Origin of the sequence: Winogradskyella psychrotolerans (assembly GCF_018860545.1) — a bacterium.
In the GTDB taxonomy this organism is placed as follows: domain Bacteria; phylum Bacteroidota; class Bacteroidia; order Flavobacteriales; family Flavobacteriaceae; genus Winogradskyella; species Winogradskyella psychrotolerans_A.
In genome coordinates this window covers 56,634-114,304 of the sequence record NZ_JAHKPN010000031.1, presented here as the reverse complement: position 1 = coordinate 114,304, position 57,671 = coordinate 56,634, and the positions used below count along the sequence as shown (strand labels likewise).

Annotated in this window: 49 protein-coding genes (2 of these 49 cut by a window edge); 26 read left to right on the top strand and 23 right to left on the bottom strand. The window is 34.0% G+C overall.

What is annotated here, in order from left to right; genetic code table 11:
- The 4 genes from pdhA to KO515_RS11275 all read left to right on the top strand — a co-directional run.
- Positions 1-663, top strand: the 3' portion of a protein-coding gene (gene pdhA, locus KO515_RS11290; RefSeq protein ID WP_215936450.1) for a pyruvate dehydrogenase (acetyl-transferring) E1 component subunit alpha. The gene continues 339 nt to the left of window position 1, outside the view; 663 of the gene's 1,002 nt are visible here — the last part of the coding sequence; its start codon lies beyond the left edge, outside the window; the stop codon is at positions 661-663.
- A 3-nt stretch (positions 664-666) separates the two neighbouring features.
- Positions 667-2,295 carry a pyruvate dehydrogenase complex dihydrolipoamide acetyltransferase gene (locus KO515_RS11285; RefSeq protein ID WP_215936449.1) on the top strand — a complete coding sequence of 543 codons (1,629 nt, stop codon included), beginning with the start codon at positions 667-669 and terminating at the stop codon, positions 2,293-2,295.
- 101 nt (positions 2,296-2,396) lie between these two features.
- Positions 2,397-3,350, top strand: a complete 954-nt coding sequence (locus tag KO515_RS11280) for a M20/M25/M40 family metallo-hydrolase (protein WP_215936448.1) — start codon at positions 2,397-2,399, stop codon at positions 3,348-3,350.
- The gene (locus KO515_RS11275; RefSeq protein WP_215936447.1) at positions 3,343-4,026 is read left to right on the top strand and encodes an SDR family NAD(P)-dependent oxidoreductase; all 684 of its coding nucleotides are present in this window, start codon (positions 3,343-3,345) and stop codon (positions 4,024-4,026) included. Before KO515_RS11280 ends, KO515_RS11275 begins: the two co-directional genes overlap by 8 nt.
- Positions 4,027-4,032: 6 nt before the next feature.
- On the opposite strand, the gene KO515_RS11270 is transcribed toward KO515_RS11275, so the two are convergent.
- Positions 4,033-4,329, bottom strand: a complete 297-nt coding sequence (locus tag KO515_RS11270) for a chaperone modulator CbpM (protein ID WP_215936446.1) — start codon at positions 4,327-4,329, stop codon at positions 4,033-4,035.
- 2 nt (positions 4,330-4,331) lie between these two features.
- Positions 4,332-5,231 carry a DnaJ C-terminal domain-containing protein gene (locus KO515_RS11265; RefSeq protein ID WP_215936445.1) on the bottom strand — a complete coding sequence of 300 codons (900 nt, stop codon included), beginning with the start codon at positions 5,229-5,231 and terminating at the stop codon, positions 4,332-4,334.
- Between the two features lie 200 nt (positions 5,232-5,431).
- On the opposite strand from KO515_RS11265, the gene KO515_RS11260 reads away from it, so the two are divergent.
- A complete protein-coding gene (locus tag KO515_RS11260) occupies positions 5,432-9,472 on the top strand; it encodes an FG-GAP-like repeat-containing protein (RefSeq protein ID WP_215936444.1) in 4,041 nt (1,346 codons plus the stop codon).
- Here the strand turns inward: KO515_RS11260 and KO515_RS11255 are convergent.
- Both KO515_RS11255 and KO515_RS11250 read right to left on the bottom strand, forming a co-directional pair.
- The gene (locus tag KO515_RS11255; RefSeq protein ID WP_215936443.1) at positions 9,469-9,963 is read right to left on the bottom strand and encodes a hypothetical protein; all 495 of its coding nucleotides are present in this window, start codon (positions 9,961-9,963) and stop codon (positions 9,469-9,471) included. The two genes, KO515_RS11260 and KO515_RS11255, sit on opposite strands and share 4 nt — an antisense overlap.
- Positions 9,960-10,850, bottom strand: a complete 891-nt coding sequence (locus KO515_RS11250; RefSeq protein ID WP_215936442.1) for a hypothetical protein — start codon at positions 10,848-10,850, stop codon at positions 9,960-9,962. The genes KO515_RS11255 and KO515_RS11250 overlap by 4 nt, the downstream gene beginning before the upstream one ends.
- 127 nt (positions 10,851-10,977) lie before the next feature.
- Here KO515_RS11250 and KO515_RS11245 point away from each other — a divergent pair, with 127 nt between their 5' ends.
- The 4 genes from KO515_RS11245 to KO515_RS11230 are packed head-to-tail and all read left to right on the top strand — an operon-like array spanning position 10,978 to position 15,046.
- The gene (locus tag KO515_RS11245; protein WP_215936441.1) at positions 10,978-11,817 is read left to right on the top strand and encodes a DUF4349 domain-containing protein; all 840 of its coding nucleotides are present in this window, start codon (positions 10,978-10,980) and stop codon (positions 11,815-11,817) included.
- Positions 11,818-11,842: 25 nt separating this feature from the next.
- Positions 11,843-12,451 carry a SprT-like domain-containing protein gene (locus KO515_RS11240; protein ID WP_215936440.1) on the top strand — a complete coding sequence of 203 codons (609 nt, stop codon included), beginning with the start codon at positions 11,843-11,845 and terminating at the stop codon, positions 12,449-12,451.
- A gap of 3 nt (positions 12,452-12,454) precedes the next feature.
- On the top strand, positions 12,455-13,543 hold the full coding sequence (locus tag KO515_RS11235) for a mannose-1-phosphate guanylyltransferase (protein WP_215936470.1): 1,089 nt from the start codon (positions 12,455-12,457) through the stop codon (positions 13,541-13,543).
- A 3-nt stretch (positions 13,544-13,546) separates the two neighbouring features.
- On the top strand, positions 13,547-15,046 hold the full coding sequence (locus KO515_RS11230; protein WP_215936439.1) for a DUF389 domain-containing protein: 1,500 nt from the start codon (positions 13,547-13,549) through the stop codon (positions 15,044-15,046).
- Between the two features lie 3 nt (positions 15,047-15,049).
- Here the strand turns inward: KO515_RS11230 and KO515_RS11225 are convergent, their stop codons facing one another.
- Together KO515_RS11225 and KO515_RS11220 are read right to left on the bottom strand one after the other, a co-directional pair.
- Positions 15,050-15,817 (bottom strand): ABC transporter ATP-binding protein, encoded by a 768-nt coding sequence (locus KO515_RS11225; RefSeq protein WP_178984363.1) that lies wholly within the window; start codon positions 15,815-15,817, stop codon positions 15,050-15,052.
- A gap of 2 nt (positions 15,818-15,819) precedes the next feature.
- A complete protein-coding gene (locus tag KO515_RS11220; RefSeq protein WP_215936438.1) occupies positions 15,820-16,557 on the bottom strand; it encodes an MlaE family ABC transporter permease in 738 nt (245 codons plus the stop codon).
- Positions 16,558-16,668: 111 nt separating this feature from the next.
- Here KO515_RS11220 and pafA point away from each other — a divergent pair, with 111 nt between their 5' ends.
- Positions 16,669-18,336: an alkaline phosphatase PafA gene (pafA, locus tag KO515_RS11215; protein WP_215936437.1), complete on the top strand. Its 1,668-nt coding sequence runs from the start codon at positions 16,669-16,671 to the stop codon at positions 18,334-18,336.
- 9 nt (positions 18,337-18,345) lie between these two features.
- The gene (locus KO515_RS11210; RefSeq protein WP_215936436.1) at positions 18,346-19,152 is read left to right on the top strand and encodes a DNA/RNA non-specific endonuclease; all 807 of its coding nucleotides are present in this window, start codon (positions 18,346-18,348) and stop codon (positions 19,150-19,152) included.
- Here KO515_RS11210 and KO515_RS11205 read toward each other — a convergent pair.
- The 4 genes from KO515_RS11205 to gcvP all read right to left on the bottom strand — a co-directional run bounded on the left by KO515_RS11205 (position 19,149) and on the right by gcvP (position 24,708).
- Positions 19,149-19,997, bottom strand: a complete 849-nt coding sequence (locus KO515_RS11205; protein WP_215936435.1) for a glycosyltransferase family 2 protein — start codon at positions 19,995-19,997, stop codon at positions 19,149-19,151. The two genes, KO515_RS11210 and KO515_RS11205, sit on opposite strands and share 4 nt — an antisense overlap.
- A 73-nt stretch (positions 19,998-20,070) precedes the next feature.
- Positions 20,071-20,607 (bottom strand): methyltransferase, encoded by a 537-nt coding sequence (locus tag KO515_RS11200; protein WP_215936434.1) that lies wholly within the window; start codon positions 20,605-20,607, stop codon positions 20,071-20,073.
- A gap of 23 nt (positions 20,608-20,630) precedes the next feature.
- The gene (locus KO515_RS11195) at positions 20,631-21,689 is read right to left on the bottom strand and encodes a 3-oxoacyl-ACP synthase III family protein (RefSeq protein WP_215936433.1); all 1,059 of its coding nucleotides are present in this window, start codon (positions 21,687-21,689) and stop codon (positions 20,631-20,633) included.
- Between the two features lie 175 nt (positions 21,690-21,864).
- Positions 21,865-24,708, bottom strand: coding sequence for an aminomethyl-transferring glycine dehydrogenase (gcvP, locus tag KO515_RS11190; protein WP_215936432.1), 2,844 nt, complete (start codon positions 24,706-24,708; stop codon positions 21,865-21,867).
- Positions 24,709-24,830: 122 nt separating this feature from the next.
- On the opposite strand from gcvP, the gene KO515_RS11185 reads away from it, so the two are divergent.
- Positions 24,831-25,667 (top strand): hypothetical protein, encoded by an 837-nt coding sequence (locus KO515_RS11185; protein ID WP_215936431.1) that lies wholly within the window; start codon positions 24,831-24,833, stop codon positions 25,665-25,667.
- Here KO515_RS11185 and KO515_RS11180 read toward each other — a convergent pair.
- From KO515_RS11180 to KO515_RS11135, 10 genes are all read right to left on the bottom strand, one after another.
- A complete protein-coding gene (locus KO515_RS11180) occupies positions 25,644-25,907 on the bottom strand; it encodes a hypothetical protein (RefSeq protein ID WP_215936430.1) in 264 nt (87 codons plus the stop codon). The genes KO515_RS11185 and KO515_RS11180 overlap by 24 nt on opposite strands.
- A 29-nt stretch (positions 25,908-25,936) precedes the next feature.
- Positions 25,937-26,494 carry a sigma-70 family RNA polymerase sigma factor gene (locus tag KO515_RS11175; RefSeq protein WP_215936429.1) on the bottom strand — a complete coding sequence of 186 codons (558 nt, stop codon included), beginning with the start codon at positions 26,492-26,494 and terminating at the stop codon, positions 25,937-25,939.
- Between the two features lie 116 nt (positions 26,495-26,610).
- Entirely contained in the window at positions 26,611-27,327 is a 717-nt protein-coding gene (locus KO515_RS11170; protein WP_215936428.1) for a YqjF family protein, read from the bottom strand.
- Positions 27,328-27,330: 3 nt separating this feature from the next.
- Positions 27,331-28,230 carry a TIGR01777 family oxidoreductase gene (locus KO515_RS11165; RefSeq protein ID WP_215936427.1) on the bottom strand — a complete coding sequence of 300 codons (900 nt, stop codon included), beginning with the start codon at positions 28,228-28,230 and terminating at the stop codon, positions 27,331-27,333.
- 1 nt (position 28,231) lies between these two features.
- Positions 28,232-29,053, bottom strand: a complete 822-nt coding sequence (locus KO515_RS11160) for a hypothetical protein (RefSeq protein WP_215936426.1) — start codon at positions 29,051-29,053, stop codon at positions 28,232-28,234.
- A gap of 61 nt (positions 29,054-29,114) precedes the next feature.
- The gene (locus tag KO515_RS11155) at positions 29,115-29,618 is read right to left on the bottom strand and encodes a GbsR/MarR family transcriptional regulator (protein ID WP_215936425.1); all 504 of its coding nucleotides are present in this window, start codon (positions 29,616-29,618) and stop codon (positions 29,115-29,117) included.
- A 47-nt stretch (positions 29,619-29,665) separates the two neighbouring features.
- Complete coding sequence (locus tag KO515_RS11150) at positions 29,666-30,448, bottom strand: hypothetical protein (protein ID WP_252723847.1); 783 nt, start codon at positions 30,446-30,448, stop codon at positions 29,666-29,668.
- A 27-nt stretch (positions 30,449-30,475) separates the two neighbouring features.
- Positions 30,476-32,506, bottom strand: coding sequence for a M3 family metallopeptidase (locus tag KO515_RS11145; protein ID WP_215936424.1), 2,031 nt, complete (start codon positions 32,504-32,506; stop codon positions 30,476-30,478).
- A 165-nt stretch (positions 32,507-32,671) separates the two neighbouring features.
- Complete coding sequence (gene purE, locus KO515_RS11140) at positions 32,672-33,151, bottom strand: 5-(carboxyamino)imidazole ribonucleotide mutase (RefSeq protein WP_215936423.1); 480 nt, start codon at positions 33,149-33,151, stop codon at positions 32,672-32,674.
- Between the two features lie 2 nt (positions 33,152-33,153).
- Positions 33,154-34,308: a 5-(carboxyamino)imidazole ribonucleotide synthase gene (locus KO515_RS11135; protein WP_215936422.1), complete on the bottom strand. Its 1,155-nt coding sequence runs from the start codon at positions 34,306-34,308 to the stop codon at positions 33,154-33,156.
- Positions 34,309-34,465: 157 nt separating this feature from the next.
- Here KO515_RS11135 and KO515_RS11130 point away from each other — a divergent pair, with 157 nt between their 5' ends.
- The 4 genes from KO515_RS11130 to KO515_RS11115 all read left to right on the top strand — a co-directional run bounded on the left by KO515_RS11130 (position 34,466) and on the right by KO515_RS11115 (position 37,954).
- On the top strand, positions 34,466-35,575 hold the full coding sequence (locus tag KO515_RS11130; protein ID WP_215936421.1) for an adenylate kinase: 1,110 nt from the start codon (positions 34,466-34,468) through the stop codon (positions 35,573-35,575).
- Between the two features lie 73 nt (positions 35,576-35,648).
- On the top strand, positions 35,649-36,647 hold the full coding sequence (obgE, locus tag KO515_RS11125; RefSeq protein WP_215936420.1) for a GTPase ObgE: 999 nt from the start codon (positions 35,649-35,651) through the stop codon (positions 36,645-36,647).
- Positions 36,648-36,662: 15 nt separating this feature from the next.
- Positions 36,663-37,382 (top strand): ion transporter, encoded by a 720-nt coding sequence (locus tag KO515_RS11120; RefSeq protein ID WP_215936419.1) that lies wholly within the window; start codon positions 36,663-36,665, stop codon positions 37,380-37,382.
- 50 nt (positions 37,383-37,432) lie between these two features.
- Positions 37,433-37,954: a DUF4136 domain-containing protein gene (locus KO515_RS11115; RefSeq protein WP_215936418.1), complete on the top strand. Its 522-nt coding sequence runs from the start codon at positions 37,433-37,435 to the stop codon at positions 37,952-37,954.
- Positions 37,955-37,967: 13 nt separating this feature from the next.
- Here the strand turns inward: KO515_RS11115 and KO515_RS11110 are convergent, their stop codons facing one another.
- Positions 37,968-39,353 (bottom strand): T9SS type A sorting domain-containing protein, encoded by a 1,386-nt coding sequence (locus KO515_RS11110; RefSeq protein ID WP_215936417.1) that lies wholly within the window; start codon positions 39,351-39,353, stop codon positions 37,968-37,970.
- A gap of 2 nt (positions 39,354-39,355) precedes the next feature.
- Positions 39,356-39,841 (bottom strand): hypothetical protein, encoded by a 486-nt coding sequence (locus KO515_RS11105; protein WP_215936416.1) that lies wholly within the window; start codon positions 39,839-39,841, stop codon positions 39,356-39,358.
- A gap of 143 nt (positions 39,842-39,984) precedes the next feature.
- Between KO515_RS11105 and KO515_RS11100 the strand changes: the two genes are divergently transcribed.
- The 5 genes from KO515_RS11100 to KO515_RS11080 all read left to right on the top strand — a co-directional run bounded on the left by KO515_RS11100 (position 39,985) and on the right by KO515_RS11080 (position 45,844).
- Complete coding sequence (locus KO515_RS11100) at positions 39,985-40,713, top strand: SDR family oxidoreductase (RefSeq protein ID WP_215936415.1); 729 nt, start codon at positions 39,985-39,987, stop codon at positions 40,711-40,713.
- 205 nt (positions 40,714-40,918) lie between these two features.
- Entirely contained in the window at positions 40,919-43,198 is a 2,280-nt protein-coding gene (locus KO515_RS11095) for a S9 family peptidase (RefSeq protein ID WP_252723846.1), read from the top strand.
- Between the two features lie 296 nt (positions 43,199-43,494).
- Positions 43,495-44,007 (top strand): hypothetical protein, encoded by a 513-nt coding sequence (locus tag KO515_RS11090; RefSeq protein WP_215936414.1) that lies wholly within the window; start codon positions 43,495-43,497, stop codon positions 44,005-44,007.
- Between the two features lie 53 nt (positions 44,008-44,060).
- Complete coding sequence (locus tag KO515_RS11085; protein WP_215936413.1) at positions 44,061-45,119, top strand: sensor histidine kinase; 1,059 nt, start codon at positions 44,061-44,063, stop codon at positions 45,117-45,119.
- Positions 45,116-45,844, top strand: coding sequence for a LytR/AlgR family response regulator transcription factor (locus tag KO515_RS11080; RefSeq protein WP_215936412.1), 729 nt, complete (start codon positions 45,116-45,118; stop codon positions 45,842-45,844). Before KO515_RS11085 ends, KO515_RS11080 begins: the two co-directional genes overlap by 4 nt.
- Here KO515_RS11080 and KO515_RS11075 read toward each other — a convergent pair.
- Positions 45,841-51,984, bottom strand: coding sequence for an alpha-2-macroglobulin family protein (locus KO515_RS11075; protein WP_215936411.1), 6,144 nt, complete (start codon positions 51,982-51,984; stop codon positions 45,841-45,843). The genes KO515_RS11080 and KO515_RS11075 overlap by 4 nt on opposite strands.
- 149 nt (positions 51,985-52,133) lie before the next feature.
- Here KO515_RS11075 and KO515_RS11070 point away from each other — a divergent pair, with 149 nt between their 5' ends.
- The 5 genes from KO515_RS11070 to KO515_RS11050 form a co-directional block, all read left to right on the top strand.
- On the top strand, positions 52,134-53,087 hold the full coding sequence (locus KO515_RS11070) for a tetratricopeptide repeat protein (protein ID WP_215936410.1): 954 nt from the start codon (positions 52,134-52,136) through the stop codon (positions 53,085-53,087).
- Between the two features lie 116 nt (positions 53,088-53,203).
- A complete protein-coding gene (locus tag KO515_RS11065) occupies positions 53,204-53,878 on the top strand; it encodes a TetR/AcrR family transcriptional regulator (RefSeq protein ID WP_215936409.1) in 675 nt (224 codons plus the stop codon).
- Between the two features lie 6 nt (positions 53,879-53,884).
- Positions 53,885-55,543 (top strand): peptidase domain-containing ABC transporter, encoded by a 1,659-nt coding sequence (locus KO515_RS11060; RefSeq protein ID WP_215936408.1) that lies wholly within the window; start codon positions 53,885-53,887, stop codon positions 55,541-55,543.
- An 11-nt stretch (positions 55,544-55,554) separates the two neighbouring features.
- Entirely contained in the window at positions 55,555-56,904 is a 1,350-nt protein-coding gene (locus tag KO515_RS11055) for an HlyD family secretion protein (protein WP_215936407.1), read from the top strand.
- 3 nt (positions 56,905-56,907) lie between these two features.
- Positions 56,908-57,671, top strand: partial view of a TolC family protein gene (locus tag KO515_RS11050; RefSeq protein ID WP_215936406.1) — the 5' portion only. Its footprint extends 643 nt past the window's final position; only the first 764 of its 1,407 coding nucleotides appear in the window; the start codon lies at positions 56,908-56,910; the stop codon falls past the right edge of the window.

Sequence of the window (57,671 nt, the reverse complement as noted above, 5' to 3'; positions counted from 1 at the left end):
GGTCATGGTATTGTAGGTGGACAAATTCCTTTAGGTGCAGGTATTGCATTTGGTGATAAATATCACGATAAAGATGCTGTAACGATTTGTTGTTTTGGTGATGGAGCTGCAAGACAAGGTTCATTACACGAAACATTTAACTTAGCAATGCTTTGGAATTTACCCGTTGTATTTGTTTGTGAAAACAACGGTTATGCCATGGGAACTTCGGTTGCTCGTACAGCAAACCATACAGATGTTTGGAAGCTTGGTCTTGGCTATGATATGCCTTCAGGACCAGTAGATGGTATGAACCCTATTAAAGTTGCTGAAGCTTTTGATGAAGCTATCCAACGTGCAAGAAAAGGTGGTGGCCCATCGTTCTTAGAGGTTAAAACCTACCGTTATAGAGGTCACTCCATGTCTGATGCACAGCACTACAGAACAAAAGATGAAGTTGCTGAGTACAAAAAAATTGACCCAATAACACAAGTGAAAGATATTATTCTTGAAAATGAATATGCTTCAGAAGCAGATTTAAAAGTTATTGATAAGAGAGTGAAGCAACTTGTTTCGGAGTGTGAGAAATTCGCAGATGAGTCTCCATATCCTGAAAAGAATGTGATGTACGATGTTGTATACGAACAAGAAGATTACCCATTTATAGACCACAAAATTAAGTAAGCTATGGCAGAAGTAATAAATATGCCACGTTTAAGTGACACCATGGAGGAAGGAACAGTTGCTTCTTGGTTAAAAAACGTTGGTGACAAAGTTGAAGAAGGAGATATTTTAGCTGAAATTGAAACTGATAAAGCAACTATGGAGTTCGAATCTTTTAACGAAGGAACGCTATTGCATATTGGTATTCAGGAAGGTGAAACCGCAAAAGTAGATACGCTTTTAGCCATTATTGGTGATGAAGGTGAAGATATTTCTAGCTATTTAAATGGAAGTGCTACTGAAGCAGCTGATGAAAAAGAAGAGGTGGCTGAGCGTACAGCTGAAGCATCTTCAGAGGAAGAGCCTAGTGAGACTTCTGAATTACCAGAAGGAGTTACTGTGGTGACCATGCCACGTTTAAGTGATACCATGGAAGAAGGGACTGTTGCCACATGGTTAAAGAAAGTTGGTGATGAGGTTGAAGAAGGAGATATTCTCGCTGAAATAGAAACGGATAAGGCGACCATGGAATTTGAATCATTCCAATCAGGACACTTATTATTTATTGGTTTAGAAGAGGGTGAATCGGCTAAGGTAGATTCATTATTAGCGATTATTGGTCCTGAAGGAACTGATGTCTCTAGTATCGCAAAAAACTTTAAATTAGATAATGGTGAAGCTAAAAAAGAAGCAAAACCAGAACCTAAAAAAGAGGCTCCAAAAGCAGAACCTAAGAAAGCAGACGTAAAGAAGGAGGCTCCTAAAGCAGCACCTTCCGTTTCGAAAGAAACGGCTACTTCAGGACGTATTTTTGCATCTCCGTTAGCTAAAAAAATGGCTGATGAAAAAGGAGTTAATTTGAGTCAAGTTAAAGGAACAGGCGAAAACGGTAGAATTGTAAAGAAAGATATCGAAAACTTTACACCTGCTGCTCAAGGAGCTTCCGTCGGTAAATTTGTTGCCACTGGTCAAGAAGATTTTGATGAGGTACCAAACTCTAATATGCGTAAAGCGATTGCTAAAAACTTGGCGAAATCCAAATTTACAGCACCACATTATTATTTAAATGTGGAGTTTGATATGGAGAACGCGATTGCATTTAGAATGCAGTATAATTCTATTCCAGACACTAAGATTTCATACAACGATATGATTGTAAAGGCATGTGCTTTAGCTTTAAAGCAACATCCGCAAGTCAACTCGCAATGGTTTGATGATAGAATGCAACTAAACAACCACGTACATATTGGTGTAGCAGTTGCGGTACCAGATGGTTTATTAGTACCTGTAGTTAAATTTGCGAATGAGCAAAGCTTACCTCAAATTGGTGCCGCTGTTAGAGAATTTGCAGGTAAAGCTAGAAATAAAAAATTAGCATTAGATGAAATGGAAGGTAGTACATTTACCGTTTCTAATTTAGGAATGTTTGGTATTGATAGTTTTACATCTATTATCAATCAACCTAATTCAGCTATTTTATCTGTTGGAAATATTGTTGAAAAACCAGTGGTTAAAAACGGACAGATTGTTGTCGGTAATACCATGCAACTGTGCTTAGCTTGTGATCACAGAACTGTAGATGGAGCAACAGGAGCACAATTCCTTCAAACATTAAAAGGGTATATTGAAAACCCAGTAACAATGTTAGTATAAAAAAATGTCAATCTGAGCGTAGCCAAGAATCTAAATAATATAATCCTGATTTGATAATTTTTCGAATCAGGATTTTTTATATTTAAACACAAATTTATTTTATGAAGAGATTTATCCCATTTTTTATTGTATTACTTATTTATAGCTGTAAAACTAGCGTAAAATCTGAGTCCGAGTCAATTAGCATTACCAGTACAGAATTAGAATCTATGGTGACTTATTTGGCATCTGATGAATTAATTGGTCGAGATACGGGTTCTGAAGGTATTGATAAAGCAGCACATTATTTAGAAAATCAATTAAAGTCATATAATGTAAAGCCATATTTCGAAACGTATAGAGACCCATTTAAGGTTGGTGAATTAGACGCTTTCAATGTTGTTGGCGTCATAGAAGGCAATGATGCGGTTTTAAAAGATGAATTTGTCATTATTGGTGCGCACTATGATCATATCGGTATTTCAAAGAAAATAGTAGAAAATGATTCTATCGCTAATGGTGCGAATGATAATGCGGCAGGTACAAGTTCTGTTTTGGCTATGGCAAAATATTTTGCGGCTAAAAAGAACAATAAACGCAGTTTGATGTTTGTATTTTTTTCAGCTGAAGAAAAAGGATTGTTAGGCTCTAAACACTTGGCAGAGAAATTAAAGTCAGAAAATTTAGATCTCTATAGCATGGTGAATATGGAAATGATTGGTGTACCTTTTGTAGATAGAGATTATGTTGCTTTCGTTACAGGCTATGGTAAATCTAATATGGCGAGTAAAATGAATGAGTACTTAGGGTCTAATATACTGGGGTTTTCAGAAATTTCAAAAAAGTATAACTTGTTCCGACAATCCGATAATTTCGCATTTTATGATGCATTTAAGCTTCCTTGTCACACCATTTCGTCCTGCGACTTATCTAATTACGATTATTATCATCATGTTGATGATGAAGCTGACAAATTGGATTATCAGCACATGGCAGATTTAATTAATAGGATTATTCCTGGCATAGAGAAAATGAGTAATACAGCAACTAAGGAAATTGTTTTAAATGATGAGTAAAAATATAATAGTTACAGGAACAAGTCGTGGAATAGGGTTTGAATTGGTTCATTTATTAGCTAATCTAGGTCATAACGTTTTAGCATTATCTCGAAATGCAAAGCCAATAACGAATCTGCATTTTGACAATATTTCATCATTTGCATTCGATTTATGTAATGATGCTGATTATCAAAAAGTAACCGACTTTATTAAAAACGAATGGAAGCATGTTGATGTTTTAATCAATAATGCGGGTGCCATTATTAACAAACCGTTTGCTGAAACTACCTTTAAAGATTTTCAAAAAATTTACCAAACCAATGTGTTTGGTGTATCAGAATTAACGCGTACGGTTTTACCATTTATGCAAGGTGATAGTCATGTGGTGACCATTAGCTCCATGGGAGGTATTCAAGGCAGTATGAAATTCCCAGGCTTATCAGCTTACAGTTCTAGTAAAGGAGCTGTAATTACAATGACCGAATTATTAGCGGAAGAGTTTAAGGAAACGGGACCACAATTTAATGTATTAGCGTTAGGAGCAGTACAAACCGAAATGTTAGAAGAAGCATTTCCTGGCTACATAGCACCAACGACAGCTATAGAAATGGCGAGATATATTCAAGATTTTGCTTTAACAGGAAACAAATATTATAACGGCAAAGTGTTGCAGGTTTCTAATTCTACTCCTTAGTCCGATTTAGAGGTCTTCAAACCGTTTAAGTTTATTCTGAGTCAGTGTTAATTCAGATTTCAAATAGTCGATTTTTTCTAAAAGGTTAAAAACAGTATCGATGCCTTCAAAATTAAGTTGAAGATCTTGATGCAAGCGAATCATTTTTTCTAAATCTGCAATTTTGTCCTGATGTATGCAGTAGGTCTGTTCTACACTAATAAATTCAATTAGTCCATAGTCATTTAATCCATTAAAAAAAGACATTTCAATTTGGTAATGCGTACATAGACTAGGTAACGGTATGAGATGTGAGTTTTGCATAGCTATTGTAATTTTGCCAGTTCTTCAAAAAGTTCTTTTTCTTTATCGGACAGTTTTTTAGGTAATTCAATGTTATAGGTAATATACAAATCACCAAATTGTCCATCTTTCTTATAAACAGGAAAGCCTTTACCTTTCAGTTTTACTTGAGTACCGTTTTGTGTGAGTGGTTTTAAATTCAATTTTACTTTACCATCAAATGTGTCAATCGTAACATCTCCTCCAAGAACCGCTTTGTATAAATCGAGATTTACCGTTTTATATAAATTGGATCCGTCACGTTTAAAAGCAGTAGTGTTGGTAATAATGAATTCTATTAGTAAATCTCCATGAGGTCCACCATTTCTACCTTCTCCACCTTTACCTTTTATTTTAATGATTTGACCATTGGTAATTCCGGCAGGTATGGTTAGGCGTATATTTTTTCCATTAACTGTTAATACGCGTTTTTCTATAATATAAACATCTTTTAGGTCTAATTGTAATTGCGCATTAAAGTCTTGACCTCTAAACTTTGTAGTTCTACTTCTGTTATCAAACCCACCTCCAAACATGGATTCAAAGAAATCGGAGTAGTCACCATCTCCAAAACCTTGAGAGCCTGACGAATGTTGATAGTGTTGTTGAGACTGACGTTGTTGTTTCTGCTGTTCTCTAGCTTGCTCGTAGGCTTCACCATGTTGCCAATTTTCTCCGTATTGATCGTATTTTTTTCGATTTTCATCGTCACTTAATACTTCATTAGCTTCGTTAACTTTTTTAAATTGTAATTCAGCGTCTTTGTCGTTGGGGTTTAAGTCCGGGTGATACTTTCTCGCCAATTTTCGGTAGGCTTTTTTTATATCGGCTTTGGTAGCAGTTTTCTCTACTCCAAGAATCTTGTAATAGTCAATAAATGCCATAATTTTGAGTATTAAATAGCGTCTAGCTAAGTTAACGTTTTTTTAGCTAAAGTTCAAGATCGTCATTGTATTTATTAACGGATTAAAATGTGTCTGAAGTCTATAGTAATTAGCTTGTCCGAATATACCATCCTGTGTTATTATTGTAAAAGTTAATGGAATGTTAAAGCTAATTTTTATATTTATAAAAAAAATGTCATATGGTTAAAAAACTACACGATCTAAAACTATACGGTATCATTATTTTACTAATGATTTTTATGATTGAAAATGGATATACTCAGGTATTTAATCATGTAGAAAATATTGTTGGTCTGAGTGTTCTTGAGGATAATAATGGAGTAGCCGTTGCAGATTATGATGGGGATAATGATTTAGATGTATTTGTGGTTGCAAAGGCGAAAGATGATCCCAGTAGTCCTAAAACATTCAGCCGCTTGTTTCAAAATAATAATGATGGCACGTTTACAGATGTCACCGATGTAGCAGGTTTTGTTGATTTATTAACTCAAGAAGAAGGAGGTAGTCAGTATTTTGGGTTAGACGGTAACAAAAGCGGTGCGTTTTGGGGAGATTTTAATAATGATGGCTTTCCAGATTTATTTTTAACAAATTCACTTAAACTGCAATTATGGAAAAACTTAGGAGATGGAACATTTTTAAATATTACCGATAGTGCAGGTTTTCAGCCCACTTTGTTTTGTCGATATACTGGCGCAACTTGGTTTGATTATAATAATGACGGTTTGTTAGATATTTATATTAATGACTGGAATGGTTGTGGTAGTAACCAGTTCTATAGAAATAATGGTAATGAAACGTTTACGGATGCTACAATGGCAACCGGGCTTTTTACTACTGAAGGTAGAGCGAGTTTTACCGCACTACCGTTCGATTTTAATGAAGATGGTTTTATGGATTTATTGGTTTCAAATGATTTAAGTAAAGCTAATTATCTATATATAAATAATAATGGTAATACATTTACCGATGAAGCTTTGAGTTATGGGGCAAATACGATGGGAGATGATATGGGTATTGCCATGAGTGATTATAACAAGGATGGTGATTTTGATGTACTAGTAACGACTATAGATCAGAATTTTCTACTCGATAATAATGGTGACAATACATTTACAGAAATGGCAAGTGAGTTTACATTCAGTAATACTGGATGGTCTTGGGGAGTTAAATTTTCAGATTTTGATCTCGATGGTGACGAAGATTTATTTGTAGCGAATGGCTATGATTTCGGAGACAGATATGCAGAGCCCAACTTTTATTTTAAAAGTAGTTTTGCCAATGGAGGAAACAATTTTGAAGATGTATCTTCTGAGTTACATTTAAACGAAGTTACGATTAGTGTAGAAGCTCTTGATTGGGATTATGACAATGATGGTGACGTTGATTTATTTTTAACCAACAGTAATGGGCCCTCTTTTTTATATGAAAACAAAACTTTAAATTTCGACACTACAATTCCAGAGGCACACTTTTTTAAATTACAATTAGAAGGCACAATCTCTAATAGAGATGCGATAGGTACAATCGTTACCTTAACAACTGCAGATGGGGCTTTAAAACGATATTATTCTGGTGTTGGTGTATTAGGACAAAGTTTACAGGCTGTTCATTTTGGTTTGGGAGATGCAGATAATGTACTCTCATTGGAAATAAAATGGCCTTCTGGTATAGTTGAAACCTACCTTGATTTAAACGTTGATTCTACTATAAAAGCGACGGAGGGTGAAGGTTATCAAGAATTAAATATCATTCCCAGTCAAAAGATTTATGGATGTACAGACCCGTTGTCCTGTAATTATAATCCAGAGGCAACCTTGTCAGATGACACTTGCACATATCTAGAATCAAATGAAATAACAGGAAGTTTAGCTTCTTCCTTTTTAGCTACTGAAACTTATAATTATAGCCTAGGGAGTGAATCTACAGCAAATTGGGTCGTTTCAGGCGGTGAGATAATGAGTGGTCAAGGAACAGATACTGTAACGGTAAAATGGCATTTAGAAGAATCAGGTACAGTGTCAGTTGAAGAAGTTAGCGAACAATGTAGCAGTTTGCAAACCTCAATTCAAGTAAGTTTAGGAGTTGATAATCTTCCTGAAGATATATCTATAGCGCGTTTATGGAATGAGGCGCTGCTCGAAGCAATTAGAAAGGACTATGCAAGACCAACTATTCATGCTAGAAACTTATTTCATACAAGCGTTGCCATGTATGATATTTGGGCCATTTATGATGACGTTGCTGCTCCTTATTTAATAGGAAATACTGTACATGGATTTAGCAGTACTTTAGACGATTTTATTCCAGCAGAAAGTAAAGAAGAATCTCAAAAAATTGCTATAAGTTTTGCGATGTACCGTCTGTTATCTCATCGTTTTCAAAATTCTCCAAATGTTGAAGTTACTCAAGCGAGATTCGATTTGTTAATGGATAAATTGGGCTATAATATGACATATTCATCCTTGCTTTATGAAAATGGGAGAGCAGCAGCTTTAGGTAATTATGTTGCGCAAACGTTAATAGATTATGGTTTGCAAGATGGGTCAAGAGAGGCTTCAGGGTATAATAATGCTTATTATGAACCTGTAAATGCACCTTATGCTTTAGATTTGCTGACTCACCCTCCAATTAACGATCCAAATAGATGGGAGCCATTAAGCTTAGAGACTTATATTGACCAAAGCGGGAATATTATAGATGGTAGTGTGCCTCCGTTTTTAAGTCCAGAATGGGGTAATGTATCTTCTTTTGCTTTAACCGATGAAGATAAAATTGCATATGATAGAGATGGAGACATATATAATGTGTATCATGACCCTTCAGATCCACCATATATAAGCACGACAGAAAATACTTCAGAAAGTGAAGCTTATAAATGGGGATTCTCTATGGTGTCAATATGGCAATCGCATTTAGACCCCACTGATAATGTCATGTGGGACATATCACCTAAGTCTATCGGGAATGTGGATATAAGTTCATTTCCTATGAGCTTTAATGATTATCCAGATTATTATGATTTTATTGAAGGTGGTGCAAATAGTCAAGGCCATGCCATCAATCCGGTTACAGGAAGTCCATACGCGTCTAATATGGTGCCTCGTGGTGATTATACCAGAGTGTTAGCTGAATTTTGGGCAGATGGTCCAGACTCTGAAACTCCACCAGGTCATTGGTTTACCTTGTTGAATTATGTGAGCGATCATCCACAATTTGAAAAGCGTTTTAAAGGCGAAGGTGATATTTTAGATCCGCTAGAATGGGATGTAAAATCTTATTTTATTTTAGGAGGAGGTATGCATGATGCAGCAATTTCAGCATGGAGTATAAAAGGATGGTACGATTATATTAGACCTATATCTGCACTTCGGTATATGGCAACACAAGGTCAGAGTACCGATCCATCACTAGACAATTATAGTGTTTCTGGAATAGAATTAGTTGATGGCTATATTGAAGTGGTTGAAGAAGGTGATCCGTTAGCTGGAGTTTTAGACATAAACGTTGGAAAAATAAAATTATACACTTGGAAAGGTCACGATTATATAAGTAATACAGAAACAGACCAAGCTGGAGTCGGATGGATTTTAGCTGAAAATTGGTATCCCTACCAAAGACCAACATTTGTAACGCCTCCTTTTGCGGGCTTTGTATCAGGGCATTCTACATATTCTAGAACAGCTTCTGAATTAATGACCTTTATGACGGGAGATGAATTCTTCCCAGGAGGTATAGCAGAATTTGTAGCAAAAAAGAATGAGTTTTTGGTGTTTGAAGAAGGACCATCACAAGATGTTGTTTTGCAATGGGCAACATATAGAGATGCATCCAATCAAACAAGTTTAAGTCGAATTTGGGGAGGAATACACCCGCCTGCAGATGATATTCCTGGACGATTTATTGGTCAAGCTGTAGCTGAAGCGACCTTTAGTTTTGCGATTCCTTATTTTGAAGGAGAGGTTTTACATATTAATGAAGTAACTTCAGAAATTGGAGTGTACCCAAACCCAACCACGAATAGAGAACTAAATATTTCGAGTACAAATTCAAATGATGTTATTCAGGTATTTGATATGGGAGGACGAAAATTAGAACTACAAAGTAGACGTTATGATGCACTAACAAACACAACGACTATAAAGTTAACGGCTGCAGAAACAGGTTTATATTTGTTGAAAGTGAATGCGTATTCTAAAATGATTGTGGTGAATAATTAATCCTTATAGCTCGTAAAATCAATTTTAATTGAAGTTTTAGTTTGCCCTTCAATAGTTACGTTTTGCTTATGCATGATAGCTTTTAGTGTGTCTTTTATTTCGGAATTACCCTGTTTTAAAATATATCTGAAATTAATATGAGTAATAGAATCATTTAAGGATTCTAGGTTTCCTATTTGTTGTATGTCAGTAATTGTGGGAAAATTATGGTTGTCTAAGTTGTCTAAAATTAAATTCTTAATAATTACTGAACTAGATAGTTTAGTCGTCTCAAAATCTGAATTCTTTTCAGTTAAGTAAACCAAATCATAACTGTCTTGTAGTTTTTCTTCAATTAGATTCAATTCATTGAAATTTGATTTTTCAATATCCAAAGCACTTATGGCGTTTATTTCTGAATCATCCATTTCTGAGTGTTCCATAGATTTCTCATTAGTAGCAGTATTACAGCTAAATAATACGAGAATTAAAAGAGTTAAATAGCGTTTCATTCTACAATAAATTTAAGTTTCACAATTTTACCATTACTATAAGTTTTGCTTAAAATTTTCATGTGTTTTAAACTTTTAGTAGGAGTTGTGAGTTTATTAATAAATTCATTTTTGGTATATAATTCTATACCTACATTATTGGGAAAGATTTGATAAATCAATGCATCTTTAGAAAAAATAGTGTCAAGATTCGCTCTGTGTGCTTTCCAATCTATGATATTTTTACTAGAATAATAATTGAGCATCAAGGCATAATCATCTGTATTTAATTTTATGTTACCATTGTTAATGTTGTTAATAGATTTTACAATGGTGTCTGTTTTATGATAAGGAGATTGTACTACAAATTTTATATAATCTGCTTTGGTTGTATAATTGAAACAGCCGCTAGTATCAGATTTTATATATGTTGGAGTGTCATTGGTGTTCAATATTTTTATGTCTAAACCTATAGTATTAATAGGTTGTCCTTTAATATCGTCAATAAAGCAAATTGTATAGGTGTGACTTCTGTTCATGATCCAAACACCACCTAATATTATACATAGCAGTATGGGGAATACAAAGAATTTTAATGTTTTCGTTTTATGATTAGCGGATTTACTATTCTTGATTTTAAAATCTGACCAACTTTTAAAACCAACATAAGTACTTAGTAAATTAAGCATGTCTATTCTCGGTAACTTATCAGCATCATTCTTAAAATAGGTGTAAAACCATTTTTCACTGACTCTTGCTTTTACACTATCTAATAAATCTTCTTGAAACAATACAATTTCATTTCCACTCCAATCTTTAACCGATTTAGGCGCATTATGAGACTTAAGAAATGTTTTTATAACCAATTCTTTAAGAGAAGTGAAAAGTTTTAAGTCCTTAGATATCAATAGGTGGTTGTTTTTAGATACTTGATTTTTAATAGTGTAAGTGTTTTACAATGGCTTTACAACAGCTTTACAACTAGTGATTCGTGTCTTCATATAGATTTGATTGAAATCTTAAAAATAAAACATTATGAAACGTAAATCATTAAAAACAACATTAATCTTATGTGCTATAGCGATACTTTTAGTTGCATGCCAGCAATCCGAATCATCCGAAAACTTTGCTTTAAAAAGTGTAGATGTTGAAACGGATTTTGAAGCGATTAAAACTGATGACGTCGAATTTGAGAGCAAATCTAAACCACAATTGAAAAATTTAAAAATTATAAAATCAGCTAATGTAAGATACAAAGTAAAAAATGTAAAAATTGCTACGGAACGGGTAAAACGTATTTCTCAGGCTTATAATTCCTATATTTCAGATTTACGATTTGAAAATAATCTATATAAAAAAGAGAATCGATTCACATTAAAAGTGCCTTCCAAGGATTTTGATATTATCATGGACTCCATAAGTAGTGTTGCTGAATTTATAGCGTATGAAAATATAACGACCAAAGACGTTACTTCAGAATTTATAGATGTTACAGCGCGTTTGAAAACTAAACTAGAAGTTAAGGAACGCTACGAAAACATTCTTAGATCTAAAGCCAATAGTGTGGAAGATTTATTAGATGTTGAAGAAAAACTACAACGTATTCAAGAAGAAATTGAATCAAGTCAAGGTCAAATTAAATACTTAACAAATAAGGTGGCGTTTAGCACCATTCAAATCGATTTGTATGAAACCGTAGAATACAAAGAGGAACCAGAGCACTACAAGAAAACGTTTATAGCTGAAATAAAAGAAGGTTTTACTTCTGGTTGGGATGTCTTAAAATTAGTTTTTATTGGATTAGTCTATATTTGGCCTTTTATTGTTATCGGAATGGTAGCTTTTATTTTGATTAGAAAAAGAGTGAAAAAATAATAATTTAACCCTTATTTTTACATCAATGCAAACACAGCCTTTAAATTTTGTTCCTACTGCGGCACAACCAATGATTGCTAAACTTTTGGCTATTGATAATTTAATAGTAAAAGTTAAGAATGAGCGCAAAACACGTCATGGTGATTATAGGGAGTTACCAAATGGTCAACACCAGATTACGGTAAACGCTAACCTCAATTCGTATCGATTTTTAATCACATTACTTCACGAAATTGCACATTATGAGGCTTATCAAACTTATGGACGTTTTATAAAGCCACATGGAAGAGAGTGGAAGCAAACCTTTCAGCATTTAATGCTACCATTTTTGCATCCAGAAATTTTTCCTTCAGAATTACTACCTTTATTAGCGAAACATTTTAAAAATCCAAAGGCATCTAGCGATACAGACACGCAGCTCGCCTTTGCCTTAAAGCAATTTGACGAAAGTAACGATAAAACGTACGTATTTGAAGTACCTTTGAATACAACCTTTAAACTTTACAATGGTAGAGTCTTTAAAAAAGGAAATAAAAGAAGAAAACGCTACGAATGTTTAGAAATTAACTCGGGTAAATTATATTTGTTTAACCCAAATGCAGAAGTAGAGGTTTTAGATAAAAACATAAGTTGAATGATGGATAGCAAAAATAAAAATTATTACGCCATATTAATGGCAGGAGGAGTAGGTTCAAGATTTTGGCCAGTAAGTACACAAGATTTTCCAAAACAGTTTCATGATATGCTTGGAACTGGTGATACCTTGATACAAAAAACATTTAGCAGGTTAGCACAATTAATCCCTGAAGAGAATATATTCATATTAACTAACGAGCGCTATAATGATTTAGTTTTTGAACAATTACCAAACGTTACAAAACGACAAGTGGTTTTAGAACCTGCCATGCGAAATACGGCACCTTGTATACTTTATGCCGCTTTAAAGATTCAGAAAGAAAACGAAGATGCTGTAATGATTGTGGCACCAAGTGACCACTGGATTGAAGATGAGCAAGCCTTTTCTAATAACGTGAAAACAGCGTTTGACTTTTGCGAATCTAATGATGCCTTAATGACTTTGGGTATTACTCCAACATTTCCTAATACAGGTTATGGTTATGTTGAATACGATAAAACGGCAACAACAGAAATAAAGCAAGTCAGCCAATTTAGAGAAAAACCAGATTACGAAACGGCAAAATCCTTTATAAGTCAAGGTAATTTTTTATGGAATGCTGGGATCTTTATGTGGAGTGCTAAAACAGTTATTTCCGCCTTTAAGCGCAATCAACTAAAATTATTTGAATTGTTCGAAAGCGGTTACGCTGTCTATAATACAGAACTTGAAGATGAATTTATAAAGGAGAATTATCAAAAAGCTGAAAATATCTCTGTTGATTACGCATTGATGGAAAAGAGTGATAATGTATTCGTTATACCTGCCACTTTTGATTGGAATGACCTGGGAACATGGGGAAGTCTTTATGATAAATTAGATAAGGACGACGACAATAATGCTGTAGTGAATGCGAAAACATTGTTAGAAGATGCTAACGGCAATATGATTCGCTCTAAACAAGATAAACTTGTGGTTATAGACGGACTAAAAGATTATATAATTGTTGATAAAGACGAAGTTTTACTTATCTTTCCTAAAGCAAAAGAACAGGATATTAAAAAAGTACTTCAAAACGTAAAAGCCAATTTTGGAGAAGAATACGGGTAAAATATGAGTGACGAGAATAAATTTAACTTTTCTGAAGAAGAGCAGCAGCAAATTACCAACGAGATGAATAAGGAAGCTGCAGTTGAAGAAAAGAAAGCAGCAGTAAAAAAAGATGCTCAAGGTTTATTTGCAAGTGTAAAAACATTTTTAAGCGAACTGCTCGATTTTAGAGATGATACGGATAGAGATGCGACCATTACAGCGATAAAAGTAGATATTCCATTTAAAGGAGCAACGGCTTGGATTTTGGTCTGCTCAATTTTTGTGGCATCTATTGGTTTAAATGCCAACTCTACAGCTGTTGTGATTGGTGCCATGTTAATTTCTCCATTAATGGGGCCGATTTTAGGAATCGGAATGTCAATTGCCATTAACGATATTGACACCTTAAGGAAATCACTAATAAACTTAGCCACAATGATTGTTCTGAGTTTATTAACGGCATTTTTATTCTTTTACCTGTTTCCATTAAGTGCCGAAACTTCAGAACTTTTAGGAAGAACAAGACCAGATATTCGCGATGTTTTAATTGCGTTTTTTGGTGGTTTAGCCTTAATTATTGCGAGAACAAAAAAAGGTACAATAGCTTCAGTAATATTTGGTGTTGCCATTGCAACGGCTTTAATGCCACCTTTGTGTACCGCAGGATATGGCTTAGCTGAGGGTAATTGGTCTTATTTTGGAGGCGCGATGTATTTGTTTACTATTAATACAATATTTATAGCATTAGCAACATTCTTAGTGTTAAAACTCTTGCGTTTTCCAATGTTAAAATATGCGAATTCAGCAAGGCGTAAACGTACATCTAGGATTGCTATGCTCATAGCTATTGTAGTAATGATTCCTGCAATTTGGACATTTTTAACGGTGCTACAAGAGAGTAAATATACAAGAGATTTTGATAGTTTTGTTAAAAATGATATAGAAAGTAATCCTAACCTTTGGTATCAAAAAAGAGAAAAGGATTTAGATCCAGATACTAAAATAATTAGTCTACATTTTAACGGAGATGTTAGTGAGGAGATGGTTTCAGCTTTACAAATTAGCAAGAAAAGTTATGAGAGTATTAAGGATTTTGAATTAATTATAAATGCTAATAAAACAAGAAGCGCAGACCGCTTAATGGAATCATTAGATCGTGCTTATGCAGATTTAGATAGAAAAGATAATGTGATTGATGGGCTTCAAAAACAAATAGAGGAGCTACAAGCTAATATCTCTAATTTGAATAAAGTTATAGAATCCAAAGATACCAATAAGAACGCGGTGTCATTTAGTGCCCTGTCTCGTGATGCTAAAATTAAATTTAGTGATTTAGAGTATTTTGGTTACGCTAAAATGCTAGAGTCAAAAGATTTTATTAATATAGATACCGTAACAGTTGCTAATGTAAGATGGCAAGTTAAACTTACGGATAGTGTCGTTTCTATTAAGGAACGCAACTTACAAAAATGGCTTAAGAATGAATTAAAAGTTGATACGGTGTATATAAAACGAAACTAACGATTACTCGCTTTCTTCAAGGTACATTTTACGGACTTTTCTAAATAATTCAGAAGAATAAACGAAGTTAGTAACGGCTTCATTGTCCGTTCTAAAAATAGTTTCACTAGAGCCTTCCCACTCTAATAGGCCATTTTTTAGAAAAACAATTTTTTCACCGATTTCCATAACAGAGTTCATATCATGTGTATTAACAACTGTGGTGATATTGAATTCATCAGTAATTTCTTGAATTAAGTTATCAATGACAATGGCTGTCTTAGGATCTAATCCAGAGTTGGGTTCGTCACAAAATAGGTATTTTGGTCTGTTAACTATAGCTCTAGCAATAGCAACTCGTTTCTGCATTCCCCCTGAAGCTTCACTCGGCATTTTTTTGTGTGCATCATCCAAGTTAACCCGTTTTAAAACCTCATCAACACGATCTTCCATTTCACTTTTACTTTGTTTTGTAAACATACGTAATGGAAACATCACATTTTCGGCAATAGTCATAGAGTCAAACAAGGCACTTCCTTGAAAAACCATTCCCATTTCTGAACGTAAATTGGTTTTTTCATTTCGCGATAATTTGCTGAAATTTTTTCCTTCGTAAGAAATAGAACCACTTTCATATTCAAACAAGCCTAATAAACATTTTAAGAATACGGTTTTACCAGAGCCACTCTGACCAATAACCAAATTGGTCTTTCCTTTTTCAAAAGACGTTGTTATACCTTTTAAAATTTGGGTATCGCCGAACGATTTTTTTAAGTCTTTAACTTCTATCATAATTAGCCGAGTAATATACTGGTTAGTAAAAAGTTGACAAGAATGATCATAACACTAGTCCACACAAAAGAGGTTGTACTTGCTTTACCAACTTCTAAGGCTCCACCTTCCATAAAATAGCCATAATACGAAGGTATAGTGGCTAATAAAAAGGCGAATACAAAGGTTTTTATAAAAGCATATATAAAATGAAATGGAATAAAATCTAATTGCACTCCCTCTACATAATCCTCCATCGTTCCATAACCACCATAAACACATGCCATAAGTCCGCCTAATATGCCTAAAAACATCGCAATTGAAATTACAAACGGATATAAAGTTAAAGCAATAAATTTAGGAAATACCAAATAGTTAATGGCATTAATTCCCATAACTTCTAAAGCATCAATTTGTTCAGTAACTCGCATAGTTCCAATACTAGATGTAATAAACGAACCCACTTTACCGGCCATAATTATAGAGATAAACGTGGGTGCAAATTCTAAAATTATAGATTGACGTGTTGCAAAGCCTACCAAATATTTTGGCATCAAAGGGCTTGTCATATTTAGTGAGGTTTGTATGGCTACAACTCCTCCAACAAAAAACGAAATAAAGGCTACAATACCTAATGAACCTATGATAAGGTCATCAATGTCTTTTAATATTAAGGGTTTCATCACCGACCATTTAGTGGGTCTGCGAAAAATATCCTTAATCATAATAAAATAAGTGCCAATATTATGTAGGTATTTCATGTGCGAATTTATTACTGCTAAAGTATAAAAAATGATTAGTTATTAATGTTAATTTAATCTAAGATAGTATAAAAATTGTATTTTTGAGACTCTTAATAAAGTCTTATTCAAATGAAAAATATCTTCTCTTTAATTGTTGTTTTGTTTATTTTTTCCTCTTGTGGAGCACAAAATACAACTACTGATGTAAAAACGGAAACTTCAATTTTAGAATCTAACGATAATCCTAAATTAGTTGTAGGTATTGTAGTGGATCAAATGCGATATGATTATTTAACACGTTTTGAATCAAAGTTTGGTGATGGTGGGTTTAACCGTATGATAAATGAGGGGTTCAATTGTAAAAACAATCATTTCAATTATGTGCCAACTTATACAGGTCCAGGGCATACTTCAGTTTACACAGGAACAACACCAAAATATCACGGTATTATAGGTAATAATTGGTATGACAAGGAGATTAAGGAAATGGTGTATTGTGCTGCTGATGATAATGTAACTTCAATAGGTACCGAAGATAAGGCAGGGAAAATGTCTCCGCATAGAATGCAGACCACAACGTTTTCTGATGAAAACAGGTTGTTTACACAGATGAAAGGGAAGACCATCGGAGTAGCGCTAAAAGATAGAGGAGCAATTTTACCAGCTGGTCATACCGCGAATGCAGCCTATTGGTTTCATGGAAGAGATGAAGGGAGTTGGATTTCTAGTTCATTTTATATGAATGCATTGCCACAATGGGTTAAGGATTTTAATACGTCTGAAAAAGCAGAATCCTACTTGAAGGAATGGGATACATTTTATGATATTTCAACGTATACAGAAAGTGGAGTGGATGAGAATACATTTGAAGGTGGTTTTAAAGGAAAAGAAAAAGCGACCTTTCCTTATGATTTAAAGGCTTTAAGTAAAGACAATAGAGGTTTTGATATTTTAAAAGCGACTCCTTACGGTAACAGTTTAACAACTGATTTTGCAATTGCAGCTATAAATGGAGAGGATTTAGGAAAAGATAAAATTACAGACGTGCTTGCTGTGAGTTATTCAGCTACAGATTATGTAGGGCATAATTTTGGTGTTAATTCTAAAGAAATTGAAGACACTTACATTCGTTTAGATAAAGACTTAGAGCGCTTGTTCCAATATTTAGATACTACAGTTGGGCAAGGAGAATATACTGTGTTTTTAACAGCAGATCATGGTGCGGTTGACGTGCCTTCATATTTAAATTCCGTAAAAGTGCCTGCAGGCTATGTAGATAATAAGGATAGAAAAGTGAAACTTAATGCGTTTTTAAAGGAGACATATGGTGGTGAAGACATTGTAGAGAATATTAGCAACGATCAAATATTTTTAGATAGAGTTAAAGTGAAAGCGTTAGGGTTAAAGCTTAGTGATGTTCAAGATGCTATCGCTATGGAAGAATTGAGTTATCCAAACGTGTCTAAAGTGTATACGGGTACTACAATGAGTACTACAAGTTTTTCATTTGGTGTAGAGGAGTTATTGCAAAACGGCCATAATCAAAAGCGTTCTGGGGATGTTCTTATAGTAAACGATGCTGCTTATATTTCTTACGGAAAAACAGGATCAACACATGGAAGCGCCTTAAATTATGATACGCATGTGCCATTGTTATTCTTTGGAAAAGGCATTAAGCACGGACAGACGTTTGATAAAACGGTAATTCCTGATATTGCACCAACAATTTCGGCGTTATTAGGGGTTAGTTTTCCTAATGGAGCAACTGGTCAGCCTTTAGGTTATGTGATTGATTAAGTTCTGATTTTGAAGCGAAAACCGATTTACACTATCATTGCTGTCATTATCGTGATTGGCATATACAGCTACGAGCATTTTTTAAATTCTGAAGCGAAAGCAGAAGTTGTTAAAGAGGGTGAAACCATAAAAGAAAACACGAATCATTATTTTCTGCCAACAAGTACAACGGGGCACGTTGTACATCATCAGAATTATTCATTATCATATAGCGAACCACATGAGCAAGCCGAATGGGTGGCGTATGAGTTAAAAGCCTCACATCTTAGTTCTACAAATCATAAACGACCGTATTTTGAAATTGATGAAGCGGTAAAAACAGGTGCAGCACATTGGCGAAATTATAAAAACTCAGGTTATGATAGAGGGCATTTATGTCCTGCAGCGGATAGACGGTTTACGCAAGAAGCACATGACGAAACTTTTTTGACGAGTAATATAAGTCCACAAGAGCATAAATTTAATGCTGGTGTTTGGAATCGTTTAGAGCAAAAAACACGCTATTGGGCAAAGAAGAATGACGGTGTTTTTGTGGTGACTGGTGGTGTTTTAGAAGATAACTTGAAAAGTATAGGTGATGAAGAGGTTTCAGTGCCTAATCAGTTTTATAAAGTGATTTTAGATCATACCAAGGGGGAAATTAAGATGCTAGCATTTTTAATGGATCATAAAGATTCCGATTTGCCATTATATCAATTTGTCGTTTCAGTTGATGAGGTTGAAAGGTTGACAGGAATTGATTTTTTTCCGGAGTTAGATGATGCTCTTGAAGATAAGTTAGAAGCATCAAGCAGTTATAAAAGTTGGAGTTTCTAGCTGAATTTACTCTTAATGCCTTTCCATCTCAAATCTCTAATAAATATTCCTTCATTTTTAGAAACGAGAAAATCTACTTTCTGAGATTTCGCTTTAAAATAACCCGTCATGTAATCTCTGAAAAGTTTGAAACTTCCTTTTTTAGACGCTAGTTTTATAGCCGAAATCAAAGTAATCCAAAACCCATAGCGCATCTTGTACATGGCTTCCCCTTGTAAATGTTTAGAGGCTTTATTGTAGGATTGTCCAGTTGGTTTTAAATGCTTCACGTGAAGGCTCTCATCCGTTAGAATGTCCCAACCGTGATATTTAGCCAGCAACTCGTCCACCGTATCCCAGCCCATTGATGGTTTAAGTTCTCCAATTTGGGTAAAGCAATCTTTTCTATAAGCCTTAAGTGCTCCTCTAATATGGTCTTTATTGGTTAGGTTTTCAAGAATCCAACCACCATTTTTTTCAATGTAACAAAAGCCAGAAGCCATACCTAATTGTTTATTTGAATGGAAATGGTCTGCTAATTTTTTCAAATAATTCTCAGGAAAAATAAGATCAGCATCAAATTTACAAATGATGTCATAGTCATCATCAAGAAAGGCTAAACCTTTGTTGAAGGCATTTATAATTTTAGATCCAGGGAGGTGCTTATCTGAAGATTTTGAATTTATTATAGAAATCCAGTCGTATTTTGAAGAGTAATCTTCAACAATAGTTTGCGTATGATCTGAAGAATGATCATTCACAACAACAACATGCTTTGGCTGTAACGTTTGCTTTACTAAAGATTCCATAGTTTTACTTATGTAGTCTTCTTCGTTATGCGCAGGAATGATGATGTGGAAGTTCAAAAGCTTAAGATTTAAAACTCAAAGTTAAACTTTAATACTGCAAATTCGATAATGAGGAATTGGAATTTGGAATTTATGAGTTTGAATTCAGTTGCTTTTCAGCATAAACAATATAATATCGCGGTGTAAAACGCCGTAGTATTGGCCGAATCCCTAATTTATTTACAGGATTAGTCCATTTTTGTCGGTCTTTAATCACCCATCCTGTTTTTTCTAATAGCCAATCGAGTTGCCAATCTTCAAACTCATGGTAATGTCTGTCTAGCATATCTGTTTTACTTCTGTAAGCCGATGAAAACCACAATTTTAATGGCACGCTAATTACAATCTTATCGGTTTTAATCGCTTTTAAAACTTCGTAAGGAGATAATAGGTGCTCAAAAATTTCAAAAGCAGTGACAACATTAGCGGTTGAATTTTTAATCGTTGAGGTGTCTTCATCTAAATCTTCACCAGTAGTATTGTCAACTGAATAGCCTTCAGAAATCATGATTTCAGAAAATGGGTTATTTACTCCCAAATCTAAGATTGTTTCCGAGATACTAATATGTTTTTTTAAAAACTGAAGTGTGAGTTTAAAACGCTTGTTTGGATATGTTTTTTCGTACATCTATACTGAAGAATCTCTAAAATCTAATACTGATAAACAATAGCATTAATATTCATGCCAGCACCAACACTTGCAAAGATAATAACATCACCTTTATTAATTTCTTGGTGCTCTAAATTCCCTTTTAAGATTACATCAAATAATGTGGGTACGGTTGCTACACTAGAATTTCCTAACATATTTATAGTCATTGGCATCACTCCTTCTGGCATTTCCATTTGGTGAAGTTTGTAAAAACGTTTTACTATAGCTTCGTCCATCTTTTCATTAGCCTGATGGATTAATATTTTCTTCACGTCATGTATAGAACGCCCACTTTTCTCTAAACAGGTTTTTAAAGCTTGTGGCACATTGGTGAGTGCAAATTCGTAAATTTTACGACCATACATTTTAATGTATTTACGCTCGGCTTTGCTTTCCTTATCATTTGTTTTTCCAAAGAAAATAAAATGCGCTTCATCATAGGAGAATGTTGCTGATTCATGTGCTAAAATACCATCTTCAGTTTCACTTTGTTCTATAATTGCCGCACCTGCTCCGTCACCATAAATCATGGAGTCTCTATCATGTGGATCTATAACTCGAGATAAGGTTTCACTACCAATAACTAAACAACGCTTAGCAATACCAGAAGCTATAAATGCTTTAGCTTGGATAACTCCTTCAATCCATCCTGGACAACCAAAAAGTATATCGTAACCTACACATTTAGGATTTTTAATTTTGAGCAAGTGTTTTACTCTAGACGCTATGCTTGGGACCGTATCACTTTGCTCTGAATTATGCATTATGTCACCATAATTATGAGCGACAATAATATAATCTATAGTTTCTCTATCGATGTTAGCGTCTTCAATTGCTTTTTCAGCGGCATAAGAAGCGATGTCTGAATTTAGTAGGTCGTTAGTAACATACCGTCGTTCTTTTATGCCTGTAATCGCTTTAAATTTTTCTACAATAACTTCATTTGAATTCTTAATTGTAGATCCGTCTGCATTTAAAAATTGATGATTATAAAAGTTCTCGTTTTTTTCTATATGACTAGGTATATAGCTTCCCGTTCCAGTGATTTTAATCCCCATCGTAATTTATTTTCGTAATAACAAATTTAATCATTATTGAAGAGCTTTCATGGCAGGAAAGTTTTAAAGATTCAATTTTTGATAAATTCCTAAAAATTACAGGCTGTCACTATATAAAACACAAAAAAGTATTCAAAATGAATACTTTTTTACGTTCTATAGGTTCTAATTGAGTTTACATGTAAGCTTCAATAGGTTCGCAGCTACATACTAAATTTCGATCTCCGTAGGCATCATCCACACGTCTCACACTTGGCCAAAATTTATTGTCTCTCACAAAATCCAATGGAAATGCTGCAGCTTCTCTACTGTATGGCAATGACCATTCATCTGAAGTTAGCATTTCTAAAGTATGAGGGGCGTTTTTAAGCATATTATTAGCGTCGTCTTTAGAAGTGGCGTCAATTTCTTTTCGAATTGAAATCATTGCATCACAAAAACGATCCATTTCAGCTTTACTCTCACTTTCTGTTGGTTCGATCATCATGGTTCCAGCAACCGGAAATGAAACTGTTGGTGCATGGAAACCATAATCCATTAAACGTTTGGCGATGTCTGTAACCTCAATACCGTTGGCTTTAAAATCACGACAATCAATAATCATTTCATGAGCAGCTCTTCCCATTTCACCAGAATATAAAGTTGGATATGATCCACTTAAACGTTCTTTAATATAGTTGGCATTTAGTATGGCTACCTGAGTTGCTTTTTTCAGACCTCTATAGCCTAACATTTTTATATAACCATAAGAAATAAGACAAACTAATGCCGATCCAAAAGGAGCTCCTGAAATTGCTGTAATGGCTTGGTGACCTCCGGTTTTTATAATTGGATTTCCTGGTAAAAACGGTACTAATTGTTTGGCTACGCAAATTGGTCCAACACCTGGTCCACCACCTCCATGCGGAATCGCAAAGGTTTTATGCAAATTTAAATGACAAACATCAGCACCTATATTTCCTGGGTTAGTTAAACCAACTTGTGCATTCATGTTGGCGCCATCCATATAAACTTGACCTCCGTTATCGTGAATGATTTTTGTAATTTCTTTAATTGAAGCTTCATAAACACCATGCGTAGATGGATAAGTGACCATAATCGCAGAAAGATTGTCTTTATGTAATTCAGCTTTTTCTCTTAAATCTTCAACGTCAATGTTGCCGTTATCTGAAGCTTTAGTCACAACAACTTTCATACCAGCCATAACAGCACTTGCAGGATTTGTGCCGTGTGCGGATGATGGTATTAAACAAATGTTTCTATGGTGATCACCACGAGATTCATGATACGCTTTAATTACCATTAAACCTGCGAACTCGCCTTGAGCACCCGAATTTGGTTGCAGCGATGTCGCTGCGAAACCCGTAATTTCAGATAACTGATTTTCTAATTCATTTAGCATTAATTTGTAACCTGTGGCTTGGTTCGTAGGAACGAATGGATGCATACTTCCCCAATTAGGCCAACTTAAAGGTAACATCTCTGCAGCTGCATTTAATTTCATGGTACAAGACCCTAATGAAATCATAGAATGGTTCAATGCTAAATCTTTACGTTCTAAACGTTTGATGTATCGCATTAATTCCGTTTCAGAATGATAGGAGTTAAACACATCAAAGGTTAAAAAGTCTGATTGACGTTTTAAGTGTGTTGGAATGGTTTCGTTAATTGCAATTGTTTCAATTTTATCCGTTGACGTTCCTGTTACTTTTTCAAAAATTGAAATAATATCATTTAAGTCTGAAATGGTAGTAGTTTCGTTTAGAGATATCGTCACCGTTTTGGTATCTGGATAATGAAAATTAACTTCATTTTTCTCAGCTTCATGCTTTACATCAACAGCATCTGCTTTAATTTGAATGGTATCAAAATAGTGCGAGTTAACCTGTTCTAAACCCAAACGTTCTAAAGCATTTGCTAGGGTAGACGTTGCATTTTTAACTTTATCGGCTATAAAGGTTAATCCTTTTGGACCATGATAGACAGCATACATTCCCGCCATAACAGCTAAAAGAACTTGTGCTGTACAAATATTTGATGTTGCTTTATCGCGTTTAATATGTTGCTCTCTAGTTTGTAAAGCCATGCGTAAAGCTCTATCGCCATTAGTGTCTTTTGTAACACCAATGATTCGGCCAGGAACATCACGTTTATAAGCCTCTTTTGTGGCAAAATATGCGGCATGAGGGCCACCATAACCCATCGGTATTCCGAAACGTTGTGTGGTACCAACCACAACATCCGCTCCAAATTTACCAGGAGCTTCAAGTTTTATTAAACTTAAAATATCTGCAGCCACAGCTACTTTAATGTTTTTAGCGTTGGCTTGTTCAATAAATGATTTTATATCTGTAATCTGTCCGTTTTTTCCAGGGTATTGTAGTAGAGCACCAAAATATTCATCAGACAGATTGTATTCAGCTTCGTTTCCGATTACTAAATCTATATCAATAGGATTCGCTCTAGTTTCAAGCAAGTCAATGGTCTGTGGTAATACTAAATCTGAGACAAAGAATTTATTGACATTTGCTTTCTTTTGTGCACGATCTCTGACAGCGAACAATAATCCCATAGCTTCGGCAGCAGCCGTGCTTTCATCTAAAAGTGATGCGTTAGCGATTTCCATTCCTGTTAAATCAATAATCATGGTTTGGAAATTTAACAAGGCTTCTAATCGTCCTTGAGCAATTTCTGCTTGGTACGGTGTATAAGCCGTGTACCATCCTGGGTTTTCTAAAATATTACGTTGTATAACTGCTGGTAAATTAGTAGGATAATACCCTAAACCTATATACGTTTTATATATTTTGTTGTGTTGTGATAATTGGTTGATGTGACTGAGGTACTCTTGCTCACTCAGCGCGGCATCGAGGTTTAAATCGTTTTCTAAGCGAATGTTATCAGGAATAGTTTCCGTTATTAGTTGTTCAATGTTTTTAACACCTATAGTGTCTAACATAACCTGTTGGTCGTCTGAATTTGGGCCAATATGTCTGAGTGCAAAAGAAGTTGTATCCATTAAAAAAAATATAATTTATTTGGTTCTGCAAAAGTAAGGATTTAGCCTAATTTTTTAGTTAATGAAAACTAAAGTTTTGAACCGATATTAAAGGTTATTAACACAATCCTTACTTTTGCGATATGGAAGTTTTAAAACGCATCTTTAACTTTTATCTTAATAGTAGTATTCATGTCGCTATTGCAGCGTATTCCTTAGCATGGGTAACATTAATTGAGCTTAACTTAGGTTACGATAAACAACTTCTGTATTTTGTGTTTTTTGCAACAATCACTGGTTATAATTTTGTAAAATATTTTGGGGTCGTTAAGTTTCATCATCGCAGTTTGGCGAGTTGGTTAAAAGCGATACAGGTATTTTCTTTTTTAGCGTTTTTGGCTATGTGCTATTATGTTTTGAAACTTGAAACAGAAACCTTATTGGTCATCATGATTCTTGGAGTTATTACATTTTTTTATGCCATTCCTATAATGGTTCCAAAGCATTATTTGTTTGATGATCATAAAAATTTACGGCAAGTAAGTGGGTTGAAAGTATATCTTATTGCTCTAATTTGGATGGTTACGACAGTAATTTTACCAATAGTAAATCATGATATGGCTCTTAGTTCAGATGTTATGATAACAAGTGTGCAACGTTTTTGTTTTGTTCTCGTATTAATGTTGCCGTTTGAGATTAGAGATCTAAACTTTGATAGTTTAAAATTGGCTACAATTCCTCAGAAAATAGGGGTTAAAAAAACAAAGATTATTGGAATTGTTCTTTTATTCGTTTTTTTAATATTGGAATTTTTTAAGAATGAAATAACAGATAAAACTATAGTTGCAACACTTATAATAACTTTTGTTACGTTGGTTTTTCTGTTTTTTTCAAACAAAAATCAATCCAAATATTACAGTGCGTTTTGGGTAGAAAGTTTGCCTATAGTTTGGCTGTTAATCTTGTTGTTGCTTCGTTAACTCTTCGTTCAATGCAGATTGAAGCTTGTTTCGTTCTTCAGCTTTTAAACACTGTACTTTAGATGTTTCAATAGTTTCAGATAACTTCGTATTTTTTCTTGAATATGTTTTGGTGATGTGACAATAAAATAAACGGAATCGTAACTTAAATTGTTCCCAAGAAGTAGCTTCACCATATTGAGCTTTATCGCAAATATGTTTGGCTTCATCGCAACTAATAAATAAAAACCTTTTTTTCATCTTTAAAGTCCTTGTAAACGGTATAACATTTATTTAAACCAATTATCTTCCATGCATTCTGCCAATGCGGTTCGTGCTCTGTGAATAATTACCCATAGGTTAGACGCAGTAATATCCAATTCTTTACAAATTGATTCTGTATCATATCCTAACATGGTCTTCATTTTAAAAACGTCGGCTTGTTTTCCTGGTAATTTTGCTAAACAATCGTAGATGGCATCACCTAATTCTGAATTTACCAAACTATCTTCAGCGGTTTTAACAGTAGAATCGGCAACGCGTTCTTCTAACCAATCGCCTTCGGAATCTGTATCGTTGATATAATTCATTCTAACTTCAGCTTTTCCTTTGTTAGAGTTTATTTTGCGATAATGGTCAATTATTTTACGTTTTAATATTGAAACTAACCAAGTGCGTTCGCTGGCTTCACCCTTAAAGTTTTTCATGGATTTAAGTCCAGCTAAAAATGTTTCAGATATTAAATCTTGAGCAACCTCTCTGTCATTTACACGTGTAATGGTGTAATTGAAAAGATAATCTGAATACAGTTTCACCCAATTATTTGGGTCTATTTGATGCTTCGGCATTGTTTCATTTCATTGCTGCATCAAAAGTAGGTTAAAATTTTTTATCTACGAGATATTCTGTGTTTTCAAAATAAAATTAAAATATGTTTTTAATGAAGGACCTATAGTTTAGATTATTAATCTAGCCTTTTCTTATTAGGATGAATTATGCGTTTATTTTTCACTTCAACAGCAGAACCTTCGGCAAGTATTACAGAGGTTGGCTTTGCAAATTGTAGAAATTTGAAACCTTCACCATAATTAGATTCGAAATTGATATTTAGCTTAAAATCAATCACGTTTAATTTTTTCCACGTCGGATGAACAACTTCGTATTCAAATGTTTTGTTTTTATGTTTTGTATAACCAAAATAGTGTTCTGTGATAAATTGTTCTTCAGAACCTTCTTCAATAGTTGAAAATTCTTTTTCCGTTGTAACTGAAATAGATTGCCAATTTTGATTGAGTTTCCATTGATATTCAAACTTTTTGTATTTATCGTTTTTAGTCCAATGATGTCTCATTTTATGAGTTTGATAATGCTCGTGATATATAGAATTTGCAACTAAGGTGATTACAGATTTAGGAACAATTTCTTTAATAAATACAACTCCGCGTTTGTTATTATGTTTAACGTAGAATCGAAGATTTACTTCTTCAAAATTTATATGAAATGGTAGTTTTATTCCTAAAACTTTAGTGTCTATAAACATAAATCCAACAACGCTTACATAATATTTATTATTAAAGCTATCAAGTTCTGTTCCCATTGGTATATAGGGTTTTAAAATATTTGGATCAATCTCATAATTGACGAGAATAAGATTTTTCCATTGGGCTTTTAAGAATGTCATAGCTTATTGTTTTATTAAGTTTTCTAGTGCAACTTCAATATCTGGATATTTAAATATGAATCTATTACTTATTAAAAGTTCCGGGATTACATTACGACTTTTTAAAACTAATTCAGGTTCAGTTCCAATTAATTTGGCTCCAAATTGTATTAGCCATTTTGGTTGATAAATTCCAAAGGGGACATTTAGTGTTTTTCGTATTGTTTTCATTAAATAGGCATTTGTAGTTGGTTTTGGTGAGACAATATTAAATGTCTCTTCAAGTTGTTCCTCAATTAAAAAATCAATAGCTCTTGCAAAATCTATTTCATGTATCCAACTGACTTTTTGTTTTCCGTGCCACTGCTTTCCACCCAAACCAAATTTTGCTAATTGTTTTAATGGACTTAAAGCACCTCCATTTTTACCCAAAACAATAGAAGTTCTTAAAATAACTTTCTTGGTCTGTGGTGTTGCGATACTGTTAAAAGCGGCTTCCCAAGATTTGGCGATATTCATTGAGAAATCATTGCCAATATTGCCATGGTCTTCTGTCATTTCTTTCGAATAGGAATCCTCATAGATTGTAGAAGTTGACATATTTAACCAAACTCTAGGTGGGTTTTTACATTGGCTTATAGCTTTACCTAATAAAAGTGTTGAATCTATACGAGAATCGTGAATTAATTTTTTATTCGCTTCTGTATATCTACAATCTACGGATTTACCAGTAAGATTGATGAGTGCATCTGTGTCTTCAAGGGCGTTGGTCCATTGGCCTAAATCCTTTGCGTTCCAATAAATATGATTAGACTGTGTAGGTCTTCTAGTTAAGATTTTTATATCATGTCCTTTTTTAGAAAAATAAGATTCTAAGACTTGTCCTAAAAATCCGGTGCCTCCTGCTATGATGATAGTTTTCATGTTAAAGAAATAAAATTGTTAGTAAAATAAGTATGCGATACAGGATCCAAGTTGCTGATAATACATTCGGTAATTCTAAGAGTTTAATACGTCTTATATGTTCAAACAACATGATAGTTGCTGTAAGTCCGAACCAAAAGATTAGGGCTAATTCTGGTATTTGAATCATTGAGTTTATTATTAGGACAGGAATTAACATAAGACATCCCATTAATGAAACCGTCATGAGATTACCAAAGTAGTTGAGCTGTTTTTCATATTTTAATTTTGAAATGAATAAGGCTTGAAACCCAATCTGTCCTAAAGCCATTAAACCTTCTCTGAGGAAATTAGACCCTGGTAGGATCGTAATTAATTTACCGAATTTGAAGAGTACAATGCTTGTTACCAGTGCAGCAAATAAAATGTAAATATATCTGTACTTGTGGTTAAAATCTGGTACACATTGTAGTGTTTGTGTTTTGTTCTCTTTACTCGGAATTATGACTTTTCTATTATAAGATATAAATGAATACAGCTTTGTTAACCCGAATTTAATAGGTTTCAAATTTCCTGTTTTCTCTATCAAAGGTATTGAGTTACCCATAACTTTAAGTAAACTATCTATGCCATAAATTACGGTTTTGTTTTTAGTATCAAAAAGGGCAATTTCATTGGTCGCACGTTTTAAATCAATGAAATTTTGTTCTTCCTTGGTGACATCACAATACGCTTTTCGGCCATTATCATCCAACATTTTGGCTTTAATAAAACCATTGGTGTAGACATTGCATAAAGGACAGTCTTTATCGTAAAGGAGAGTTTGGTTTTTCAAGGTTTTCATTATTTTTGTTTGTTTTAAACTTTCAGAAAAAAATGAAAGTTTGATTTAAAAAAATATAATATTATTTCATCAGCTTCATAACCGACTTTGTTAACCAGTTTTGTTTTTGATTCACCATTTTACTCATAAGGGTATCTAAATCTTGCGTTAGACTTTGCAACGCTTTAGTTTGTTTTATCAGTTCTTTTGTGTTTTCGGTGCCATCATCTTTAATAGAAGACACGTCATCTAAAACTTTAATCACAGGTCTGATTTCTCGTCTGCTACGTTCTTTGGCAATGATTCGCGCTAATTCTTGTACGTCTTTTTCTGTGGTGAAAAATTCTTTACGTTCTCCAGATACCAAAACTTTGGTGACAATGCCCCAATCCATCAGTTGCCTTAAATTCATGCTCGTATTACCACGAGAAATTTTAAGATCCTCCATAATGTCTTCCATCGATAAAGGTTGGGTTGAAATAAAAAGCAATGCTTGTATCTGAGCCATGGCTTTGTTTATGCCCCAAAGTGAACCTAAACTGCCCCAAGTACTAATAAACTTTTCTTTTGCTTCTGGATATTCCATATAGCAAATATATGATAATTTTTAAACTTTCAATAACTATTGAAAGTTTATTTTATTTGAAAATGAATATGATCATCGTGTCTAACCGCTTGGCAACCTGTAAATCGAATTTTTGATTGTAGACTGAAACCTAAGGATTGTTTAAGATGAGGCTCAATAAATAACTTTTGAGCCGACGAAATTGAAAGCAATTGATCTATGATGCGGGCTGTATTTTTTTTATCGAGCTTCAAGTCATTCCGAGTTCCGAAAGTGAGGTACTTAGTAAAATCATATTGCCAATAGCCTTTGTCTAAACAAGATTTAGAACTGTAGTTTTTATCAGAATTAGCATAAGCACCATAACCAGAAGTGGAGGGTTTTTTGTTGGTAGGTTGACCATCCTCATCTAGATACATAAATGATAGATCTATCTTTTTTCCATCATTATGACTCAAGTGTGGTAATAATGGAAAGCCATTAAAGAACGGGAAATTGGCATCTAAATAGGTTATTGTGATGCCTGATTTATATAAAACATGTGCAGAATCTTCTAATTCTAGTTTTAATTCTGAATTCACATAATTTCTAAAGGCCAAAGGGTAAAACCAATTTCGAGGTTGTAATTCTGTACCAAACCATGGTAGTTTTTCTCTGCCAAAATGAGATGCGATTGGTGGGATGATGACTAAATTAAAGAGTAGAAACAAAAAAGGGAAAACGTATCGTTTTCCCTTTTTTGTTTGGTGTGAAATAATAACTGCAAGTATCCAGATGACACCTCCAACTTGCGTAATAGCTGTTAAAACTATAATGAATACGATATGTCCAATGCCTTTAAGTATACCCATCAACTATGAACGTTTAAATTAATCGTTTTATTTCAATAATCCTGCACGTCTTAACAACGCTTCAGGTTTTGGCTCCTGTCCTCTAAATTTCTTATACAATTTCATTGGGTTTTCTGTGCCTCCTTGAGAAAGAACAAACGTTTTAAATTTATCAGCGACGGCTTTGTTGAAAATACCTTCTTCTTTAAAATATTCAAAAGCATCCGCATCTAAAACTTCGGCCCATTTGTAACTGTAATAACCTGAAGAATAACCGCCTTGAAAAATATGAGAGAACGATGTGCTCATACAGTTTTCTGCCACATCTGGATATAAACTTGTGTCACCAAAAGCTTCAATTTCATGAGCTTTTACATCTTTAATTTCTGAAGGATCAATACCATGCCAAGACATATCTAGTAATCCAAAACTTAACTGACGTAGCGTTTGCATACCTTCATGAAATGTAGCTGAGGCTTTAATTTTCTCAATCAATGCCATCGGAATCACGTCTCCAGTTTCATAATGTGTTGCGAATAACGCTAGTGCTTCTTTTTCGTAACACCAATTTTCTAACACCTGACTTGGTAATTCAACAAAATCCCAATACACACTAGTTCCTGATAAACTTGGATAGGTGGTGTTGGCTAACATGCCGTGAAGGCCGTGACCAAATTCATGAAATAAGGTCGTCACTTCATTAAACGTTAATAACGACGGTTTACTTTTTGTGGGTTTGGTAAAATTACAAACGTTAGAAATGTGTGGTCTTTCATTTTTACCATCTTTAATCATTTGCGGTTTGTAAGAGGTCATCCATGCCCCATTACGTTTTCCTGATCTTGGGAAAAAATCAGCATAGAAAATAGAAACTAATTCACCATCGGCATCTGTAACTTTGTAGGTTAAAACATCGTCGTGATATTTGTCAATAGTGTCAATTTCTTCAAATTGTAATCCGAATAATTTATTGGCTATTGTAAATGCACCATTAATAACATTTTCTAATTTGAAATACGGCTTTAACTGCTCATCATCCAAATCGAATAATTTTTGTTTCAACTTTTCAGAATAATAACCAGAATCCCATTTTTGAAGTTGGTCAATATCATCTAAATCTTTAGCAAAATCTTCAAGTGCTTTAAATTCATCTTTAGCAGCAGGTTTTGCTTTTTCTAATAATTCATTTAAAAAAGACGTTACTTTTTCTGGCGTTTGTGCCATACGTTCTTCTAAAACAAAATGGGCGTGGGTTTTATAGCCTAAAAGTTGAGCACGCTCAAAACGTAGTTGTGCAATTTTAAGAACAATATCTTGGTTGTCTAAATCATCATTCTGAAACCCTTTTCTGCCAAAGGCTTTAGAAAGTTTTTCGCGTAATGCTCTATTGTCCGCATAAGTCATAAACGGAATATAGCTGGGATAATCTAAGGTAATCAACCAACCATCTTTGTCTTTGCTTTCGGCTAATTGTTTAGCGGCTTCTTTAGCGCCTTCTGGTAAACCCGATACATCAGCTTCATCTGTAAGGTGCATTTCAAATTTATTGGTCTCCGCTAGGATATGCTCACCAAATTTTAATTTCAATTGACTTAACTCTTTATCAATTGCTCTGAGTTTTGTCTTTTTATCTTCAGAAAGATTAGCGCCATTTCTAGAAAATCCTTTATATTTTTTATCGAGAAGCGTGGCTTGTTCTGTGGTTAAATCTAAAGTAGATTTGGAATCGTATACCGCCTTAACACGTTTAAATAAGTCTTCATTTAAAGTGATGTCATTACTGAATTCCGAAAGTAAAGGTGAAACTTCCTGAGCAATTTTTTGAATCTCGTCATTAGTCTCCGCAGAATTTAGGTTGAAGAAAATACTAGATATGCGATCTAGTTCTTCGCCTGAATAATCTAAAGCTTCAATAGTGTTTTCAAAAGTTGGGGCTTCAGTATTTGCTGTTATAACCTCAATTTCAGCTTTTGCTTTTTCAATAGCTAATTTAAAAGCAGGTAGATAATCTTCTGTTTTAATTTTTGAAAAAGGCGCTGTATTATATGGAGTTTCGAATGCTTTGTTAAGAATTGTCATTATATGTGGTTTTTTCTTACTACTATTTGTGATCTATTTTTTAACTGAAATTTAAGAGAACGAAAGAATAGGTTTTCTGTACCTTTGCAAAATCTTACTAGTATATAAGTTTTACTAATAGGAATTGATTAATAGCTAGAAGCCTTAACGAAAGTTGAGGCTTTTTTATAGGTCTTTAGCAGAATCAATAACTTTAGCTTTCAAGCCTTCTTTGTAGACCATTATTTTATCTAAAACACATTGATCTGAACACCCAATAATCTGAGCTGCTAAAATTCCAGCGTTTTTTGCTCCGTTGAGTGCGACAGTGGCTACTGGAACACCTCCTGGCATTTGTAAAATAGATAATACAGAATCCCAGCCATCAATAGAATTACTGCTTTTTACAGGGACACCTATTACTGGTAATGGTGACATTGAGGCTACCATGCCAGGTAAATGTGCCGCGCCACCTGCACCAGCAACGATGACGCTTATGCCTCTTTTATGTGCATTTTTGCTAAACTCATATAACTTTTCTGGTGTCCTGTGTGCTGAAACGATATCCACTTCAATATCTATATCAAAACCGTTTAATATATCTATAGCGTCTTGCATTACTGGCATATCGCTTTTACTTCCCATTATAATGGCTACTTTACTCATTTTTATTCGCTAATTACTTCGATTGTTTGTTTTACTTGTTCTGCTATTTCACGAGCCACAGCGATATCCTTATTCACAATAGTGACATGTCCCATTTTTCGAAATGGTCTGGTTTGTTTTTTGCCATAAATGTGAGGGGTTACACCATCCATTGCCAGTATATTTTCAATATTTTTATATACGACATTGCCAGTATGGTTTTCTGCACCTACAAGGTTCACCATAACACCAGCAACTTTACTTTCTGTGTTACCAAGGGGTAATCCTAGAATACATCTAATTTGCTGTTCAAATTGCGACGTGTAACTTCCTTCAATGCTGTAATGACCAGAATTATGAGGTCTTGGTGCGACTTCATTGACTAAAATTTCGTCATTTTCAGTTTGAAACATTTCAACCGCTAATAATCCGACATGCTTAAATTCTGATGCCACTTTTAAAGCTACTGATTCTGCTTTTTTAGCAATGGCTTCAGGAATCCTAGCCGGACAAATCACATATTCAACTTGGTTCGCTTCAGGATGAAATTCCATTTCAACAACAGGATATGTTTTTAAATCTCCTTGTTCATTTCTAGCCACAATAACAGCTAATTCATTTTTAAACGGAATTAAGTCTTCTGTAATACATTCTACATTTGGCAAATCCGTTAAATCAGAAATACTTTTAACCACTTTTACTCCTGTACCGTCATAACCAAATCGGGCACTTTTCCATACAAAAGGATAGTTTAAACCTCCATGATCTATCACTTCATCAATTTCAGAGGTATATGCAAATCTTGAAAAATCCGCAGTCGGAATATTATGATCGCGATAAAATAATTTCTGTGTCGCTTTATTTTGAATGGTCCTTAAGGTTTTTGACGATGGAAAAACTTTCACACCTTGTTTTTCAAGTGTCTCTAAAGCATCTACATTAACATTTTCGATTTCAAACGTTAAGACGTCAAGATGTTTTCCGAAGTTAACAACCGTGTCATAATCTAAAAGATCGCCTGTGGTAAATTTATCGCAAGCCAGTCGTGATGGGGCATCAGCGCTAGGGTCTAAGACGCTAGTGAAAATATCAAATTTACGAGTGTCATACAACATCATTTTGCCAAGTTGACCACCACCAAGAATACCGAGTTTAAAATTGGAAGAAAAATAGTTCATATTAATTTTCCACGAAAGTGGAAACTTATTTAGTTACACATTGTGTTTTCAGCAACAAAAATAAGGTAAATATGATACAATCTTCTAAATTCCTAAATCAAAAATCCCTTAAACAGCAATCAAATATGTATCTTTGCAATTCTAAAATAATAAGAAAGTGATAAAGCTTCACGATTTATATTTCAAACCTTTTATATCTGCACAAGAAATAGATACTGCTGTCCAAAAAATGGTAGATGGTATTGCTGAAGATTTGGGTGATGAAGTACCTGTATTTATTGGGATTTTAAATGGCTCATTTATGTTAGTGAGCGACTTTGTAAAAAAGTATCCAAAACCATGTGAAGTTACTTTTATAAAATTAGCCTCTTATGAAGGGGTAAAGTCTACGGAAGATATTCAACGTTTAATTGGTTTAACCCAAGACTTAACAGGTAGAACTGTTGTTATTTTAGAAGACATAATAGATTCAGGAAACACGTTAGAAGAAGTACATCGTATTTTTGAAAATGAAAATGTAAAGCAATTAATTATTGCCACTTTATTTTACAAACCTGAAGCTTACAATAAAGATTTCAAACTTCATTACGTCGGTATGGAAATTCCTAATAAATTCATCGTAGGCTATGGCTTAGATTACGACGGATTAGGAAGAGACTTACCAGATGTATATCAATTAAAAACCACACAACATATGACGAACATAGTGCTATTTGGCCCTCCAGGTGCAGGTAAAGGAACACAAGCTAATTTTCTAAAGGAAAAATATGATTTAATACACATCTCCACTGGTGACGTGTTTAGATTTAATATTAAAAATGAAACGGCCTTAGGAATGTTGGCGAAGTCATTTATGGACAAAGGGGAATTAGTGCCAGATCAGGTGACTATAGATATGTTGAACAAAGAGGTTGAAAAAAATGCTGGAGCTAACGGCTTTATTTTCGATGGTTTTCCTAGAACTAATGCACAAGCTAAGGCTTTAGATGAATTAATGGAAGGTAAAGATTCTCAAATTGATGCTATGGTTGCTCTTGAAGTTGACGATGAGGTATTGGTAGGGCGTTTGCTAAAGAGAGGCGAAACAAGCGGAAGAACAGATGATGCTGACGAAAGCATAATTAGAAACCGCATTAAACAATATTACACAAAAACAGCAATTTTAAAAGATTACTATTCTGATCAAAACAAATATTTTGGTGTTGACGGTGTTGGTAGTGTCGAAGATATTACAGTGCGTTTAAGTACAGTGATTGATAAACTGTAAATTGTCATTCCTGTGAAGGCAGGAATCCATTTCTAATTAATTAAAACTGTTTCCGTATTTACGGAAAGTAAGCATGACTGAAGGAAATTTTGTTGACTACGTAAAAATGCACGTATCTTCTGGTAACGGAGGAAAAGGTTCTGCGCATTTACATCGCGAAAAATATATACAAAAAGGTGGACCAGATGGAGGAGATGGAGGTCGTGGTGGTCATGTTATTTTACGTGGAAACTCTAATCTTTGGACACTTATTCACTTAAAGTTTAAACGACACTTTAAAGCGGGTCATGGTGCACATGGTAGTTCTGGTAGAAGTACAGGTGCTGATGGTGAAGATATTTACATCGATGTCCCTTTAGGAACTGTAGTTCGTGATTCTGAAACGGATACTGTTATGTTTGAAATCACCGAAGATGGTGAGGAACGCATCGTCGTGGAAGGAGGAATGGGAGGTCGTGGTAACTGGCATTTTAAAAATTCAGTTAACCAAACTCCACGTTATGCACAACCGGGTATTCCACTTGAAGAAAGAGATATTACTTTAGAACTAAAAGTATTAGCTGATGTTGGTTTAGTTGGGTTTCCAAATGCTGGTAAATCAACGTTATTGTCTGTATTAACGTCTGCAAAACCTAAAATTGCAGATTATGAGTTTACGACTTTAAAACCGAATTTAGGTATTGTGGAATATCGCGATTTTCAGTCGTTTGTGATGGCTGATATTCCCGGTATTATTGAAGGTGCAGCTGAAGGCAAAGGTTTAGGTTATTACTTTTTAAGACATATTGAACGAAATTCAATTTTGTTATTTTTAATTCCGGCAGACGCTAAAGATATTGTAGAGCAATACGAAATTCTAGAAGATGAATTAAGACGTTACAATCCAGAAATGTTGGATAAGGAACGTTTGGTTGTGGTTTCAAAATCGGACATGTTAGATGATGAATTGAAATCAGAAATATCTACAATTTTAAAGAAAGATTTAAAAGCGGATTTCATGTTTATTTCCTCGGTTGCACATCAAGGTTTAACAGAATTAAAAGATAAACTTTGGAAATTGCTGAATGATTAATGTCTAAGCATTATAATGAAAACCTATCTTAAAAACTTAGTTGAAATTAACGAATCAAAACAGAGTAGATGGTTTGCTTATTTTATTCAGTTTTTAATTATATTCTCTGTAATTACATTTTCAGTAGAAACCTTACCAGATTTAAAACCTCAAACGCGAGTAATTTTAAATGCCATTGAGGCGTTTTGTGTTGTTGTTTTCACCTTTGAGTATGTCGCACGTATTTATGTTGCCGATAGTAAACCTAAATTTATTTTTAGTTTTTTCGGTATTATAGATTTCCTTGCGATTCTACCTTTTTACCTCTCTTTCGGAATCGATTTACGCTCGTTGCGTTTATTGCGTATGTTCCGATTATTTAGACTATTTAAACTAGTGCGCTATAATAAAGCCATGCGTCATTTTGCCAATGCAATGAAATCGGCAAAAGAGCAAATTGTGCTTTTTATGATTATTACCTTAATGCTTATTTATTTTACTGCAGTTGGTATTTATTATTTTGAAAACGAAGCGCAACCCGAACATTTTTCTTCCGTATTTTCAAGTTTGTGGTGGTCTATCGTGACTCTAACAACAGTGGGTTATGGTGATGTCTACCCAATCACAGTAGGAGGTCGTATTTTTACATTTTTTATGCTCTTAATCGGATTAGGAATTGTAGCCATACCTACTGGTATTATTTCGTCGTCTTTAACAAAGGCAGTAGAGCCTCAAGATGAAATTAAAGAGGAATAGTTAAAATAGGAGTCACAGTTTTAAATTTTTAATACCTTTAAAATAAAAAGATGAAAAATTTAAAATTCATTCTTATTACGTTTATCCTAACGTCTTGCGGAACTAAAGTCCACTACGATTACGAAAAATCTACAGATTTCAATCACTACAAAACTTATAATTATTTTGATGGCATGGAAACAGGCTTGTCTGAATTAGACACCAAACGTTTAATGCGATCCATGGATGCGAAGCTTGAAACGATGGGATTAACACGGTCCGATCATCCTGATTTTTTTATCGATATTCAAAGTCAAGAGATTCAAAGTAGAAACAATAGTAATGTTGGAGTAGGTCTTGGTGGAGGTGGAGGTAATGTTGGAGGTGGAATTTCTGTAGGCTTACCCATTGGTGGTCATAAAAGCACAAGAGAATTAGTAATTGAGTTCGTAGACGATAGTAAAACAGGAATGTTTTGGCAAGCGATTAGCGAAAGCAGTTATAGCCCCAATGATACTCCGGAAAAACGTGAGGAAAGGTTTCATAAAGTCGTGGAAAAGATATTTTCAACGTATCCGCCAAAATCTGAATAGTTATCCTTTCATTCTAATTCTTAATCAGTTTTTTACTCGCAATTAATACTCCATTCGTATAAAAGTTAGTAATGTAAATGCCTTTACCTAATGCGCTAATATCGAGAGTTGTATTCTGATTGTTATTAAGCGTTGCTGATTGGACTCGTTTTCCATCAAGACTTACGATGTCTACCGTTATGACATCATTTAACACATTCTCTAAAGCAATATTTAAATTCGTATTCGCAGGATTGGGAAACATCGTTAAACTGAAATTATTTTCTGTAACATTTTGTATGCCTAGAGTATTATCTATTGTCCAAGTCACGGTTGAAACATGAATGGTTTCATGGTTATCGACATCAATTAGAGTCGTAGCATCGTGCACTACAACTGTTAACGTATTTGTATCTGATGTTAAATCACTTTCTTCGATAGAAACAATATCCGAGTTAGTAGCAATAGCAGTACTGTTCAGGGTCCAAGTATTTTCTATGGTATTGGTAGGAAGCGTTTGAATAGTATTCAATTGAAAATCTAATGGAAAACTAGGTTCGGTAATAGTGACTTCAGTTGGTGCATAAGAATCAATTGGTGAAATTAAATCGTGAATGCGTTCAATAATTCCTTCTTTACAAACCGAACAAAAATCATATCCAAGATAACGCATTTTACAAGTTTGATGAGGTCGGTTCCAAGTTGAAGCTGTTCCGGAAGTTGCATATGGGTAAATACCAACATTGTTTACTCCAACCCAATTTTTCCATCGTACTAATGTAGGATCTGTTTCTTGCGTCATGTTTATAGCCTCTGCGGCCAAAATATCTCCTGGGTAATATTCGTCTTTTAAATTCACAAAAGAATGACCCAATTCATGAATGGCAATTTCGTTAGCATCTTCTCCTGTAGAGGTGATTGGAAACATACCACCACTGCCTCCATAGTACGGTGAGTTAACTAATATAAGAGCTTGGTCATATAGAGGAAAATTATTAGCTAAAACCGTAGAGATTAAAGCTGTGTTTTCCGTGTATAACAGCCTATGTACATTGTAACTATCATAAGCTGTTCCAAAATAATTATCAACAGTTATCGTAGGCACTATTGGAGTTGGTTCATCTGGTGCTGTTCCTGGGTGTGTTGTGCCACTTTCATTCGATGGTACATTTATGATATAAACATTAAAGTAGTTTTCATAATTTGAAAATGGCTCTTGTGTAAACATATCATTCATAAAATTAGTAGCGTCTGTTTCAAACTGTGACAGTTCCGTAGTTTGATAGCCATCTCCTAAAATAACAAGATTGATGCGTTTATCATCATCACCAGAATCTTTAATCTTTACCACATCAAACGTCTGTGAAAAAACGATTTGTAAATTAAGAGTAAAACATAATAATAGTAGAATTTTCTTCATGCTTATTCAATTTTCGTGGTGACGTGTTTTATGATTTCTCTGTCTGTAATTTCATTTATAAGTACAAATGCTGAATGAGGTGGTAGTTGTAATTTTAATGAAAACTGTGCGTTGTCTAAATCTAATATTTTTTTTTCGAATTCTCCCGAATCGTTTATGAACTCTATTGTTTTTTTTAGCGGATTTTTTATCGAATATTTTTCTAATGAATTGAAATCCTTATCTAAAATGATACATTCTAAATCGCCAGTAGTTGGGTTGTTTTTATCTAGAATCGTCGCCTTTAATTTACCATCTGTGGTGATTTGATTAATAAGTGAGACGGTTTTAGTGTCGGCTACCTTTTCAATTTTATAATTTAAGAAGAGAAGTTGTGGTGGTGTTATCTGTTGTTCTTCAGTAATTATAGGTTTTTTACCAACACAAGAGAATAAACAGAATATGAAGACTAATGAAAATGTAATCTTTATAATGTGTAAAATTTTCATTGAATAAACCTTAGATTTATATAAGCCTACAAAGTTAATTATAAAAGTATTTGATAGCAAGCAACTTATAGTTTTATAAATATCATAACAGTATTGAGTCTCATTTTTTAATCCTATTTTGTAAATTTGGATAAAAAGAAGAAATGAGAGATTTAAAAGGAAAGGTAGCGTTAATCACAGGAGGTACAAAAGGAATTGGTTTTGGTGTGGCAGAAGCTTTACTTAACCAAGGATTAAAAGTTGTAATTACAAGTAGAGATGAGAATGCAGCTAATGATGCAGCAAAAGAATTAGCATCAAAAACAGATACTGTAGGATCTGTGGTTGGTATTAGAGCAGATGTTAGACATCTTGAAAGTCAGGAAGACGCTGTTAAGCAAGTACTAGACACCTTTGGACAATTAGATATTGTTATTGCTAATGCAGGACTCGGTCATTTTGGTAGTATTGAAGATTTAACCGTAGAGCAATGGAACCAAACTATTGACACCAACCTAACTGGGGCTTTTAATTCTATAAAAGCAAGTGTTTCCGCACTTAAGAAATCTAAAGGGTATTACATCACAATTTCAAGTTTAGCTGGTGCGAATTTCTTTGCGGGAGGTTCGGCTTATAACGCTAGTAAATTTGGAGTCACCGGATTTACCCAAGCGGTAATGTTAGATTTAAGGAAGTATGGCGTAAAAGTCAGTACTATTATGCCCGGATCTGTTTCAACACATTTTAATGGAAATACACCAAGTGAAGATCAAGCATGGAAAATTCAGATTGAAGATATCGGTAAATTGGTAATAGATTTATTACAAATGAACCCAAGAACCTTGCCAAGTAAAATTGAGGTGAGACCGACAACTCCTCCGAGTAGTAAATAACTCAAAAGACTTCCCAATGGAGGTCTTTTTTTAGAAAAGTTCCTTACTGCCGTTTAGCATATTTAAATTACCACTTAACATATTTTCGGATTCTCATGGTGATTTCAATTATACATTTACAGAAATATATGTAACGTTTATATAAAAATAGTTACTTATCAATATAATTTTAACTGTAAATCAATTAATTATTAAAATAATCATCATGAGAAAAACAAAATTAAATTTAGTACTAAGCATCATTGCTTTAGTATTTTCAATGAGCACTTTTGCTCAAGATATTTCAGGATCTTGGAAAGGAGTGTTGAATGTGCAAGGCCAAGAATTACCATTACTTTTTAATATAAAAAATGACAACGGTGTTTTGTCTTCTACAATGGATAGTCCAAGTCAAGGAGCCACAGGTATTCCTATGGATAAAACTAGTTTTAAAGCTAATGAATTAACAATTGCCTTTACCCAAGGTGGTATCAAATATGTAGGTGTTTTGGAAAAAGAAACCATAAATGGGACATTTTTTCAAGGCGGGATGGAATTACCATTAAACTTAACTAAAACAATAAAAACAAAACCAGGAGATGTGTCGTTGCCTTCATCAAAAGAAGCATTAGATAAATTAGCTGCTTTTGATAAGGGGTCTTATAAATATTCTGCCGAAGATTATTTTGCCGATCCTACAAAAAGTTCATTTCAGTTTTCACCTAAAGGCAACTATTTTTCATTTAGAGAAAAAGATGCTAACGGAAAAAATCATGTGTATGTAAAAGATACTAAAACAGAAAAAGTAACCTTAGCCATAGAAGAAGGCGAGGAGCTTATTAGGGGTTACGGTTGGGCAAATGATAATAGGTTAATATACATAAAAGATAATGGTGGTAATGAAAACTATCAGCTTTTTGCAGCCAATATAGATGGAAGTAATCCAAAAGCTTTAACTCCTTTTGATGATGTAAAAGTTAACTTTTCTAATCTTTTAGAAGATCAACCAGATCACGTTATTATAATGATGAATAAGGACAATAAACAGATTTTTGAGCCTTACAAATTAAATATTGTAACAGGTGATATGGAAAAGTTGTTCGAAAATAAAGATGCTTCTGCTCCCATAGCAGGTTATGAGTTTGATAAAGATGGAGAACTTAGAGGGTACACAAAGCAGCAGAATGGTGTAGAATACGTGTTGTACTATAGAACCGGATCAGATGCGTCATTTAATGAAGTAGTGACTACAAACTGGAAAGATTCATTTTCTCTAATAGCATTTAATTACAATACGCCTTACAAACATGATGCTTATGTATTAACTAATTTAGATAGCGATACCAGCGAGTTGGTGCTTTATGATTTAGCAAAGAAGCAAATTATTGAAAAAATTTATAGCAATGATGCCTTTGATGTTGGTGGCTTAAGCAGATCTAAAAAGCGAAATTACGAGGTAGATTATTACTACTACACGGGTGAGAAAACACACGTAGTTCCAGTAAGTAGCTACTATAAAAAACTAGACAAAAAGTTTAAAAAGCAATTTGGAGACAAAGTTTATTCTATTGTTGACAAAACAGATGATGAAGATAAATATTTAATCATCTTACAAACAGACAAACTTTATGGGACGTATTACACGTACGATGTAAAGAAAGATGAGTTTACAAAATTATTAGACTTAATGCCACAGTTGCATGAAGAAGATATGGCAGAGATGAGACCTATAAACTTCACAACAAGAGATGGGTTAAAAGTTTACGGTTATATCACAATTCCGAATAACATTAAAAAAGGAGAACGTGTGCCATTAATTGTAAATCCACATGGAGGACCTTATGGAGTGAGAGATTATTGGGGTTTTAATCCAGAAACACAACTGTTTGCAAGTCGAGGGTATGCCACTTTACAGGTGAATTATAGAGGATCTGGAGGTTATGGAAAAGACTTCTTTTTAGCCGGAAATAAGCAAATAGGCCGAAAAATGCTCAACGATCTTGAAGATGCTGTAGCTTATGCCAAAACCTTAGATTTTATTGATAATGAAAAGGTCGCTATTTATGGGGCGAGTTACGGTGGTTTAGCCACTTTAGGAAGTTTGGTTAAAACACCAGATTTATATACTTGTGGTATTGATTATGTTGGTGTGAGCAACTTGTTTACATTCTTTGAGTCGTTCCCAGAATACTGGAAGCCTTATATGGCACAATTCAATGAGCAATGGTATAATTCTGAAGATGAAGCTGATCAAAAAATTATGACTGCAGTGTCACCAGCATTGCATGTAGATAAAATTACAAAACCATTATTTGTTATTCAAGGAGCTAATGACCCTAGAGTAAATATAGATGAATCTGACCAAGTGGTAAAAAGTATGAGAGCACGAGGAATAGAGGTGCCTTATATGGTAAAATACGATGAAGGACATGGTTTTTCTCATGAAGAAAATAAAGTAGAATTGTATAAAGCTATGCTTGGTTTCTTTGCACAACACCTAAAATAGTAGAATAAAGATTACAAGTTAAAAAACCTTTTAAGATTAGCATCTTAAGAGGTTTTTTTATGAAAATAATTCACCTTGTTTCCGCTCATCATATGCTATTTACCACTCGTCATAATTTCTATTTTAAAACGTATTTGGGGAGCTATCTTTATATTATCAATTAGAAAACGAACAGTATTCATCAATCAAAAAACAACAGTGTTATGATCAGTGTAGTAAAAATCATCGTAGAATTTATAGTTGAAGTTATATTCCTCACTTTTAGCTAATCACCCACGCATTTAATCAATCAAATTATGAAAAATTCAAACCCACAAAAACAGGACACATTTCAAAATCAATTAAAGACCTTCAACAAATTATTGACTGGTGCAAAAATGGCCAAGCTATCTTCATGTATTTTAGTAGGTATCTCAATAGGGCTTGTTATTCGCGCAAGAGAAAATAACCTTTATGTGATGCTATTATTAATGGGAGTTTTAGCTATAGTTTTTTTTATAGATAAATTTTTGTCATTAAAAGACATTAAACAAAAGTCATACACGCAAACAACTTTAGTTGCTAGTATTTCTAAATTTAAAACTTATATGTCTAATCGTAAAAAATATGAAATGTATTTTATAACCTTTTGGATTTTAACCTTAATTCCAACAGTTTCAATACATCTTGATTCGAATGTTTTCGGTGTTTTAAGTGTATTAGCCTATTTAACTTTTGTAGGTGTCTTTGGTTATTTGTCATACAAAAAAACAGAAAAAGAAATTGCGTTGTTAGAAAGCACAATGGAATATGAATTACAGTTGCAATAAACAAGTTTTATCCTATATCTTGCAATACATTAGTATCGAATAAACAATTTTAAATGAAGCTTCTTCCGAGTTATAAATATTGGGTCATCAACTTTTTTGGATGGATTCTATTCGCATTATTTATGCTAACTATAGATAAGATCACCTATGGAGGTGGTGACTCGCCTAATAGAATGTATTATCTTTTATCTGAAGGTGTCCTGTGTGGCCTTTTAGGTTTTGTTCTGTCTTTTATTATTCTATACTTTATTGAAAATTATTTTAATATCGGAGATTATTCTAAACGTGATGTTTATAAACTAATAGCTGTAGTGGTGATAACTCAGGTAATTTATCACAGTTTACTTTGGCCAATGTTAAATATTCCTGCCAATTATTTTTTGAATAAGAGTGTTGACCTAACCTTACTTCAAAAGTTAACCAATGTGCCTCATTTTTTAGCCTATTTTATAGTATGGTTGTTTGTGGTGTTAACACTTAAATTAGTGTATTACATTAATACCATTAAAGTAAAACAATTGCAATTAGAAGCTAACTTAAAAGAGTCGCAGCTCAATACATTGAAAGGGCAAATCAATCCACATTTTATGTTTAATAGTTTAAACAATATTCGTGGTTTAATGTTGGAAGATGCTGATATAGCAAGGAATATGTTGACCAATTTATCCGAAACGTTGCGTTATTCACTTACTAAAAGTGAGTTGAATTCCATTTCATTAGAAGATGAACTAGAAATGGTTGAAAACTATGTAGAAATTTCAAAAATTCAATTTGAAGACCGTCTTCAATTTGAAACAGAAATTGACCAGAAATCTTTGAATCTACAAATTCCACCAATGATTATTCAAATGCTAATTGAAAACTCATTAAAACATGGTATTTCAAATTTAAAAAGAGGAGGGAAAGTAAGTTTGTCAACACTTGTTACTAATAACCTATTACAAATTAAAGTTGCCAATTCAGGAACATTACAACAAAGTAAAAATTCGACGCAGTTAGGGGTGAAGAATATTAAGAAACGATTAGAATTGCTTTACGGTCAAAATGCAACGTTTACTTTGATAGAAATTGAAAATGAGGTGGTGGCCACTATTAAAATACCTATCGTATGAAAACATTAAAGGCTGTAATTGTAGAAGATTCCCGTTTAGCTCGTAATGAGTTAAAAGAACTCTTAAAAGCACATAAGGAAATTGAACTCATCGGTGAGGCTGAAAATGTAGATGACGGTTTTGACCTCATTACTAAAACACAACCTGACCTACTTTTTTTAGATATCAATATGCCTGAAAAAGATGGGTTTGAGCTCTTAGAAATGCTCGATGAGGTACCTATAACTATTTTTACAACGGCTTTTGATGAGTTTGCGATTAAGTCTTTTGAATACAATGCTTTTGACTATTTATTGAAACCCATAAGTCAAAAACGTTTTTCCAGTTCCATATCTAAAGTTCTTGAAAAAGAAAATGCTATTCCAACGATAAATGAAAAACAAGAAGGGCTTAGTTTAGATAAGCAAATTTTTATAAAAGATGGTGAAAAATGTTGGTTGGTTAAAATTAAAGACATTTCATTGTTTGAAATTGTAGGCAACTATACCAGAGTCTTTTTTGATACTAACAAACCCTTAATTTATAAATCACTGGCTCAAATTGAAGAAAAGTTACCTTCTGATGTGTTCTTTAGAGCCAACAGACAGCAGATTATAAATATAAATCATGTGAACAAAGTGGTGTCTTGGTTTAACGGAAAACTAAAAATAGAAATGAATTCTGGAGAAGAAGTTGAAATCTCCAGAAGACAATCCTATATCTTTAAAGATCAATTGAGTTTTTAGTCCACTGTAATTCGTACACCTTCACTATGACTGCTAAATTCTGGTGCATACATCGATTGAATAGTACTAATGCCATTACTCATATCACCAGCATTATTCACACGTAAATCGTATTCAAATACATAAATTCCTTTTGGTAAATAGTCCATAAAGAAATTGGTGGCAGCATCTTTTGTGCTTTCATAATAACCCAAACCATCTTGCCATTTGTATTGAGACAGAACGTTTATAGGTTCCAAACCAGCGGCACGCATATCTTTAAGATGCACAAATTCCATGGTGCGATCAGTTCTTAATTCAATTCTAACGCGTATTACATCACCAACCTTTAATTCTGTATTTGAAGTGATTTCAGTGATTTCTTCTCCTTTATCTGTATTCGATTTTAAGAATAGCTTTTTACTCAATTTTAAAGGAGTTTCAGCTGAGGTTATTTTATCTAAATCTTCAAAGTATTGCCAGTACAACGCTCCCCAAGCAATGCCTTCTCCTTTTTTTGTGATGGTAACATCTGCTTGTTCTGGTGTAATTTCAGAACCAGTCCAAGATGTTTTAAAGTAACCTGTTCCAGCTTCCACTTTTACGTTGTCTAAGGTTTCTGGTGAAATCGCTTCACGCCCTACTTTAACGTCCACTTGCTCTGTGACACTTAACCAATCGCTACCTTGCAATAATAAAGCATAAACAGCTTCTGTAGTCGCTTTGGTGGTTTTCCAACGGTTGGTTTGCTTGTTTTTAAGTAGCCATATTTTTAGGTTGTCTATGTCTTCGAGGTTCTTTTTTTGCGCTTCGACTGGGCTCAGCGTGACATATAGTGATTTTCCCACTTCCGAAAATACTTCAACCATTAAAGCCTGTGTTTCAATTGGTGCTTGGTACCAATGCCATGAGTTGGTGTTATTTTTCCAGTACATTCCCAATTCATTTGAAGTTATGCTATTTTCTTTTAAGGATTTTACAATTTTACCTGCCGTTTTCGCATCACCTGTTCTATCCATCGTTAATGCCATTAAACCTTTAGCATATAACGAACGATTTAACCAGTACTTTTGAATCTGACTATGGTAATAATCCATAATTTTTTTAACCTCTTTGGAAGGTGTGTTTTCAGGATAAAAACTTCGTGTGTATAAATAATGCAGTTGTGTGTGCGATAAATGGTCTTTGCTTAAATCGGCATCCTTATTGTATTTTTTGATGTCTTTGTATTCTTGAACGAATTCTCCATCTAGATATCTTAATGCGTTTTGAATCATTTGAGATTCCTCGTCGCTGCGCTCTGTCGGAATGACATTTAGTTTCTTAAGATGTCCAAAACCAGCAATAATATGTTGGGTGATAAAACGATTATCGCGTCCGCCATTAAACCAAGGCCAAGCTCCAGAATTATGTTGATTGTTCTTTAGCTTTCTGACAGCAGATTGTAATTCGTTATTCATTTTGTTAAGGTCGAATAATAACGCAATACGTTTTTTCTGCTCCGTTTCTGATTCCGCATCACGCAACCAAGGGGTTTCTTGAATTAGTAAGGATTTTAATTCTTGATTTTTCTCTAAGTTAGACAATAAAGCATCAGTCGATTTCCATTGATTGAAAACAGCTTCAATTCTTGGATTTGAGGTTACAATATGTTGTGCCAAAGCATTTGCATAATAACGTGAAAATGTTTGCTCGTTACAATCATAAGGATATTCCATTAAATACGGTAAGGCTTGTACCGCATACCAAGCCGGATTAGATGTCATCTCTAAAGTTAACTTATGATTGGTAAGCGTTGATGAGGTATTATCCTTCAACTTATCCAAGGTGAATGTTTTAGTTTCGTTAGAACGAATCCACATCGGAAGCGTTTCTGTAACAAGCATTCTATTGCTTAAAACAGGTAATGCATTTTGTTCACCGTCGCTAAAGTCACCAGCTTTTGCAATAATTTTATATTGTACAGCTTGTAAAGCTTGAGGGATTTTTAATTGCCATGAGACTTGTGTATTGCCTTTGGCATTTACTGTGAAATTTTTGGAGTCTGAAGAGGTCTCGACTGCGCTCGACCAGACAAGTTGTTCCGAAATATCTTTTCCTGAAACAGCATCTGTTAATATCAATTGTGCAACGCCAGATAATTCTTTTTCGGTAAGATTGGCAATTTTAGTGCTAATGGTAATGTCATCGCCTTCCCTCAAAAATCGTGGTGCATTTGGTAGAACCATTAATTCTTTTTGCGTCACAGTTTCTAATCGGCTTATGGCACTTTCTAAAGTTTTTGTGTGCGCCAAGAGTTGTAATTTCCATTGGGTTAACGCTTCTGGTGCTGTAAAATTGAAACTGACATTTCCTTCTTTGTCTGTTTGTAATTGTGGAAGGAAGAAGGCGGTTTCGTTGAGGTTTGTCCGGATTTGGATGTTGGCAGTATTTAAGTCTTCAGCTTTTGTGAAACGGCCTTTAGCATTGTTATATACAGAATCAGAATTTCTTGTATTCCATTTTTCATCATTTTTAAATTTCGAAGCTTTTTTAGATTCTGAACCCATGTCCTCATAGCCATAATCCATACCTACGTTTATTTCGTCCTCAATGACTTCAATACTATTTGGTGCAGTCGTTGATTTCATTTGAGAGTAACCTCTTAATCTATAATTACGATTATTCCCAAAATAAAATCCAAACCAATTCAATTGATCATAGTTTTGAGTATAAAACCCTAAAACATTCTCAAAACGATTAATCAATCTAAAACTAGTTGTCCCAAAACTTTGTCTAGAATTTTTATTAATACTTCCGTAATAAACAGGATTGTTAATAGGACTAAAATTCCAGTTATGTGCTCTAAACTCATCTAAAGAGGCATCATACATACTAGCTAATAATTCCGCAGTAACTTTATCTCCTTTAGGCCCTTTTATTTTAAAACTCCAGGATTCATCTTGTCCTGGCTGTAATTTGTCTCGGAAGGTGGTGGTTTCAATTTCTAAATCCGTTTGAGGATAAGGAACATTCACTGTAAAACTCTGAGATGTAAACGCATTGAAAGCGGCAAATGATGTATGAATTGCAAAACCACCTAAATCACTTGCTAAAACAGGAATTGTGATTGTTTTTTTAGAATTATTAAGCGCAACCAATTGCGTCATTATAATCTTATTATCCTTTTCAATTTCAACAGTCACCGTGAGGTTTTCTACAGCAGAACCTAAAGTTAATTTTGCTATGGAATTAATGTCATAACTGCCTTTGTCTAATTCCGCTTTATATAATTGGTTATCAGCAATGGTTTTATCTTTATGACTAAAAAGTGATGTAAATACTTGGTCGGTTACTGTTTGTCCAAATTTATCTTTGCTTTCTGCAACAATAATGTACTGACCAGAATCCCATTTGTGAATTTTTTTTAAGGTTATCGTTTTAGATTTTTCGGTATCAAAGGTTGTAGCAAAGACCACTTCTCCTTTTTCCCAATTGGTCAATTCATCTTCATTGTCATAAGGGTCGTTTGGAAATAATTTAACAAATTCGTCTTTAGAAAGTGTTTGGTAATCTGGTGCTTGCCAAGGTCTGGTTCTTAAAACGCGGTCTGGTGCCTTTAATTTATAGATGTTTAATTCGCCTTTAGCAGGTGCAAATCGCCCATTAAGGTTTAACGAAGCTAAACTGAATTCTATCTCTTTTTGTGTTTTATCAATAATCTGAGGAGCATCAACATGAAGCGTCAGGGCATGATAACCCACGTAAACATTGGTCGATGTCGACCGTGTTTCTCCATTAATATCGGTAACATCTGCTGTAATTTCAAAATTAAAAACGGGTAGGTTGTCTTTCGATACACTGTCGTCTGGAAGCGCTTTAAACGTAATTTCAAATTCTCCTTTAGCATTGGTTTTAGTCTCTCCAAAGGTGATTTCTTGGGCTTCCATATTAAAATAGAGGCGTCTCCAATAAAACCAACTTGGAAATTTAACATGTCTTTTTACACGATATACCACTTTGGCATCTGTGATGTTACTGCCAGCAAAAGCGATTGCCGTTCCGTTTACGGTGATACTGTCATTTACTTTATACGTTTCAGTAATAGGTTGAAACTCCGGCTTAAATTTAGGTCGCTTATATTCTTCAACCGAAAAATAGGTATAACCATAAGTTTCAGAAAACATATCAATACTGAAATTACCAGTTAAACCATCGTTTGGTATGATAAATTCGCCATGTACAGATCCAAATTTATTAGTTACTAATGATAGTTCACTAATAACTTCACCATTAGCATTTTTTAACCGCAGTTTAGCAACGGCATTCTCAGAAACAGTTGTTTTTCCGTCTTTAGACTTGGTGGCAATACCTTTAAAATAAACTGTTTGTCCGGGTCTGTAAATACTCCGATCTGTAAATAGAAAGTTTTTGTACCGGGTGTCTTTGTCTGTATTTTGATTGTAAGTTTGGTAGATATAATAATCTCCAAAATAGCCTGTGTCGTTTTTAGAACTGATTTTTATTTCAACATCATTGTAATAAGTCTTATCCTTTTGAAATTCAAATTTTCCAAAACGGTCCGTTGTATAAGATCTTGTAAACTGTTTATTTTTGTTGGAATAGGTTAATTCTACTTTGGCGTTTGTGATGGGTTGACCATGTTGTCTGTTAATGACCTGATACATTTGCATGTCATTTTCAAAACTTTCAATTAATGCCATATCTGTAACTTGAATAGGCGTGGTGGCAAAAACATTAGTATGTAAATCGGCATGAATAAGGTACAAGCCATTCCCGAGATTTGGTATGACAACTTCAGTGGTGTGATTTTGATAATCTAATTCTGTTTTTAAATTTGAAATAAAGCTTTTATAAGTTTTTAATGATTTCAAAAATTCTAACTTCCCTTCAGTTTTATAAAGGCTGTTGTAATTTTCTAATTGTTGTTGTGTGACTTTATAAATATTAAAATCAATTATCGTGAGGTTTTTATATGAAACTAAAACTTTAGAAGGTGAATTAACAGGAATAAATTGTTCAGCTGTAATGTGAAGTTTTGGTAATTTTATGTCCTCCATTAAAGCCAAACATTTTTTACCTCCATGACTATCGGGAAATCTTGAAAATGCGGTGTCACAAAGTTCGTAGGCTTCTTTTAACTTCCAACGATTTGTGGTGTTTGTGTCACTGTTTTCAAGATTACTATTATATAATTCTCCTTGGCGTTTATAAATTCTAGCAATTTCAAAATCATATAAAGCAGATAATTCTGAAGACTTCAAATTTTTAGATTCTAACTTTAAGGTATTGAGACATAATGCTTCTGCATCTGAGAACGTCGCATGTTGTTTTACAAAAAGTAAACGTTCAATATCAACGTTTACAAATGCTTTTGAAGCTTGATCTTTATGATGAAATTTCAATAAATTTTGATAGATTTTTAAAGCATTGCGTTGCAACGATACGGTGTCTTTGGATGTTAAGTCTACTGTGGTAAAAATGTCACTTTCAGCAATTAAATCAGGATTCTCAATGGTAAATTTATAAGAAGGTTGTGTGATGCTGTTTTCATCCGTTTTGTAAAATTCTAAAGCATTATGGCTCAATAAATCATATAAGGTAGGACGATAGTCTTTAGAATTTTCAGCTTCATTCAGAAGTTGACTGTAATTATGTAATGATTCTTTTTGAAGTACATCTGCATGTTGAAGTGAACGCTGATAATAGGTGTGAATTTCATTAAAAATGGTTTCTAAATCCCAAGTTCTAAAATCATCACTTACTTTTTCGGAAGTCTTGGTTCGGTTATAAAATTGATAACGACTTTGCTGAAAATACTGCCAATACATCGTGGCTAACATATTCTCCAAAAGGTGTTTGGTTATTAGGTCTGAAGAGGCTTCAATTTCAGTTTTAAATCGATTTACAATAGTGAGTTGTGCCTCTTCTTCAAGAATCAATAAATACTTGCTAATATGCAATAAGGCTTTGATACGTTGCTCTGTATTTTTAGCTTTAGTCGCTTTTTTGTATATGGTTTCGACGACATCCGAAGCACTTTTTGTAAGGCCTTCGGTTTCGAGTTTGGTGACTTCTTTCCACTGGTCTTCAAAATCATTTTGAGCATTAGAAAAAGAAGCAAAGCAAATGATCATTAATAGCGATATATAGTTTTTCATAATTTTATTTTACAACAAAATACATTCAAAAGGTATTCCAAAAATAGTACGAATGAGTAGCTGTCTCATTTCGATGAGTGAAGTTAACAATTTGTTGAGGAAACTGAGCGTTATTAAATTGTATTTTCGCCAAAAGAGATTTTAATTCCATGTATAAATATTTGTTTGTTTTCTTACTTTCTACCTATAGTTTTTCTCAAACGTCTGTTGAGGATGCTCAGACCTATATAGCTAAAAAGGAATACGTGAAAGCACAAAATGAAATGGCAGCATTTCTGCAGTCTAATCCCGATGACCTTGAAGCCGTTGAACTGTTGGGTGATGCGTACGGACATCAAAAAAAGTGGGATGATGCTATTGCACAATATCAAATCTTAAAGCAAAAACGCCCAAAAAATGCTAATTATCATTACAAATATGGTGGAGCTTTAGGTATGAAAGCGTTGAGTATTAGTAAGATTAAAGCATTAACTATTATCGGTGATGTGAAAGAGGCATTCCATAAAGCCGCACAGTTAGATCCCAATCATATTGATGCGCGATGGGCGTTGGTAGAATTGTATGTGTCGCTTCCAGGTATTGTGGGTGGCAGTTTTTCTAAGGCTTTAAACTATGCCGAACAATTAGAAGAATTATCTAAAGTCGATGGCTATTTAGCAAAAGGCTATGTTTACGAGTATGATGACGAACCAGAACTCGCTGAAAAGTATTACCGTTTGGCCATACAAGTAGGAGGTTCCGTAACCTGCTACGATAAGTTAACGGAATTTTACGAAGGACAAGAACAACCTGAAAAAGCTATTGGGAATATTGAAGAAGCAAAGGACAAACACCAACGCAATGCTATGCATTACCAAATTGGTAAAGTGTGTGCGGATTATAATCTTCAATTGGATAAAGGCGAAAAGATGCTAATGGTGTATCTTGAAAATCATTCTGCTCAAGATGGCGTGCCGAAAGAATGGGCTTATTATCGTTTGGCGCAAATTTATAAGCATAGAAATGATAAAACAGAAGCGCTAGTTTGGATCAATAAAGCCATTTCTGGCTTACCAGATATTGATGTGTTTCAAGAAGAAAAAACAATTATTTCTAAGTTGTAATTCCTAAATATTTAGTTTTTATACCAGAAATCTCTAAAATTAAAAGAGATAATTTTTTGTTAATTTTTTTTAAATTAATAGTATTACTATCATATTTGCAATTAAATATTATTGATATGAAAAGTTTACTTTCAAATTTAAAAATTTCTGTACCTGATAAAATTTATCTTAAGGATCCTGAGTCCTCTACATTAGGCAAACGAATAATTGAACATAGCATACTTTTAATAGATGATATTGGTTTTGATAGTTTCACCTTTAAGAAGTTGGGCGTTAAAATAGGGTCTAACGAGAGTTCTATTTATCGTTATTTTGAGAGTAAACATAAGTTGTTGTTATACTTAACATCTTGGTATTGGGCTTGGATTGAATACCAAATGGTGTTTACAACATTTAACATTCCAGATGCAAAAGAGAAATTGTTTGAGGCCATTGATGTGGTCACAAAAACTATTGAACAAGATGATACCTTTTCGCATATCAATGAAATTGTATTGAATAGAATTATCATAAATGAAAATTCTAAATCGTATCTAACAAAGGAGGTAGACAGCGAAAACAAAGAGGGTTATTTTGTGATATATAAGCGAATGATTAGGCGCTTAAGCGAAATGATTTTAGAGATTAATCCGGAATATAAGTTCGCTTCAAGTTTGGCGAGTACAATTGTAGAAGGTGCACTACATCAGCATTTTTTAAAAGTGCATTTTAAGTCCATCACAGATTGTAACGATGCTATAACTCCTTCAGACTTTTTTAAAGAATTAACGATTAATGCCATTACACAGTAGTTAGATATGAAAAAGAAAGAAATCATGTCTCCATGGCAACGTTTTGTAGGTTTGATAAAACTAGAGAAACGCGATATTTTACAAGTTATTTATTACGCTATTTTTTCAGGGCTTTTGGGATTAACATTACCCTTAGGAATTCAGGCTATTATTAATTTATTACAAGGCGCACAAGTCAGTACGTCTTGGATTGTTTTAGTGGTCTTGGTTACTATAGGTGTAGCTTTTGTCGGTGTTTTACAATTAATGCAAATGCGGATTGTAGAAACCATTCAACAACGCATTTTTACACGCGCATCTTTTGAGTTTACGTATCGTTTTCCAAAAATTACAATGCGTGAATTACGTAATTACTATCCACCTGAATTAGCGAATCGTTTTTTCGATACGCTGAATATCCAAAAAGGATTAGCGAAGATATTGGTAGATATACCAGCAGCGATCATACAAATTGTTTTTGCCTTGGTGCTGTTGTCTTTTTACCATCCCTTTTTTATTGCATTTGGGATGCTATTGTTGCTCTTAATTTATGTGGTATTTAAGTTCACAGCGCAAACAGGAATGGATACGAGTTTGATTGAGTCTAAGCACAAATACAGAGTTGCACATTGGATTCAGGAGGTTGCTCGGGCCATTGTGAGTTTTAAATTATCCGGACAAACGAATTTAGCTATAAATAAAAATGACGATTTAGTTAATGATTATTTAAAAGCCAGAGAGAGTCATTTTAGAATATTAGTGATTCAATTTATTCAAATGATTGGTTTTAAAGTTATCGTTACGGCTGGTTTATTGCTGATTGGTGGTTTGTTGGTCTTAAATCAACAAATGAATATCGGTCAGTTTGTAGCTGCTGAAATTATTATTTTATTAGTGATATCATCTGTTGAAAAATTGATTCTTAGACTAGAATCGTTTTACGACGTGTTAACCTCTTTAGAAAAAATGGGACAAGTTGTAGATAAAGAACTCGAAAATCAAGAAGGTGATCTGCCAAAATTTGATGATGGTATTAGTATTGAGTTAGATAATGTGTCTTATGGAGTACCCAACCGAGAATTACACATTCTAAAGAAGATTTCTTTAAAGATAAATCCAAAAACAAAGTTATTGATTCGAGGAGAAAGTGGGTCTGGAAAATCGAGTTTGTTGCGATTGATCGCTGGAGTTTTAGAACCGACAAAAGGTCGAGTATTTGTAAATGATTACGCCCTAAAAAATATGAATCTTAACCATTACAGGTCGCACTTAGGCTTATCGCTTGCCGATGAAACTCCTTTTGAAGGCACCATTAGAGAAAATATCACTTTTGGTAATGATCAAATTTCAGAAGCGCAATTGCTTTGGGCTATAGATAAGGTTGAGCTTAATGAATTTGTAAAGGAAAGTTCACAAGGTTTAAATACGGTTTTATACCCAGAAGGAAAGCAAACCTCATATACCATTGCTAAAAAAATTATATTAGCCAGAGCAATTGTAAATAAGCCAAGAATTTTAATATTAGAGGACCCCTTAGAGCATTTTGAGCCCAATGAAGTTCAACGTATTATGACCTTCTTAACTGATGATAAGCATCCTTGGGCGTTGGTTGTGGTGAGCAAAACGAATAACTGGACACAAAACTGTACTCAAGTCATAACGCTTAAACGCGGAGAACTAATTTAAAACCAATTGCAATGTTAAATATATCCCATAACCAACTTAACAAATCGGTAGATTTAGACAAGTATAAATCAGGGCAACACATTTTCAACGTAAAATACTATAGCTATTTTAATCGTTTTCTATTGGCGTTTGTTATTGTCGGTTTGCTTATTTTGTTTTTACCGTGGACGCAAAACATTACAGGTAAAGGTAGTGTGACGACGTTAAGACCAGATCAAAGACCGCAAACCATTCAGTCCCCAATTCCGGGTAGAATTGAAAAATGGTTTGTTACAGAAGGTGATTTTATAGCTAAAGGCGATACCATCATGCAGATTTCAGAAATAAAAAGTGAATATTTTGATCCTAATTTGGTTGAGCGCACCGCGGAACAACGAAATTCTAAAGCCCAATCTGTAGGGGCTTATACTGAAAAAGGAAAAGCATTAGATCGGCAAATTTCAGCTTTGTATAAAGAGCGTGGTTTAAAATTAGAACAAGCGAAAAACAAATTGCTGCAATCTAAATTAAAGGCTAAAAGCGATAGTATTGATTTTGAAGCTGCAAAAACGAATATTAAAATTACACAATCTAAATTTACGAGAACAGCCACTCTAAAAGATGAAGGTTTTAAAGCGACAAAAGATGTTGAGGATGCCCGATTAAAACTTCAAGAAACGGAAGCGAAATTAATTTCTCAAGAAAATAAATTATTAGCAAGTCGAAATGAAATCATAAATGCCCAAGTAGAATTATCAAGGATTTCAGCGATGTATACTGATAAAATTTCAAAAGCTGAAAGTGATAAATACACCGCACAATCGAGTCAGTTTGATACTGAAGCACAGGTCTCTAAATTAGATAATCAGTATTCTAATTATCAAATGCGAAATGATTTGCGTTTTATAAAAGCTCCTTATGATGGTTATATCAATAAAGCTATACGCGTAGGTGTTGGTCAAACGTTTAAAGAAGGCGAAGCTCTCGTGGGCATAATGCCTGCCAATGCAGATTTGGCTGTAGAAACGTATGTGGCTCCCATCGATTTGCCATTAATTAATATTGGAGAGAAAGTTCGCGTACAGTTTGATGGTTGGCCTGCAATTATTTTTAGTGGTTGGCCAGATATATCGTACGGGACTTATGGTGCTAAAATTATTGCTGTCGAGAGTTTTATAAGTGATAACGGCAAGTTTAGAGTGCTTTTAGCACCAGATGAAGATGCCCACGCTTGGCCTAAAGAAATTAGAGCAGGTTCTGGTGCCTATACCATGGCGTTATTAGATGATGTGCCGATTTGGTTCGAATTATGGCGACAACTTAACGGTTTTCCACCCAACTATTATAAGCCAGATAATGCTTCAACCACAAAAAAGAAATAGAGAATGAAGTATCGTTTATTTATCATAATGGCTGTTTGTTTTAGTGGTTTTGGGTTTTCGCAGTCTGAAGATTTTTCGAATGTCCTTCGCTTTGATGAATACTTAGGGTTTGTAAAGAAATTTCATCCTATTGTAAAGCAAGCGGAATTAGTCATTGACGAGAGTCAGGCAAAACTGATGAAGTCACGTGGTGCTTTTGATCCTAAGATTGAAGTTGATTACAGTCGAAAGCAATTCAAAAACACAGAATATTATAACAAGCTCAACGGAACGTTTAAAATACCAACATGGTTTGGTGTTGAGGTAAAAGCAACATTTGATGATAACGAAGGGACTTATTTAAATCCAGAATCCAATGTGCCAGACGACGGCCTGTATAGTGCTGGTATTGCCATTCCTTTTGGTCAAGGCTTATGGATTAATAATAGAATGGCATCCTTAAAACAAGCAAAACTATATAGAGAACAAGCAAAAGCTGATCGGGATATTTATGTAAACAATGTTTTATTTGAAGCTTCTTTGGTATATTTCAATTGGTTGCAAGCCTATAATGAGTTAAAGTTATATGAACATATTTTAGGCAATGCAGAGTTGCGTTACAAAGGGGTCGCTAAAGGAGTTGAAGTCGGCGAGAATGCCCAAATTGATGCTACTGAAGCGCGCATTGCAGTGAATAATAGAAAACTTGGTTTAGAACAAGCTAAAGTGAAATTATTAAAAACGGCCTTAGAGTTATCGAATTTTTTATGGTTAGAAAATAATGTGCC

Excerpts from the sequence above, each read along its gene's own strand:
- KO515_RS11285 (WP_215936449.1), top strand. The coding sequence starts at position 667 with ATGGCAGAAGTAATAAATATGCCACGTTTAAGTGACACCATGGAGGAA.
- KO515_RS11280 (WP_215936448.1), top strand. The coding sequence starts at position 2,397 with ATGAAGAGATTTATCCCATTTTTTATTGTATTACTTATTTATAGCTGT.
- KO515_RS11275 (WP_215936447.1), top strand. The coding sequence starts at position 3,343 with ATGAGTAAAAATATAATAGTTACAGGAACAAGTCGTGGAATAGGGTTT.
- KO515_RS11270 (WP_215936446.1), bottom strand. The coding sequence starts at position 4,329 with ATGCAAAACTCACATCTCATACCGTTACCTAGTCTATGTACGCATTAC.
- KO515_RS11265 (WP_215936445.1), bottom strand. The coding sequence starts at position 5,231 with ATGGCATTTATTGACTATTACAAGATTCTTGGAGTAGAGAAAACTGCT.
- KO515_RS11260 (WP_215936444.1), top strand. The coding sequence starts at position 5,432 with ATGGTTAAAAAACTACACGATCTAAAACTATACGGTATCATTATTTTA.
- KO515_RS11255 (WP_215936443.1), bottom strand. The coding sequence starts at position 9,963 with ATGAAACGCTATTTAACTCTTTTAATTCTCGTATTATTTAGCTGTAAT.
- KO515_RS11245 (WP_215936441.1), top strand. The coding sequence starts at position 10,978 with ATGAAACGTAAATCATTAAAAACAACATTAATCTTATGTGCTATAGCG.
- KO515_RS11240 (WP_215936440.1), top strand. The coding sequence starts at position 11,843 with ATGCAAACACAGCCTTTAAATTTTGTTCCTACTGCGGCACAACCAATG.
- KO515_RS11235 (WP_215936470.1), top strand. The coding sequence starts at position 12,455 with ATGGATAGCAAAAATAAAAATTATTACGCCATATTAATGGCAGGAGGA.
- KO515_RS11230 (WP_215936439.1), top strand. The coding sequence starts at position 13,547 with ATGAGTGACGAGAATAAATTTAACTTTTCTGAAGAAGAGCAGCAGCAA.
- KO515_RS11225 (WP_178984363.1), bottom strand. The coding sequence starts at position 15,817 with ATGATAGAAGTTAAAGACTTAAAAAAATCGTTCGGCGATACCCAAATT.
- KO515_RS11220 (WP_215936438.1), bottom strand. The coding sequence starts at position 16,557 with ATGAAATACCTACATAATATTGGCACTTATTTTATTATGATTAAGGAT.
- pafA (WP_215936437.1), top strand. The coding sequence starts at position 16,669 with ATGAAAAATATCTTCTCTTTAATTGTTGTTTTGTTTATTTTTTCCTCT.
- KO515_RS11200 (WP_215936434.1), bottom strand. The coding sequence starts at position 20,607 with ATGTACGAAAAAACATATCCAAACAAGCGTTTTAAACTCACACTTCAG.
- KO515_RS11195 (WP_215936433.1), bottom strand. The coding sequence starts at position 21,689 with ATGGGGATTAAAATCACTGGAACGGGAAGCTATATACCTAGTCATATA.
- gcvP (WP_215936432.1), bottom strand. The coding sequence starts at position 24,708 with ATGGATACAACTTCTTTTGCACTCAGACATATTGGCCCAAATTCAGAC.
- KO515_RS11185 (WP_215936431.1), top strand. The coding sequence starts at position 24,831 with ATGGAAGTTTTAAAACGCATCTTTAACTTTTATCTTAATAGTAGTATT.
- KO515_RS11180 (WP_215936430.1), bottom strand. The coding sequence starts at position 25,907 with ATGAAAAAAAGGTTTTTATTTATTAGTTGCGATGAAGCCAAACATATT.
- KO515_RS11175 (WP_215936429.1), bottom strand. The coding sequence starts at position 26,494 with ATGCCGAAGCATCAAATAGACCCAAATAATTGGGTGAAACTGTATTCA.
- KO515_RS11170 (WP_215936428.1), bottom strand. The coding sequence starts at position 27,327 with ATGACATTCTTAAAAGCCCAATGGAAAAATCTTATTCTCGTCAATTAT.
- KO515_RS11165 (WP_215936427.1), bottom strand. The coding sequence starts at position 28,230 with ATGAAAACTATCATCATAGCAGGAGGCACCGGATTTTTAGGACAAGTC.
- KO515_RS11160 (WP_215936426.1), bottom strand. The coding sequence starts at position 29,053 with ATGAAAACCTTGAAAAACCAAACTCTCCTTTACGATAAAGACTGTCCT.
- KO515_RS11155 (WP_215936425.1), bottom strand. The coding sequence starts at position 29,618 with ATGGAATATCCAGAAGCAAAAGAAAAGTTTATTAGTACTTGGGGCAGT.
- KO515_RS11150 (WP_252723847.1), bottom strand. The coding sequence starts at position 30,448 with ATGGGTATACTTAAAGGCATTGGACATATCGTATTCATTATAGTTTTA.
- KO515_RS11145 (WP_215936424.1), bottom strand. The coding sequence starts at position 32,506 with ATGACAATTCTTAACAAAGCATTCGAAACTCCATATAATACAGCGCCT.
- purE (WP_215936423.1), bottom strand. The coding sequence starts at position 33,151 with ATGAGTAAAGTAGCCATTATAATGGGAAGTAAAAGCGATATGCCAGTA.
- KO515_RS11135 (WP_215936422.1), bottom strand. The coding sequence starts at position 34,308 with ATGAACTATTTTTCTTCCAATTTTAAACTCGGTATTCTTGGTGGTGGT.
- obgE (WP_215936420.1), top strand. The coding sequence starts at position 35,649 with ATGACTGAAGGAAATTTTGTTGACTACGTAAAAATGCACGTATCTTCT.
- KO515_RS11120 (WP_215936419.1), top strand. The coding sequence starts at position 36,663 with ATGAAAACCTATCTTAAAAACTTAGTTGAAATTAACGAATCAAAACAG.
- KO515_RS11115 (WP_215936418.1), top strand. The coding sequence starts at position 37,433 with ATGAAAAATTTAAAATTCATTCTTATTACGTTTATCCTAACGTCTTGC.
- KO515_RS11110 (WP_215936417.1), bottom strand. The coding sequence starts at position 39,353 with ATGAAGAAAATTCTACTATTATTATGTTTTACTCTTAATTTACAAATC.
- KO515_RS11105 (WP_215936416.1), bottom strand. The coding sequence starts at position 39,841 with ATGAAAATTTTACACATTATAAAGATTACATTTTCATTAGTCTTCATA.
- KO515_RS11100 (WP_215936415.1), top strand. The coding sequence starts at position 39,985 with ATGAGAGATTTAAAAGGAAAGGTAGCGTTAATCACAGGAGGTACAAAA.
- KO515_RS11095 (WP_252723846.1), top strand. The coding sequence starts at position 40,919 with ATGAGAAAAACAAAATTAAATTTAGTACTAAGCATCATTGCTTTAGTA.
- KO515_RS11090 (WP_215936414.1), top strand. The coding sequence starts at position 43,495 with ATGAAAAATTCAAACCCACAAAAACAGGACACATTTCAAAATCAATTA.
- KO515_RS11085 (WP_215936413.1), top strand. The coding sequence starts at position 44,061 with ATGAAGCTTCTTCCGAGTTATAAATATTGGGTCATCAACTTTTTTGGA.
- KO515_RS11080 (WP_215936412.1), top strand. The coding sequence starts at position 45,116 with ATGAAAACATTAAAGGCTGTAATTGTAGAAGATTCCCGTTTAGCTCGT.
- KO515_RS11075 (WP_215936411.1), bottom strand. The coding sequence starts at position 51,984 with ATGAAAAACTATATATCGCTATTAATGATCATTTGCTTTGCTTCTTTT.
- KO515_RS11070 (WP_215936410.1), top strand. The coding sequence starts at position 52,134 with ATGTATAAATATTTGTTTGTTTTCTTACTTTCTACCTATAGTTTTTCT.
- KO515_RS11065 (WP_215936409.1), top strand. The coding sequence starts at position 53,204 with ATGAAAAGTTTACTTTCAAATTTAAAAATTTCTGTACCTGATAAAATT.
- KO515_RS11060 (WP_215936408.1), top strand. The coding sequence starts at position 53,885 with ATGAAAAAGAAAGAAATCATGTCTCCATGGCAACGTTTTGTAGGTTTG.
- KO515_RS11055 (WP_215936407.1), top strand. The coding sequence starts at position 55,555 with ATGTTAAATATATCCCATAACCAACTTAACAAATCGGTAGATTTAGAC.